54 protein-coding genes, 1 tRNA gene and 2 riboswitches (2 of these 57 running past the window's edge) are annotated in these 55,051 nt (G+C 70.8%); of the genes, 34 read left to right on the top strand and 21 right to left on the bottom strand.

Annotation, left to right across the window (positions count from 1 at the left end; all coding sequences use genetic code 11):
• The 6 genes from AB0M87_RS27160 to AB0M87_RS27185 all read left to right on the top strand — a co-directional run.
• Positions 1 to 685, top strand: the 3' portion of a protein-coding gene (locus tag AB0M87_RS27160) for an SPFH domain-containing protein (protein ID WP_365857387.1). 497 nt of this gene lie to the left of the window's left edge; 685 of the gene's 1,182 nt are visible here — the last part of the coding sequence; its start codon lies off the left edge, out of view; it ends in the stop codon at positions 683 to 685.
• A gap of 83 nt (positions 686 to 768) precedes the next feature.
• Positions 769 to 848: riboswitch (cobalamin riboswitch) on the top strand.
• 132 nt (positions 849 to 980) lie between these two features.
• Positions 981 to 2,036: a prenyltransferase/squalene oxidase repeat-containing protein gene (locus AB0M87_RS27165; RefSeq protein ID WP_365857389.1), complete on the top strand. Its 1,056-nt coding sequence runs from the start codon at positions 981 to 983 to the stop codon at positions 2,034 to 2,036.
• Positions 2,036 to 2,770 carry an SCO2322 family protein gene (locus AB0M87_RS27170; RefSeq protein ID WP_365857391.1) on the top strand — a complete coding sequence of 245 codons (735 nt, stop codon included), beginning with the start codon at positions 2,036 to 2,038 and terminating at the stop codon, positions 2,768 to 2,770. Before AB0M87_RS27165 ends, AB0M87_RS27170 begins: the two co-directional genes overlap by 1 nt.
• Positions 2,767 to 3,867, top strand: a complete 1,101-nt coding sequence (locus tag AB0M87_RS27175; protein WP_365857393.1) for an energy-coupling factor transporter transmembrane protein EcfT — start codon at positions 2,767 to 2,769, stop codon at positions 3,865 to 3,867. The genes AB0M87_RS27170 and AB0M87_RS27175 overlap by 4 nt, the downstream gene beginning before the upstream one ends.
• Positions 3,868 to 5,481: an ATP-binding cassette domain-containing protein gene (locus AB0M87_RS27180; protein ID WP_365857395.1), complete on the top strand. Its 1,614-nt coding sequence runs from the start codon at positions 3,868 to 3,870 to the stop codon at positions 5,479 to 5,481.
• Positions 5,445 to 6,293, top strand: a complete 849-nt coding sequence (locus tag AB0M87_RS27185; RefSeq protein ID WP_365857397.1) for an ECF transporter S component — start codon at positions 5,445 to 5,447, stop codon at positions 6,291 to 6,293. The genes AB0M87_RS27180 and AB0M87_RS27185 overlap by 37 nt, the downstream gene beginning before the upstream one ends.
• Here the strand turns inward: AB0M87_RS27185 and AB0M87_RS27190 are convergent.
• Positions 6,290 to 8,242, bottom strand: a complete 1,953-nt coding sequence (locus AB0M87_RS27190; RefSeq protein WP_365857581.1) for a bifunctional glycosyltransferase 87/phosphatase PAP2 family protein — start codon at positions 8,240 to 8,242, stop codon at positions 6,290 to 6,292. The two genes, AB0M87_RS27185 and AB0M87_RS27190, sit on opposite strands and share 4 nt — an antisense overlap.
• A 339-nt stretch (positions 8,243 to 8,581) precedes the next feature.
• Here AB0M87_RS27190 and AB0M87_RS27195 point away from each other — a divergent pair, with 339 nt between their 5' ends.
• Both AB0M87_RS27195 and AB0M87_RS27200 read left to right on the top strand, forming a co-directional pair.
• Positions 8,582 to 9,688 carry a DUF2330 domain-containing protein gene (locus AB0M87_RS27195; RefSeq protein WP_365857399.1) on the top strand — a complete coding sequence of 369 codons (1,107 nt, stop codon included), beginning with the start codon at positions 8,582 to 8,584 and terminating at the stop codon, positions 9,686 to 9,688.
• Between the two features lie 60 nt (positions 9,689 to 9,748).
• Positions 9,749 to 10,069 carry an antibiotic biosynthesis monooxygenase gene (locus tag AB0M87_RS27200; RefSeq protein ID WP_365857401.1) on the top strand — a complete coding sequence of 107 codons (321 nt, stop codon included), beginning with the start codon at positions 9,749 to 9,751 and terminating at the stop codon, positions 10,067 to 10,069.
• A 7-nt stretch (positions 10,070 to 10,076) separates the two neighbouring features.
• Here the strand turns inward: AB0M87_RS27200 and AB0M87_RS27205 are convergent, their stop codons facing one another.
• Both AB0M87_RS27205 and AB0M87_RS27210 read right to left on the bottom strand, forming a co-directional pair.
• Positions 10,077 to 10,640, bottom strand: a complete 564-nt coding sequence (locus AB0M87_RS27205) for a hypothetical protein (RefSeq protein WP_365857403.1) — start codon at positions 10,638 to 10,640, stop codon at positions 10,077 to 10,079.
• On the bottom strand, positions 10,640 to 11,257 hold the full coding sequence (locus tag AB0M87_RS27210) for a hypothetical protein (RefSeq protein ID WP_365857405.1): 618 nt from the start codon (positions 11,255 to 11,257) through the stop codon (positions 10,640 to 10,642). The genes AB0M87_RS27205 and AB0M87_RS27210 overlap by 1 nt, the downstream gene beginning before the upstream one ends.
• 129 nt (positions 11,258 to 11,386) lie before the next feature.
• Here AB0M87_RS27210 and AB0M87_RS27215 point away from each other — a divergent pair, with 129 nt between their 5' ends.
• Positions 11,387 to 11,863: a GNAT family N-acetyltransferase gene (locus AB0M87_RS27215; RefSeq protein ID WP_365857407.1), complete on the top strand. Its 477-nt coding sequence runs from the start codon at positions 11,387 to 11,389 to the stop codon at positions 11,861 to 11,863.
• A gap of 28 nt (positions 11,864 to 11,891) precedes the next feature.
• Here the strand turns inward: AB0M87_RS27215 and AB0M87_RS27220 are convergent, their stop codons facing one another.
• Positions 11,892 to 13,940 (bottom strand): MDR family MFS transporter, encoded by a 2,049-nt coding sequence (locus tag AB0M87_RS27220; RefSeq protein ID WP_365857409.1) that lies wholly within the window; start codon positions 13,938 to 13,940, stop codon positions 11,892 to 11,894.
• On the opposite strand from AB0M87_RS27220, the gene AB0M87_RS27225 reads away from it, so the two are divergent.
• The gene (locus AB0M87_RS27225) at positions 13,939 to 14,775 is read left to right on the top strand and encodes a peptidoglycan-binding protein (protein ID WP_365857411.1); all 837 of its coding nucleotides are present in this window, start codon (positions 13,939 to 13,941) and stop codon (positions 14,773 to 14,775) included. The two genes, AB0M87_RS27220 and AB0M87_RS27225, sit on opposite strands and share 2 nt — an antisense overlap.
• 168 nt (positions 14,776 to 14,943) lie before the next feature.
• On the top strand, positions 14,944 to 15,627 hold the full coding sequence (locus tag AB0M87_RS27230; RefSeq protein WP_365857413.1) for an HAD-IA family hydrolase: 684 nt from the start codon (positions 14,944 to 14,946) through the stop codon (positions 15,625 to 15,627).
• Positions 15,628 to 15,749: 122 nt separating this feature from the next.
• Here AB0M87_RS27230 and AB0M87_RS27235 read toward each other — a convergent pair whose 3' ends face one another.
• Entirely contained in the window at positions 15,750 to 16,331 is a 582-nt protein-coding gene (locus AB0M87_RS27235; RefSeq protein ID WP_365857415.1) for a TMEM165/GDT1 family protein, read from the bottom strand.
• 244 nt (positions 16,332 to 16,575) lie between these two features.
• Positions 16,576 to 17,304 carry an ABC transporter permease gene (locus AB0M87_RS27240; protein WP_365857417.1) on the bottom strand — a complete coding sequence of 243 codons (729 nt, stop codon included), beginning with the start codon at positions 17,302 to 17,304 and terminating at the stop codon, positions 16,576 to 16,578.
• Positions 17,305 to 17,495: 191 nt separating this feature from the next.
• Between AB0M87_RS27240 and AB0M87_RS27245 the strand changes: the two genes are divergently transcribed.
• From AB0M87_RS27245 to AB0M87_RS27255, 3 genes are all read left to right on the top strand, one after another.
• A complete protein-coding gene (locus tag AB0M87_RS27245) occupies positions 17,496 to 18,137 on the top strand; it encodes an HNH endonuclease family protein (protein WP_365857419.1) in 642 nt (213 codons plus the stop codon).
• Between the two features lie 64 nt (positions 18,138 to 18,201).
• Positions 18,202 to 19,866 carry an alkaline phosphatase D family protein gene (locus AB0M87_RS27250; RefSeq protein ID WP_365857421.1) on the top strand — a complete coding sequence of 555 codons (1,665 nt, stop codon included), beginning with the start codon at positions 18,202 to 18,204 and terminating at the stop codon, positions 19,864 to 19,866.
• A 153-nt stretch (positions 19,867 to 20,019) separates the two neighbouring features.
• Complete coding sequence (locus tag AB0M87_RS27255; protein ID WP_365857423.1) at positions 20,020 to 20,646, top strand: VTT domain-containing protein; 627 nt, start codon at positions 20,020 to 20,022, stop codon at positions 20,644 to 20,646.
• Here the strand turns inward: AB0M87_RS27255 and AB0M87_RS27260 are convergent.
• Positions 20,633 to 20,857, bottom strand: a complete 225-nt coding sequence (locus tag AB0M87_RS27260; RefSeq protein WP_365857425.1) for a DUF2277 domain-containing protein — start codon at positions 20,855 to 20,857, stop codon at positions 20,633 to 20,635. The genes AB0M87_RS27255 and AB0M87_RS27260 overlap by 14 nt on opposite strands.
• 141 nt (positions 20,858 to 20,998) lie before the next feature.
• Complete coding sequence (locus tag AB0M87_RS27265) at positions 20,999 to 22,348, bottom strand: DUF1254 domain-containing protein (protein ID WP_365857427.1); 1,350 nt, start codon at positions 22,346 to 22,348, stop codon at positions 20,999 to 21,001.
• 363 nt (positions 22,349 to 22,711) lie between these two features.
• Here AB0M87_RS27265 and AB0M87_RS27270 point away from each other — a divergent pair, with 363 nt between their 5' ends.
• Positions 22,712 to 23,920: a beta-1,3-glucanase family protein gene (locus tag AB0M87_RS27270; protein ID WP_365857429.1), complete on the top strand. Its 1,209-nt coding sequence runs from the start codon at positions 22,712 to 22,714 to the stop codon at positions 23,918 to 23,920.
• Between the two features lie 19 nt (positions 23,921 to 23,939).
• Here the strand turns inward: AB0M87_RS27270 and AB0M87_RS27275 are convergent, their stop codons facing one another.
• On the bottom strand, positions 23,940 to 25,886 hold the full coding sequence (locus tag AB0M87_RS27275; RefSeq protein ID WP_365857431.1) for an NAD-binding protein: 1,947 nt from the start codon (positions 25,884 to 25,886) through the stop codon (positions 23,940 to 23,942).
• Between the two features lie 103 nt (positions 25,887 to 25,989).
• Entirely contained in the window at positions 25,990 to 26,496 is a 507-nt protein-coding gene (locus AB0M87_RS27280) for a nitroreductase family deazaflavin-dependent oxidoreductase (RefSeq protein WP_365857433.1), read from the bottom strand.
• Positions 26,497 to 26,758: 262 nt separating this feature from the next.
• On the opposite strand from AB0M87_RS27280, the gene AB0M87_RS27285 reads away from it, so the two are divergent.
• Together AB0M87_RS27285 and AB0M87_RS27290 are read left to right on the top strand one after the other, a co-directional pair.
• Positions 26,759 to 27,850 (top strand): SpoIIE family protein phosphatase, encoded by a 1,092-nt coding sequence (locus tag AB0M87_RS27285; RefSeq protein WP_365857436.1) that lies wholly within the window; start codon positions 26,759 to 26,761, stop codon positions 27,848 to 27,850.
• Between the two features lie 139 nt (positions 27,851 to 27,989).
• A complete protein-coding gene (locus AB0M87_RS27290; RefSeq protein ID WP_365857438.1) occupies positions 27,990 to 31,163 on the top strand; it encodes a glycoside hydrolase family 2 TIM barrel-domain containing protein in 3,174 nt (1,057 codons plus the stop codon).
• A 106-nt stretch (positions 31,164 to 31,269) separates the two neighbouring features.
• Here the strand turns inward: AB0M87_RS27290 and AB0M87_RS27295 are convergent, their stop codons facing one another.
• Both AB0M87_RS27295 and AB0M87_RS27300 read right to left on the bottom strand, forming a co-directional pair.
• Entirely contained in the window at positions 31,270 to 32,694 is a 1,425-nt protein-coding gene (locus AB0M87_RS27295) for a HAMP domain-containing sensor histidine kinase (protein ID WP_365857442.1), read from the bottom strand.
• Positions 32,691 to 33,422: a response regulator transcription factor gene (locus AB0M87_RS27300; RefSeq protein WP_365857444.1), complete on the bottom strand. Its 732-nt coding sequence runs from the start codon at positions 33,420 to 33,422 to the stop codon at positions 32,691 to 32,693. Before AB0M87_RS27300 ends, AB0M87_RS27295 begins: the two co-directional genes overlap by 4 nt.
• A gap of 182 nt (positions 33,423 to 33,604) precedes the next feature.
• On the opposite strand from AB0M87_RS27300, the gene AB0M87_RS27305 reads away from it, so the two are divergent.
• Genes AB0M87_RS27305 through AB0M87_RS27315 form a run of 3 tightly spaced genes read left to right on the top strand, consistent with a single transcriptional unit; the run spans position 33,605 to position 36,197 of the window.
• The gene (locus tag AB0M87_RS27305; RefSeq protein ID WP_365857446.1) at positions 33,605 to 34,969 is read left to right on the top strand and encodes a ferric reductase-like transmembrane domain-containing protein; all 1,365 of its coding nucleotides are present in this window, start codon (positions 33,605 to 33,607) and stop codon (positions 34,967 to 34,969) included.
• A gap of 9 nt (positions 34,970 to 34,978) precedes the next feature.
• Positions 34,979 to 35,443, top strand: a complete 465-nt coding sequence (locus tag AB0M87_RS27310) for an FMN-binding protein (RefSeq protein ID WP_365857448.1) — start codon at positions 34,979 to 34,981, stop codon at positions 35,441 to 35,443.
• 34 nt (positions 35,444 to 35,477) lie between these two features.
• A complete protein-coding gene (locus tag AB0M87_RS27315) occupies positions 35,478 to 36,197 on the top strand; it encodes an FAD:protein FMN transferase (RefSeq protein WP_365857584.1) in 720 nt (239 codons plus the stop codon).
• A gap of 9 nt (positions 36,198 to 36,206) precedes the next feature.
• Here AB0M87_RS27315 and AB0M87_RS27320 read toward each other — a convergent pair whose 3' ends face one another.
• Positions 36,207 to 37,400: a HoxN/HupN/NixA family nickel/cobalt transporter gene (locus AB0M87_RS27320; RefSeq protein WP_365857450.1), complete on the bottom strand. Its 1,194-nt coding sequence runs from the start codon at positions 37,398 to 37,400 to the stop codon at positions 36,207 to 36,209.
• A riboswitch (cobalamin riboswitch) is annotated at positions 37,398 to 37,614 on the bottom strand. Its footprint overlaps the gene before it by 3 nt.
• A gap of 67 nt (positions 37,615 to 37,681) precedes the next feature.
• Here AB0M87_RS27320 and AB0M87_RS27325 point away from each other — a divergent pair.
• The 3 genes from AB0M87_RS27325 (at position 37,682) to AB0M87_RS27335 (ending at position 40,365) form a co-directional block, all read left to right on the top strand.
• A complete protein-coding gene (locus tag AB0M87_RS27325; RefSeq protein ID WP_365857452.1) occupies positions 37,682 to 38,035 on the top strand; it encodes a metalloregulator ArsR/SmtB family transcription factor in 354 nt (117 codons plus the stop codon).
• Between the two features lie 68 nt (positions 38,036 to 38,103).
• On the top strand, positions 38,104 to 38,571 hold the full coding sequence (locus tag AB0M87_RS27330; RefSeq protein WP_365857587.1) for a MarR family transcriptional regulator: 468 nt from the start codon (positions 38,104 to 38,106) through the stop codon (positions 38,569 to 38,571).
• A 69-nt stretch (positions 38,572 to 38,640) separates the two neighbouring features.
• Entirely contained in the window at positions 38,641 to 40,365 is a 1,725-nt protein-coding gene (locus tag AB0M87_RS27335) for an MFS transporter (RefSeq protein WP_365857454.1), read from the top strand.
• 44 nt (positions 40,366 to 40,409) lie between these two features.
• Here the strand turns inward: AB0M87_RS27335 and AB0M87_RS27340 are convergent, their stop codons facing one another.
• The 3 genes from AB0M87_RS27340 to AB0M87_RS27350 are packed head-to-tail and all read right to left on the bottom strand — an operon-like array spanning position 40,410 to position 41,818.
• The gene (locus AB0M87_RS27340; RefSeq protein WP_365857456.1) at positions 40,410 to 41,267 is read right to left on the bottom strand and encodes a class I SAM-dependent methyltransferase; all 858 of its coding nucleotides are present in this window, start codon (positions 41,265 to 41,267) and stop codon (positions 40,410 to 40,412) included.
• A 25-nt stretch (positions 41,268 to 41,292) separates the two neighbouring features.
• A complete protein-coding gene (locus tag AB0M87_RS27345) occupies positions 41,293 to 41,637 on the bottom strand; it encodes a VOC family protein (protein WP_365857458.1) in 345 nt (114 codons plus the stop codon).
• Position 41,638: 1 nt separating this feature from the next.
• Complete coding sequence (locus AB0M87_RS27350; RefSeq protein WP_365857460.1) at positions 41,639 to 41,818, bottom strand: CopG family transcriptional regulator; 180 nt, start codon at positions 41,816 to 41,818, stop codon at positions 41,639 to 41,641.
• Between the two features lie 87 nt (positions 41,819 to 41,905).
• On the opposite strand from AB0M87_RS27350, the gene AB0M87_RS27355 reads away from it, so the two are divergent.
• Both AB0M87_RS27355 and AB0M87_RS27360 read left to right on the top strand, forming a co-directional pair.
• Complete coding sequence (locus tag AB0M87_RS27355; protein ID WP_365857462.1) at positions 41,906 to 42,361, top strand: nitroreductase/quinone reductase family protein; 456 nt, start codon at positions 41,906 to 41,908, stop codon at positions 42,359 to 42,361.
• Between the two features lie 307 nt (positions 42,362 to 42,668).
• Positions 42,669 to 42,965, top strand: a complete 297-nt coding sequence (locus AB0M87_RS27360; RefSeq protein WP_365857464.1) for a DUF3303 family protein — start codon at positions 42,669 to 42,671, stop codon at positions 42,963 to 42,965.
• A 376-nt stretch (positions 42,966 to 43,341) separates the two neighbouring features.
• Here the strand turns inward: AB0M87_RS27360 and AB0M87_RS27365 are convergent, their stop codons facing one another.
• The gene (locus AB0M87_RS27365; RefSeq protein WP_365857466.1) at positions 43,342 to 44,343 is read right to left on the bottom strand and encodes an SDR family NAD(P)-dependent oxidoreductase; all 1,002 of its coding nucleotides are present in this window, start codon (positions 44,341 to 44,343) and stop codon (positions 43,342 to 43,344) included.
• 73 nt (positions 44,344 to 44,416) lie between these two features.
• Here AB0M87_RS27365 and AB0M87_RS27370 point away from each other — a divergent pair, with 73 nt between their 5' ends.
• Both AB0M87_RS27370 and AB0M87_RS27375 read left to right on the top strand, forming a co-directional pair.
• Positions 44,417 to 45,436 carry an AraC family transcriptional regulator gene (locus AB0M87_RS27370; protein ID WP_365857468.1) on the top strand — a complete coding sequence of 340 codons (1,020 nt, stop codon included), beginning with the start codon at positions 44,417 to 44,419 and terminating at the stop codon, positions 45,434 to 45,436.
• 297 nt (positions 45,437 to 45,733) lie between these two features.
• A complete protein-coding gene (locus tag AB0M87_RS27375) occupies positions 45,734 to 46,030 on the top strand; it encodes a GYD domain-containing protein (RefSeq protein ID WP_365857470.1) in 297 nt (98 codons plus the stop codon).
• A 526-nt stretch (positions 46,031 to 46,556) separates the two neighbouring features.
• Here AB0M87_RS27375 and AB0M87_RS27380 read toward each other — a convergent pair.
• From AB0M87_RS27380 to AB0M87_RS27390, 3 genes are all read right to left on the bottom strand, one after another.
• Positions 46,557 to 46,928, bottom strand: coding sequence for a hypothetical protein (locus AB0M87_RS27380; RefSeq protein ID WP_365857472.1), 372 nt, complete (start codon positions 46,926 to 46,928; stop codon positions 46,557 to 46,559).
• Positions 46,929 to 47,235: 307 nt separating this feature from the next.
• Positions 47,236 to 47,571, bottom strand: a complete 336-nt coding sequence (locus AB0M87_RS27385) for a GNAT family N-acetyltransferase (RefSeq protein WP_365857474.1) — start codon at positions 47,569 to 47,571, stop codon at positions 47,236 to 47,238.
• A 625-nt stretch (positions 47,572 to 48,196) separates the two neighbouring features.
• A tRNA-Val gene (locus AB0M87_RS27390) sits at positions 48,197 to 48,271 on the bottom strand.
• Positions 48,272 to 48,492: 221 nt separating this feature from the next.
• Here AB0M87_RS27390 and AB0M87_RS27395 point away from each other — a divergent pair.
• The 7 genes from AB0M87_RS27395 (at position 48,493) to AB0M87_RS27425 (ending at position 54,694) form a co-directional block, all read left to right on the top strand.
• Entirely contained in the window at positions 48,493 to 49,266 is a 774-nt protein-coding gene (locus tag AB0M87_RS27395) for a DUF4097 family beta strand repeat-containing protein (RefSeq protein ID WP_365857476.1), read from the top strand.
• 71 nt (positions 49,267 to 49,337) lie between these two features.
• Entirely contained in the window at positions 49,338 to 50,693 is a 1,356-nt protein-coding gene (locus AB0M87_RS27400) for a hypothetical protein (protein ID WP_365857478.1), read from the top strand.
• A gap of 132 nt (positions 50,694 to 50,825) precedes the next feature.
• The gene (locus tag AB0M87_RS27405; RefSeq protein ID WP_365857480.1) at positions 50,826 to 51,572 is read left to right on the top strand and encodes an FCD domain-containing protein; all 747 of its coding nucleotides are present in this window, start codon (positions 50,826 to 50,828) and stop codon (positions 51,570 to 51,572) included.
• Positions 51,569 to 52,714: a galactonate dehydratase gene (dgoD, locus tag AB0M87_RS27410; RefSeq protein ID WP_365857482.1), complete on the top strand. Its 1,146-nt coding sequence runs from the start codon at positions 51,569 to 51,571 to the stop codon at positions 52,712 to 52,714. The genes AB0M87_RS27405 and dgoD overlap by 4 nt, the downstream gene beginning before the upstream one ends.
• Positions 52,715 to 52,779: 65 nt before the next feature.
• Positions 52,780 to 53,424: a bifunctional 4-hydroxy-2-oxoglutarate aldolase/2-dehydro-3-deoxy-phosphogluconate aldolase gene (locus AB0M87_RS27415; protein ID WP_365857589.1), complete on the top strand. Its 645-nt coding sequence runs from the start codon at positions 52,780 to 52,782 to the stop codon at positions 53,422 to 53,424.
• Positions 53,421 to 54,413 (top strand): sugar kinase, encoded by a 993-nt coding sequence (locus AB0M87_RS27420; RefSeq protein WP_365857484.1) that lies wholly within the window; start codon positions 53,421 to 53,423, stop codon positions 54,411 to 54,413. Before AB0M87_RS27415 ends, AB0M87_RS27420 begins: the two co-directional genes overlap by 4 nt.
• Before the next feature lie 62 nt (positions 54,414 to 54,475).
• Entirely contained in the window at positions 54,476 to 54,694 is a 219-nt protein-coding gene (locus AB0M87_RS27425; RefSeq protein ID WP_365857486.1) for a zinc ribbon domain-containing protein, read from the top strand.
• Positions 54,695 to 54,721: 27 nt separating this feature from the next.
• Here the strand turns inward: AB0M87_RS27425 and AB0M87_RS27430 are convergent, their stop codons facing one another.
• Positions 54,722 to 55,051, bottom strand: the final stretch of a protein-coding gene (locus AB0M87_RS27430; protein WP_365857488.1) for an O-methyltransferase. 330 nt of this gene lie beyond the right edge of the window; only the last 330 of its 660 coding nucleotides appear in the window; its start codon lies off the right edge, out of view; its stop codon occupies positions 54,722 to 54,724.

The following is a 55,051-nucleotide window of genomic DNA, read 5'->3' on the forward strand; positions in this document are numbered from 1 at the left end:
CGCGATGTCCGCCCCGCACACGGCGGCCATCCAGCGACAGGCCCAGATCGCCCAGGCGCAGGCCACCCAGGCGTCCGTCGAGGCACAACAGGAGGCCACCCGCAACCAGGCCGAGTACGCGCGGCAGACCGCCGTCGTACAGGCGCAGTACTCCGCCGAGGTGGACCGGGCGCAGGCCCAGGCCGCGCAGGCCGGCCCGCTGGCCCAGGCGCACGCGCAGCAGGAGGTGCTCGCCGCGCAGACCGAACTGGCGGAGCGCGCCGCCCAGCTGCGGCAGCAGCAGCTGGTCGCGGAGATCGTGAAGCCCGCGGAGGCGGACGCCGAACGCATCAGGGTGCTGGCGGTGGCGGAGGCCGAGCGGATGAAGATCCAGGCCGCAGCCGCCGCGTCGTACGACCGGGTGGCGCTCGACAGGATGCTGATCGACCAGCTGCCGCAGATCGTCAAGGAGGCCGCGAGCGGTCTGGCCGGCGCCAACGTCAACGTGCTGAACGGCGCCGACGGCCTCGGCGAGATCGCGGCCGGCCTGGTGGGACAGGGCCTGACGATTCTCGACTCGGTACGCAAGAACCTGGGCGGCGACACCGAAGGACACCAAGGCGGGCGCGGGGCCGAGATCCAGCGGTACCTCGGTACGCACCGGGCCGCCGGCGAGGGCGACAACGGGCCGATCGACGTCAAGTAGGAGCGGGACGGGTGGTGGGTGACCGCCGTCGGGGCGGTCACCCACCGGCCGGTAGAGTGGCTCCGTCGTCATCACACCCGCACAGGGGGAAGCCGGTGGAAATCCGGCGCTGACTACCCGCAACCGTCATCCGCCGGCGCTTCGGCGGTGAGCCGGAATGCCCTGTCCGCGGACGTGACCGGCTCGTGTCACCGGAACCTCCGGTGACCGGCACCGTCGAGGTAAGCGGAGCCGGAGCCCCGGTGCCCGCGTGCGCCCGTGCCCGGCTTCCCCGCAGGAGAGGCCGCCGCCCGCCATGACCCTTCGCCGCAGCGCAGCAACCGCGCTCGTCGCTTCCGCCGTGATCTGCGGGGCCGCTGCTCCGGTGGCGCAGGCCGATGACGCGTCGCCCTCGGGGTCCGCCGCACCGTCCGCTTCGCCGTCCGTGGTGATCCCGTCCGGGCTCTACGGGAAGAAGGACCCGACGTTCGACGGGGTGTGGCGGCAGTCGTTGGCGCTGCTCGCCCAGGACACGGTCGATGTGCGGCCCGCGGCGAAGGCCGTCGACTGGCTCACCGCGCAGCAGTGCGCCAACGGCGGTTTCGCCTCCTTCCGTGCGGACCCGGCCAAGCCGTGCGACGACAAGACACTGCTCGACACCAACGCGACCGCCGCCGCCGTGCAGGCACTGGACGCGCTCGGCGGGCACGACGCCGCCGTCCGGAAGGGCGCCGACTGGCTGAAGTCGGTGGCCAACAAGGACGGCGGCTGGAGCTACAACCCGGGCGGCGCCAGCGACGCCAACTCGACCTCCGTGGTGATCGGCGCGCTCGCCGCCGCGGGTGACCCGACCGGCGACGCCAAGAAGGTGCTGGTGTCGCTCTCCATCCCGTGTGACGCAGGGCCGGGCGCCGGGGCCTTCGCCTACCAGCCCGACAAGAAGTCAGCGGGGAAGTCGTATCTGCAGTCGCACATGCCCGGCGCCGAGGACCAGCCGGACTTCGGCAACACCGCCGACGCGGTGACCGCGCTGGGCGCCGACGGCCTGGCCGCGCAGGCCAGGCAACCGCTCGCCTGGCTGGAGCAGAATGCCGCGCCCTGGGCGAAGGACGGCGGACCGGCCGCGTACGCCCAGCTGATCTTCGCGGCGCACGCCAACAACGCCGACCCGCGTGCCTTCGGCACCACCGATCTGGTCAAGGGAATCAACGCGACCGGACCCGCCCCGGCCTCGCTGCACGGCAGCAGTGTGCAGAAGAAGGACACGTCGGGCAGCAGCATCACCATCTGGTGGATCGTCGCCATCGGTCTGGTGGCCGGGGTCGGCGTCGGATTCCTGATGAGCATGCGCGGCAGGAAGCGGCAGCGCTGATGCGTATGCGCAGGACCGCCCCGGCTGTCACCCGGCGCCTCATACCGGCCGTTGTAGCGGCCGTCGCACCGGCCGCGGCGCTCGCGGTGCTCGTCGCCGGACCCGCCCAGGCGGCCGGGTACCGCTACTGGTCGTTCTGGGACCGCTCGGGCAGGACGTGGCAGTTCGCCACCCAGGGCCCCTCTTCGGCGCGGCCGGCCGACGGCGACGTGCAGGGTTTCCGGTTCGCCGTCAGCGCGGACTCGCAGGACGCGAGCAAGCCGCGCGGCGCCGCGGACTTCGACACCATCTGCGGGGGGACGCCCGCCACTGACGGTGCCAAGCGGGTCGCGCTGGTGATCGACTTCGGTACGCCGGCGGACGCTTCCGGCGGGGCGAAGCCCCCGGCGGAACGCACCGCGTGCGCGCAGGTCTCCCCGGACGCCACCAGCGCGGAGGCACTCGCCGCGGTGGCGAAACCGCTGCGCTACAACAGCGCGGCACTGCTCTGCTCGATCGCCGGATATCCGCGGACCGGCTGCGGCGAGCAGGTGTCGACGACCGGCGCCGACCGGACCGGCAGCAGCAGCACTGACACCTCCGGAACCTCCCACGCGAACGGCACTTCCCCCGCGGACGGCACGTCCGACGCGAACGGCGGCCCTTCGGCCGGCCTCATCGGCGGGCTCGCCGCGGTGATCGCGCTGGCCGGCGCCGGGGTGTGGCAGGCGCGCCGCCGGCGCCACCGCGGATGAAGGTGTCGCTCCGCGCCCCCGTGGCCGGCCGTAGCAACGCCCTGCACGCCGGGGCCTGGTGGTTGTGGGCGCTCGGTCTCGCCACCGCCGCCTCCCGCACCACCAACCCCTTGCTGCTCGGTCTGCTGGTCGGGGTCGCCGGCTACGTGGTGGCGGCCCGGCGCACCGACGCCCCGTGGGCCCGCTCGTACCGCACCTTCGTCACGCTCGGGCTGCTGGTCATCGGCATCCGGCTGGCCTTCTCCGTCGTACTCGGCTCGCCGATTCCCGGCTCGCACGTGCTGTTCACGCTGCCCGATGTGCCGCTGCCGCACTGGGCGCGCGGCGTTCGCATCGGCGGCCGGGTCACCGCCGAGCAACTGGTGTTCGCGCTCTACGACGGGGCGAAACTGGCCACCCTGCTGATCTGCGTGGGCGCCGCCAACGCACTGGCCAATCCGGCCCGGCTGCTCAAGTCACTGCCCGGGGCGCTCTACGAGGTCGGGGTGGCGGTGGTCGTCGCGATGACCTTCGCGCCGAACATGGTGGCCGATGTGGTGCGGCTGCGCACCGCCCGCCGGCTGCGCGGCCGGCCGGCCGGCGGGATCAGGGCGGTCCTGCAGATCGGGCTGCCGGTCCTGGAGGGGGCGCTGGAACGTTCGGTCGCGGTGGCCGCGTCGATGGACGCCCGGGGTTACGGCCGCACGGCGCAAGTGCCGACCGCCGTACGGCACACCACCACCGTGCTCACCCTCGGCGGGCTGCTCGGCGTCTGCGCCGGGACGTACGGTCTGCTCGCCGCCGAGGGCGCCTCGTACGGTGTTCCGGTGCTCGTCCTGGGACTGCTCGCCGCTCTCGCCGGGCTGCGTCTCGGCGGCCGCCGCTCGGTGCGCACCCGCTACCGCCCGGACCGCTGGGGCGTACGGTCCTGGCTGGTCGCCGGGTCGGGAATCGCCGTCGCCGCGCTGATGATCCGGGCGGGCGGTGACGGCTCCGGCGCGCTGCACCCGGGGGTCGTGCCGCTGGTGGCGCCGGCCCTGCCGCTGTGGCCCGCGGCTTCGGTACTGATCGGCGTGCTGCCCGCCTTCGTGGCCCCCGTACCGAAGGAGACGACGTAAGTGATCCGGTTCGAGCAGATGTCGGTCCACTACGCCGACGCTCCGCACCCCGCCGTCCAGGGCGTCGACCTGACCGTCCCGGAGGGCGAGTTGGTGCTGCTCGTCGGCCCTTCGGGTGCCGGGAAGTCGACCCTGCTCGGTGCCGTCAGCGGCCTCGTGCCGCATTTCACCGGTGGTGTGCTGAGCGGCCGGGTCACCGTCGGAGGCCGCGACACCCGCACCCACAAACCGCGTGAACTCGCCGACCTGGTCGGAACGGTGGGCCAGGACCCGCTCGCCCATTTCGTCACGGACACCGTCGAGGACGAACTCGCCTACGGCATGGAGTCCCTCGGCATCGCGCCCGACGTGATGCGCCGCCGGGTCGAGGAGACGCTCGACCTGCTGGGCCTCACCGAGCTGCGCGACCGGCCGATCGCCACGCTCTCGGGCGGGCAGCAACAGCGGGTCGCCATCGGTTCGGTGCTGACCCCGCACCCCCGTGTGCTGGTCCTGGACGAACCGACGTCCGCGCTGGATCCCGCCGCCGCCGAGGAGGTGCTCGCGGTGCTGCAGCGGCTCGTCCATGACCTGGGGACGACCGTGCTGATGGCCGAGCACCGCCTCGAACGGGTCGTGCAGTACGCGGACCAGGTCATTCTGCTGCCCGGCCCGGGCGAGGCACCGATACTGGGCGCACCGGCCGAGGTGATGGCGCTTTCCCCGGTGTTTCCGCCGGTCGTCGCGCTGGGACGGCTGGCCGGCTGGGACCCGCTGCCGCTGTCCGTACGGGACGCCCGCCGCCGGGCCGCCGGGCTGCGTGAGCGGTTGGCGAACGCCGAGCCCCCTCCCCCGAACTCCGACGCGCATACCGGCCCGAACGCCGAACCGGTCGCCGTCGCCACCAAGCTCGGGCTGCGGCGCGGGCGGATCGATGCGCTGCGGCAGATATCGCTGTCGGTGCGCCCCGGGGAGACCGTCGCCCTGATGGGCCGCAACGGTGCGGGGAAGTCCAGCCTGCTCGGCGCTCTGGTCGGCATGCACGAGCCGACCGCGGGCAGCGTGCGAGTCGGCGGGAAGGTCCCCCACCGGACCGGGCCGCGCGACATGATCCGCCGGGTCGGCCTCGTACCGCAGGAGCCGCGGGATCTGCTGTACGCGGACACGGTGGCCGCCGAGTGCGCCGCGGCGGACACGGACGCGGGGGCCGAGCCCGGGTCCTGCCGGGCGCTGGTCGGTGAACTGCTCCCCGGCGTCCTGGACACCACGCATCCACGGGACCTCTCCGAGGGTCAGCGACTCGCGCTGGCGCTGGCGATCGTACTGACCGGGCGGCCCCCACTGCTGCTCCTCGACGAGCCGACCCGCGGCCTGGACTACGCGGCGAAGAGCCGACTGGTCGGCGTGCTGCGCGGGCTCGCCCGGGACGGGCACGCCATTGTGCTAGCCACGCACGACGTCGAACTGGCCGCCGAGCTGGCCCACCGGGTCGTGGTGCTGGCCGACGGCGAGGTCGTCGCGGACGGTCCGACACCCGAGGTCGTCGTCTCGTCACCGTCCTTCGCCCCGCAGGTGTCCAAAATTCTCGCGCCGCAGGAGTGGCTGACGGTGACGCAGATACGGGAGGCGCTGTGAGGGCCGTCCGACTCGGCCCGCGCTCGGTCGTCGCGCTGGTGCTGATCACCGTGATGGGTGTCTTCGCCTTCGGCTGGCCGCTGCTCGCCGACTCCGCTTCCGGCCTCGCTCACTCCCAGGACGCTCCCTGGCTGTTCGCCGCGCTGCTCCCGCTGCTGGTCGCGGTGGTGGTGGCGACGATCGCCGACACCGGCCTGGACGCCAAGGCGGTGGCGATGCTCGGCGTACTGGCCGCGGTGGGCGCTGCGTTGCGCCCGCTCGGTGCGGGTACGGCGGGGCTCGAGCCGATGTTCTTCCTGATGGTGCTGAGCGGGCGGGTGCTCGGGCCGGGGTTCGGTTTCGTACTCGGCTCGGTCACGATGTTCGCCTCCGCGCTGCTGACCGGCGGGGTCGGGCCGTGGATGCCGTTCCAGATGCTGGCGATGGGCTGGTTCACCATGTGCGCGGGCCTGCTGCCGGGGGCGGCCGCACTGCGCGGGCGGGCGGAACTGCTGATGCTCGCCGGGTACGGGTGCGTGGCGGCCTTCGCGTACGGCACGGTCATGAACCTGCAGGGCTGGACCTACATCGGCGGCCTGTCCACCGGCATCTCCTTCCACCCCGGGGACCCGGTGGGAGCCAACCTCTCGCGGTTCTTCGCCTACTGCGCGGCGACCTCACTCGGCTGGGACCTGGGCCGGGCCACCGTCACGGTCGTCCTGACCCTCGTCGTCGGCGCCCCGCTCCTCAAAGCCCTCCGCCGCGCGACCCGCCGCGCGGCCTTCGACACGGCCGTGACCTTCACCCCTGCCGAGCGTCAGCGGGTGCCTTAGGCGTCGCTCGGCGCATGGTCCCGGACGGTCGGGGCCCGGTCAGGTACCGCATCGGGCCGTTCCCGGGGCGGGAGCAGCGTGCGCTGTCCTGCCAGCGCATAGGTGAGGCCGAAGCCGAGCAGTACGACCGTCGCCCCGCCCATCGCGTCCAGTACCCAGTGGTTGGCGGTGGTGATGATCGCGCTGACCGTGAAGAGCGGATGCAGCATCGCGATCGCCTTCATCCACCACTTCGGCACCAGTACGGCGACGACGATGCCGCACCACAGCGCCCAGCCGAAGTGCAGCGAGGGCATGGCCGCGTACTGATTGGTCATCGCGGTCAGCGTGCCGTAGTCGGGATGGGCGAAGTCCTGCACGCCGTGGACGGTGTCGATGAAGCCGAGACCCGGCATCAACCGGGGCGGGGCCAGCGGGAAGAAGAAGAAACCGACCAGGCCGAGCAGGGTGGCGAAGGACAGCGAGGTACGGGCCCAGCGGTAGTCGGTGGGCCTGCGCACGTACAGCACGGCGAGGATCGCCAGCGGCACGATGAAGTGGAACGTCTCGTAGTAGAAGTCGAAGAAGGACTCGAGCCAGTGGATCTTCACCACGGCGTGGTTGGCCCAGTGCTCGATGTCGATGTGCAGGGCGCGCTCGATGGCGACGACCGTGTGGCCGTGGGCTTCGGCGGTGCCCCTGCCGGCCTTGGCCTGGGCGCGGATGTGCGAGTACGCCGAGTAGCCGACCCGGATCGCCAGCAGCTCCAGCAGCAGATTGGGGCGCGTCGTCACCCGGCGCCAGAACGGCGCCAGCGGCACGGCGCTCCAGCGCGCCGGGACCGGCTCGGCGTACACCGTCGGGATCGCCGCCTCCCAGTGCGGCGACGTGCGCTCGAGGAACGGCACCGCGCAGGCCGCGGCCAGCGCGGTCAGCAGCACCACGTTGTCCCGCAGTGAGTACACCGCCGCGATGTTGGGAAGCAACACCGCGCCGGGCAGCGTCATTACCAGGACCACCACCGCGGGCCACACCATCCGGTCGGCCGCGCGCCTGCCCACCCGGCCGACGACCGCGAGCAGTACCCACAACAGCTGGTGCTGCCAGGCCGTCGGCGAGACGGCCACCGCGACACAGCCGGTCAACGCGACGGCGAGCAGCGGCTGCCCGTCCTTGGCGTACCGCACCGCGCGGCGCAGCCCGAGCGCCGTGACGGCGGCGGCGAGCGCCAGGAAGAGCACGATCTCCGGCGGCCCGTGCAGGCCGAGGCGCAGCAGCGCACCGTGCAGCGACTGGTTGGCCAGTCCGTCGGGGTGCGAGCCGAGGCCGGTACCCGCCACGTGGTGGACCCAGTAGGTCCAGGAATCGCGCGCCATCAGCGCCCAGGCCAGCGCCGTACACGCGGCGAAGACCGCCGCGGTGGAGAGCGCGGCGCGTCTGCGTCCGGTCAGCCAGAGCAGGGGAACGAACAGCAGCACCATCGGTTGCAGCGCCGCCCCGATCCCGACGAGCAGACCAGCGCCGCGTTCGCCGCGTGCGACGAAGAACCCGAGCAGGACGAGCAGGACCGGGATGATGCTGGTCTGGCCGAGATGAAGCGCGTTACGGACCGGCAGCGACAGCATCAGCAGGCTGATCGCCACGGGCGCGGCGAGCTGGGACGTACGCCGGGACCTCGGTCCGGGCAGCGCACGGGAGGCCACCACGCCCAGCGCGACGACGAGCAGCAGTGTGCCGAAGGTCCAGGCGACACCGAAACTCGCCTCGGCGGAACGGGTCAGCGGTTTGAGTACGAGTCCGGCGAACGGCGTCCCGGTGAACTTGCCGGTCTCGTAGAGCGGGTCCCCGAGATGCAGGACTCCGTTCGCTCCGGTCCAGGTCTCCAGGTCGGTCAGGCGCTCGCTGGGCGGCAGCCGCAGCAGCGCTGCCACCTGCCGCACGGCCAGTGCGGCAACGACCAGCCACAGCACGGCACGCGTCCGCTCGATCCCCGCTCCCGCACCGACCGCATCCCGCGCTCCACTGTGCCCGTCATTCGCCACGCCCCGCCGGACCTCCACCCGTCTTCAGCACCGGCCTTTTCCACACTGGCCGCCTAGAGCCTCGCACTGCCCGGACGAACGGACGCAGGCAACCCCCCGTTCGCCTGACCTGTGCGGTACGTTTCCGGCCATTCAAGCACCCGGCACCGTCATCGGCGGGTCCCTGCTCGGGCCGGCCGGCCGTCGGTGGCAGTGGACCGGTACGGAACCGGTCCCGCCCGCGCACCGTCTGTGCTCGTGGCAGGGCGCGATGGAGAGGCACGGGGGATGCGGAACAGAACACTGCTGGTGGTGCTGGCGCTGCTGGTGATGCAGCTGGGATCGCTGGTGGCACCGGCATACGCCTGCGGGTGCGGCGCGATGGTGCACGACCCGTCGTCCCGGCTGAATGTGGACCGCGAGACCTCGGCGGTGCGCTGGGACGGCCGCAGCGAGCAGATCGTGATGAGTCTCCACGTCGAGGGGAACGCCAAGGAGGCCGCCTGGATCATGCCCGTGCCGCACCGGGCCACCGTCTCGCTCGGTGACGACGCGCTTTTCGACGCGCTGGAATCGGTCACCGCACCGGTGCACCGCGCCCGGTACTACTTCTGGCCGCACAGCGGCGACTGGCCCTTCGGCTCCGGCGCGGGTTCGGACGGCCCGACCGCCGCTCTCCCGGCATCCGGCACGTCCTCGGTCGGTGTGGTCGGCCGCGAGCAGCTGGGGCCGTTCGATGTCGCCCGGTTGACCGCCACCGACCCGAAGGCGCTGGGCAGTTGGCTCGAGCTGAACGGTTTCCGGCTGCCCGACGGGCTGTCGAAGGACTTGCAGCCCTACGTCGACCGGAAATGGGAGTACGTCGCGATCCGGCTGGCCCCCGAGCGCCCGGGCAGGCCACTGGCCGGGACCCTCGACCCGCTGCGGTTGAAGTTCGCCAGCGACCGGCTGGTCTATCCGATGCGGCTGTCACGGCGGGCGAAGACCCCTCAGTCGCTGGGCCTCTATGTGCTGGCCGCCCACCGGATGGAACCCTCCGGCGACATCGGCGGGCTACCGCCCGAGGTCACCTACGCGGGCAGGGCACCGTCCACCGGCGTACTCGGGCGGTTCGCGGACGGTGAGCGGTACCTGACCGCCGTGCAGCAGTCCTTCCCGGTCCCGTCCCGTATCGACGGTGACCACCGGTTGGTACGGGTCTCCTCCGACAAGCCGTTCCAGCGGGTGATCCACGACGACCGGCTGTTCACGGTGGCCGGCATGCCGGTCTGGCTGCTGACGGTGGGCGGCGGGCTGCTGCTGATCGTCATCACGGTGGTCCTGCTGGTGGCCGTGCGACGCCGGCGTCCCGTGGTTCCGCCCCGACCGGTGCACGCGCCGCCGCCGATCTTTTGACGTTGCTCTCGTCATCGCCCGCGTGGTGGGCCGGCCGGCCCGTACGGCAGGATGGAAGGCATGAGCGTCGTGAAGATCAACGTGCTGACCGTGCCCGACGACCAGCGGGCGGTCCTGGAGCAGCGGTTCGCCGCCCGCGCGGGATCGGTGGAGAACTCGGACGGTTTCGAGTGGTTCGAGCTGCTGCGCCCCGTCGAGGGCACCGACCAGTACCTCGTCTACACCCGTTGGGCCACCGAGGCGGACTTCGAGAAGTGGATGGCCACGTCGATGCGCGGTGCACACGGCGGCGGATCCGAAGGCACCGACCGTCCCAGGCCCGCCGCCTCCGGATCCGCCCTGTGGTCGTTCGAGGTCGTCCAGCAGGCGGCCCCGAAGTAACGCCTGATCAAAGCCTCAGCAGCCGCTCGGTCAACGCACGGTAGTCGCGGAGCAGGAGCCGCAGATCCTCCGTCGCCGGCCCCTGCTCCGTGCCCTTCCAGGCCGTACGGAGGGCGCTGCTCCGCTCGGTGAGGGTGCCGGTCATCCGGGTCACCGCCTCTTCGAAGATCCGGTCGGCCTGCTCGACCGCCTGCTCGGGGCTGTCGACGAAGCCGTTGACCGCCTGCTGAAGGCGCAGGGTCAGCCTGTCGCGTTCACCGGCCGGCAGGAGGGTCGGGGTGTCGCTTGCGGCGTCCGCGGGTTGCGGATGATCGAGCGGCTCGGCCGCTCCGGTTCGCTCGAGATGCCCGGTCGGCTCGGCCGCTCCGGTCCGCTCGAGGTGCCCCGTCGGCTCGCCCGCTCCGGTTCGCTCGAGGTGCCCGGTCGGCTCGCCCGCTCCTGTCCGCCCCCGGTCTCCGGCTGTCGCGGCCCGCTCCGGCCGGCTCCGGTCCCCGGCTGTCGCGGCCCGCTCCGGCCGGCTCTTCGCCGTCAGGTGTTTCACGGTCTCCGGCTGCTTCGGTTCGTACGTCATCAGGCACCGCTTCCCTTCACGTGCCGCCGCATCAGCAGCGTCTTCGGCCCGGTCTGCTCACGGCTCCGCACCCGCTCCGGATCGTGTGCCTCCGTAGCCACCAGTCGGCCGAAGAGTGCGCGTGCTTCGAGCATCGCTGTGCGCAGGTCTTCGGTACCGCCCTCGCCCCGCACCGACCGGTGCAGCGTGCGGTATCCGTCGATCTGGCCCGGGTGGTGGACGGAAAGCGCGGAGAGCTGTTCCTCGCGGTCGTCGGCGGGCGGGAAGCCCCGGTCCCCGGCGAGCGCGGCCAGCAGCTGTTCCGCGTCGGCGACCGCCGTCCGCGGGGAGTCGACGAACTGTTCCTGGAGTCCGGCCCAGCGGGCCACGTACTGCTCGCGCTGCTCCGCGGTGAGCGGACGGGTCTGCAGCGAGCCGTGTCGCTTCACCCGCTCACCCAGCTCGGTCTCGGCCGCCTTGGTGTCCCCGTCGTGCCGGGCGACCACCCTGTCGTACTCGGGGCCGAAACGGCGCTTCAGGCTGCCGTGCCCGGCCCGCTTGCCTGGCCGGCGGACCAAGACGGCGGCGACGGCGATGAGGATCACCGCGATCACGATGACGATCACGACTGTGGACATGAGTGCCTTCCCTGTACTCGGACGCTCTCGGATGTTCTCGAAAGAGGCTCGGCCGTACGGTTCGCGCACTGACCGCGTTGCCCGTAACTCGCGTGCGAAACGGCGCGGCCCTCCGTCAGACTGTCCGGCGTGAACTGGATCGTGACCGCCGAGTCCTTCGACACCGCTGATGCCCGCACCCTGCGCCGCGACTACTACGACGAGGTGGCCAGCCGTTACTGGCGGCGTCCCGCGACCGAGCAGGAGATCGACGAGGGGCTCGCCGACGACGGGGTGGAGCAGCTGGTGCCGCCCACCGGGGAGTTCCTGGTCGGGCGGCACGGCGGGAAGGCCGCATGCTGCGGCGGGGTGCTGCTCAGGGATGCGGAGACCGCCGAGCTCACCCGGGTTTTCGTCCGCCCCGCCCAGCGCGGTACCGGGGGTGGCGGGGCGCTGCTGCGCATGCTGGAGGATGCCGCACGCCGCCTCGGAGCCTGGCGCATGGTGCTGGACACCCGGCTCGACCTGGTGGAGGCCCGGGCGCTGTACACCCGGCACGGGTACCGCGAGATACCGGCGTACAAGTCAGGTCCGTACATGGAGATCTGGTACGGAAAAGGTCTCTGACGCCAGGCATCCGGCCGGCGGCCGCCGGTCAGACGGCCGGGGACCCCGCGGTCCGGGCCCGGCGCGGCCGCTCCGCGTCGGAGCCGCACAGCTCCTCGCTCAGCTCCGCGACCAGGGCGACCAGATCGGTCGGCCGTTCGGGTCCCCACCAGTCGCCGAGCAACTCGGCGAGGGACTCCTCGCGGGCCTTGGCCAGCCGGGCCGATGCGGTCACGCCCGGGTCGGCCAGGGTGAGGTTGACGCCTTCCCGGGCGGCCAGCCCGCGGCCCTCGAGCTGGCGGGCCGCTTCGATGATGGCCCGCAGCGAGACCGGTGAGATCTCGGCGAGTCTGCCCGGTTCGACCAGGCCGTGGCGTTTGATCCGGAGCAGCAGCCAGCTCGCCGCGGGGAGCAGATCGTAGCCCGCCTTCGCGGTGATTCTTTCGTAGATCTCGCGCCGTCCCTCCCGGCTGCCGAGCACCGAGAGGGCCCGCAGCACCTCGTCGTGGGACGACCGCTGGACCGGGTTGGACGCCAGGGTCTCGCTGGCCTCGGGGGTGGTGACCGATCCGCGCAGCGGATCCTCCTTGAGGAACCAGGCGACGACGAACGCCAGCAGCACCACCGGGACCGCGTACAGGAAGACGTCGGTGATGGAGGTCGCGTAGGCGTGCAGCACGGGAGGGCGCAGCCGCGACGGGAGTGTCCCGATGGCGCGCGGATCGGCTTCCAGCCGCTGCGCGCTCACCCCGGGTGGCAGGTTCTGTCCGGCGAGCGCGTCGGCGAGTTTGCCGCCGAGCCGGCTGGTGAAGATGGTGCCGAAGATCGCGACTCCGAACGAGGCCCCGATGGAGCGGAAAAAGGTCGCCCCGGAGGTGGCGACACCCAGGTCCTGGTAGCTCACCGCGTTCTGCACCGCGAGCACCAGCACCTGCATCACCAGACCGAGGCCCAGCCCGAAGACGAAGAAGTAGACACTCATCGTCAGGGTGGAGCTGGCCTCGCTCAGCCGGTGCAACAGCAGCAGTCCCAGCGCGGTGATGGCGGTGCCCGCGATCGGGAAGACCTTCCAGCGGCCGGTACGGCTGACGATCTGCCCCGACACGGTGGAGGACAGCAGCAGACCGAACACCATCGGCAGCATGTGAACGCCGGACAGGGTGGGGGTGATGCCGTGGACGACCTGGAGGAACGTCGGCAGATAGGTCATCGCGCCGAACATCGAGAAACCGACGATGAAGCTGATGACCGAACAGAGCAGAAAGGTCCTGATCCGGAAGAGCTTCAGCGGCAGCACCGGCTCGGCGGCCCGCCGTTCGACGTACAGGAAGGCGGCGAGCAGCAGCACGCCGAGGACCGCGAGGCCGATGATCTGCGCGGAGGCCCAGGGCCAGCTCGTACCGCCGAGCGAGGCGACCAGCACCAGGCAGGTGGCGACCGAGGCGATCAGGAGGGTGCCGAGGTAGTCGATGGTGTGCTTGGCCGAGCGGACCGGGATGTGCAGTACCGCGGCGATGACGGCGAGCGCGATGATGCCGATCGGGATGTTGATGTAGAAGACCCAGCGCCAGCTGAGGTGCTCGGTGAAGAAGCCGCCGAGCAGTGGTCCGAGCACGCTGGTCGCGCCGAAGACCGCGCCGAACAGCCCTTGGTACTTGCCGCGTTCGCGTGGCGGCACGATGTCGCCGACGATCGCCATCGACAGCACCATCAGACCGCCACCGCCGAGGCCCTGGAGTGCCCGGAAGCCGATGAGCTGCGGCATGTTCTGGGCGATGCCGCAGAGCGCGGAACCGATCAGAAAGATGACGATGGCGGTCTGGAAGAGTTTCTTGCGACCGTACTGGTCGCCGAGCTTCCCCCACAGCGGGGTGGCCGCCGTCGAGGCCAGCATGTAGGCCGTGACCACCCAGGCGAGGTGTTTCATCCCGCCGAGGTCGCTGACGATCGTGGGAAGTGCGGTGGAGACGATCGTCTGGTCGAGTGCGGCGATGAGCATGCCGAGCAGCAGGGCGCCGATGGCCACCAGGACGGCCCGCTGCGGCCGGCCGTCGGCCTCGGCGGGCGCCGTCGGTGGTGCCGCGGATTGCTGAGCCATGCCCTCCATCCTGGGGCTGCGGCATAATCGCCGCGAGTTCAAGGGGGTGGCCAAGTTGAGCCATGAGGAATTCGATCCACTGCGGGTCCGGCCGTACGTCCAGCTGCCCGATCCGGTACCGGATCCGGCGGACGACGTGGTGGGGGCGGCGTACACGACCCTGCCGATCCCGGCGGTACGGGCCGAGGAACCGGCCGCGGAGCCGGCCGGTCAGCCCGGCGCACGGGCGCCGTCGTCGTCGCAACGGCGGCGAAGACCGTTCGCCGTGTTCGCGGGCGGTGCGGGGGTGGTGGCGGTCCTGGGTGCGGCCGCGTTCGCCGCCGGGCTGTTCTCCGCCGACGACTCGGCGCAGGACCGCGCGCTGCCGGACACGGCCAGCACCGCACCGGACGAGCCGTTGCCGTCACCGGTCATGCCGTCGGCGTCGGCAACCCCCTCCGCCACACCGTCCACCGCGCGGCCTTCGCCGTCCGCCTCGCCGTCCGTGCACCCGAGCACGCCCCACCCGAGTGCGACGGCGACGGCCTCCGCGGTCTCCTCGCCCTCCCCCTCGATCACCGCCCGGGTCACCGCCGAGGTGTCGGAGCCCAGCAGCCCGGCGCCGGCCCACGGGGTACTGCGGCGCGGGGACAGCGGACCGGGCGTCGTGAACCTGCAGCAGCGGATGAACCAGGTGTACGTCTACCGCGGCCCCGCCGACGGCCTGTTCGACCAGGACGTGGAGGAGGCGGTGGGCCGGTACCAGTCCTGGATGGGTATCCAGGACGATCCGCCGGGGGTGTACGGGCCGGCGACCCGGCGCGCTCTGGAGGCGGCGACCCAGCAGAGCCGGTGACTGACCAGGCACGCTGGCGCGGACCTTCCTTGTTTTGTACCCTACGGAAACAAAGTGGTCCTGCCCGTACTCCCTGACCGGCGGGTGGGACCGCCTTGTTCCTGCCGACGGCCGGCGTCTTTGTACCATGGGGAAACAAACCACGGCCGCCGCAGTAAGGAAAACCCGTTGAGCACCTCAGACCAAGTCCCAGCCGTGAAGGCCGTCGGTTCCTGCAAGGCCGTGCTGCTCGACATGGACGGCACCCTGGTGAACTCCGACGCCGCCGTCGAGCGCATCTGGCACCGGTGGGCCGTGGCGCACGGTCTGGATCCGCAGGAGGCCCTCAAGGTGGTGCACGGTCGGCAGGGGTACGCCACCATGGCCGTGCTGCTCCCGGAGCGCCCGATGGAGGAGAACTACGCGGACAACCGCGAGATGCTGGCCCTGGAGACGGCGGACACCGAGGGCGTGGTGCCGGTGGCCGGTGCTCCCGAGTTCATGGCGTCACTGGCCGGTCTGCCGCATGCCCTGGTCACCTCGGCGGACGAGGCGCTGGCGCAGGCCCGGATGACCGCATCGGGTCTGCCGATGCCGCGCGTCCGGGTCACCGCGGAGGACGTCGGGGCCAGCAAGCCGGACCCGGAGGGCTTCCTCAAGGGCGCGGCCGAGCTGGGCTTCGCCCCGGCGGACTGCATCGTCTTCGAGGACTCGGAGGCCGGCATCCGGGCCGGTCTGGCGGCCGGCATGCGGGTGGTGGGCGTCGGCCCGCGGGCCGCAGCGCACGCCCCCACCGTGCAGGTGCGCGACCTGACACAGGTCCGCGTCGAGCGCGCAGCCGACGGCTCGTTGGACGTACGCGTCTCGGACTGACCGCGGCGCGGCCCACCCCCCGGAGACAGGGCGGTGGGCCGCACCGGCTGCAAGGGCCGTACCGGCGAAACGGGAGGGCCCCGCCGCCTCGGCCCGCGCGGACCGGCAGGGCCCCGCCCGGCTCAGCCCGCGATCGCCTCATAGAGGCTGAACCCGGCGAGCAGCAGCATCAGGCCGGCCGCGACCTTGGTGATCAGCTTGAGCGGCACGTGCTTCATCAGCTTCCGGCCGCCGAGGATGCCCAGTCCGGCCACCGCCCAGAGCGCCAGCACCGCGCCGATGCCGACGGAGACCGGACTGTCGTAGCGGGCCGCCAGATTGGCCGTCATGATCTGCGTCAGGTCACCGAACTCGGCGACCAGAATCAGCGTGAAACCGGCCCCGGCGACCTTCCAGAAGGACTGATCCGCGGGGGGCTTGACCTCTTCGTCCTCGTCGTCCTTCTTGAACAGCAGCATCGCGGCGCCCGCCAGGAACAGCACGCCGACGATCGCCTGCAGCAGCCGGTGCGGGATCAGGGTCAGCACGCTGCCCGCCGCGATGGCGAGCGCGACGTGCACCGCGAAGGCGGCGGCCACTCCGACGAAGACGTAGGAGGCGCGGTAGCGGGTGCCCAGCATCAGACCGGCGAGGGCCGTCTTGTCCGGGAGTTCGGCGAGAAAGACCACACCGAAGGTGATCGCCAGGATCGTGAAGCTGATCACGGGTTGTTTTTCCTCAATCGGTCGGGGCTGCCCGTACCGAGATGACCCGACCCGGAGAAATCACCCGGACAAAAAGGGTCGCTTCGGCACGGCAGCATCAATAGGACACTGCGGCCGAAGGTCTCGCTGGCGGATCTCCAAGAAGTTCCGCCTCCGGGCGCCGGCCGAACCGAGGTTCAGCAGTATGTCGACGTTCCGGCGAAGAGCTACTCCCCTTCTGCTCCGTCCAGGGTACGGCACCTGATCACCGGTTCAGCCGCCCCCTGGCCACCAGCTCGAGCACCACGGCGACCGCCACCGCCTGCACCGCGCACAGCGCGACCAGCACAAACAGCTGCACCGCTCCCGCCAGCACCGGGGACGCGCCGCCCAGCAGCATGCCGACGAAGGCACCGGGAAGTGTGACCAGACCCACGGTCCTGGTCTGGTCGAGCCCCGGCAACAGCGCGTCGGAAGCGGCGGTCCTGGCGATCTCCAGACGCGCTTCCCGGTCCAGCAGCCCGAGCGCCATCCCGGCCTCGACCTCGCCCCGCCGCATCGCCAGCTCGTCCAGCGCGCGCCGCCCGCCGAGTACGGTCGCGGTGAGCGCGCCGCCGATCAGGATGCCGGTGACCGGGATGACGGCGATGCCGTGCAGCGGTACCAGGCCGGTCAGCAACAGCACCCCCACCACCGGGAACACGCCGGCCGCGATGGGCACCGCGACCCACCACCAGGTCCCGTTCCGCGTGACGCGGCGCCCGGCGGTCCGTACCGCGACCGCGTACATCAGCACCACGAAGCCGTACGAGAGTCCGGATCGCACCACCCAGCCGATCAGCAGCGCGACGGCCGCGAGCTGGATCGCCGCCCGGGCACCCGCGGTGAGGATCTGCCGGCCGTGGCCCAGACTCGCCAGGGCCGCCACCGCGGCCGCAACCAGCAGCAGTGCGGCGAGGACGACTCCGAGGGTGACGTTGACCGGTAGCAGCACGCCGTCAACCGTACGGCGGAGCGCGGGCGGTGGCGGTGCGTCGGGCCGGCTCCGCATCGACACCGTCCCAGGTCTTGATATGACGTGCACATGTCGCCACGCTGTTACCTGGCGCTCACCCCGGGGAAACCCCGCGCCGCCACGCTGATCCAGCCAGATCGGCAACAGCCCCCCACCCCATGGGAGTTCGCATGTCAGGTGTCTACGCGCGTCGAATAGCCGTTCTCGCGGCAACCGCGGGCCTCACCGTCGCCGGCCTCGTCACCGCACCCGCCGCCCAGGCCGCGCTGCCCACCCCGGTGAGCGCCTCGACCGCGAGGAGCTACCTCAGCTCCCTCACGGTCAAGGCCGAGGGTTCGTCCGACGGCTACAGCCGCGACAAGTTCCCGCACTGGATCACCCAGTCCGGTTCCTGCGACACCCGCGAGGTGGTGCTCAAACGCGACGGCACCAATGTCGTACAGAGCTCTACCTGTGCGGCCACCAGCGGCAGTTGGTACTCCGAGTACGACGGCGCGACCTGGACCGCGTCCAGCGACGTGGACATCGACCACATGGTCCCGCTCGCCGAGGCCTGGCGCTCCGGTGCCAGCAGCTGGACCACCGCACGGCGGCAGTCGTACGCCAACGACCTGACCCGGCCCCAGCTCATCGCCGTCACCGACAACGTCAACCAGTCCAAGGGGGACCGGGATCCGGCCGAGTGGCTGCCCCCGCGGACCGCGTACCGGTGCACCTACGCGCGGGCCTGGGTCCAGGTGAAGCACTACTACGGCCTCACCGTCGATTCGGCCGAGAAGACCGCGCTGCAGGGCGTGCTGAACAACTGCTGAACCACCGCTCGTGCCGTATGCCGCCGTTATTCCGTACCGTACGGAACGACGGAGGAGGACATTCATGACCGAACTGCGACTGGGACCGCTGCTGAGGTACGTCGACTGGACCGGGGGTGGCTCCGCGACCATCTGGGTCGAGACCGACCGCGCGTGCACCGCCGAGGTGCGCTGCGCGGACGGCGCCGGCGGCGAGTCCGCCACCTTCCTGATCGCGGGCCACCACTACGCGCTGGTGCCGGTGACCGGTCTGACGCCCGACACCACCACGGCGTACGAGGTGCTGCTCGACGGGGAGCCGGTGTGGCCGCCGGCCGACTCGGCCTTCCCGGCCAGCACCATCCGTACCCCGGGAGCGGCGGCCGAAGAGGCGCGGGTCTCCTTCGGATCCTGCCGCTGGGCGGCCCCGGCCGCCGGGGAATCCGACCCGGTCGGACCTGACGCCCTGGACACCCTCGCGGTCCGCCTGGCCGCCGAGCCCACAGCCGAGCGCCCGGACGTCCTGCTGCTGCTCGGCGACCAGGTGTACGCGGACGAGGTGTCCGCCGACACCCGGGAGTGGCTGGCCACCCGCCGCGACCTGGCAGTGGATCCCGGCGCCCAGGTGACGGACTACGAGGAGTACACCCGCCTCTACTACGAGTCCTGGCTCGACCCCGAGGTGCGGTGGCTGCTGTCCACCGTCCCCAGCTGCATGATCTTCGACGACCACGATGTCACCGACGACTGGAACACCAGCGCCGCCTGGGTGGCGGACATGCGCAGGAAACCGTGGTGGCAGGGGCGGATCCTCAGCGCGCTGATGTCGTACTGGGTGTATCAGCACCTCGGCAATCTCTCCCCGGAGGAGCTGGCGGCCGACAAGCTCTACGCCGCCGTCCGTGAAGCCCCGGACGGCACCGGCCTGTTGCGCGAGTTCGCCGCCTCCGCCGATACGGAACCGTCCCTGCACCGCTGGAGCTACCGCCGCGACTTCGGCCGGACCCGCCTGCTGATGGTCGACTCCCGCGCGGGACGGGTGCTGGATGAGCGGAACCGGTCGATGATCGACGACGTGGAGGCGGACTGGCTGCGCGAGCAGTCGCTGGAAGCACCGGGGACCTTCGACCATCTGCTGATCGGCACCTCACTGCCCTGGCTGCTGCCCCCGCTGATCCATGACGCGGAGAGCTGGGACTCGGCGCTGTGCGCCGGGGTGCGCGGCGATCGCTGGGCGCGCCGGGGCGAGAAGCTGCGCAGGGCTGCGGACCTGGAGCACTGGGCCGCCTTCCCGGAGTCCTTCGTACGGTTGACCCGGCTGATCGCCCGGGTGGGCACGGGCGAGGACGCTCCGGCCACCATCTGTGTCCTGTCGGGCGATGTGCACCACGCGTACATCACCGAACCGCACTGGCCGGCCGGCCCGGGGAGTACCGGACCGGACTCCCGGGTGCTGCAGCTGACCTGCTCCCCCGTGCACAACAAGGTCCCGGCGTACATGAAGTTCGGCTTCCGCTTCGGCTGGAGCCGAGTGGGCCGGGCACTGGGCCGGGTGCTGATCCGGCACGGGCGGCTGGCCGAGCCGCCCGTGCGCTGGCGCAAGCAGGGCGGCCCGTGGTTCGGCAACCAGCTGATGACACTGGACCTGCGCGGCCGCAAGGCCCGGCTGCGCCTCGTTCAAGCGCGCGGGGACAGCGCCGACGCCCGGCTGGAGACGGTGCTGGACACCGACCTCACCGGCAATCGGTGAGACGCACCCGGCCCCGGCCCGCCAGGGCGCAAGCACCGGGCGTACGCTGTACGGCTGTACTGCCGCTTCTGCTTTCCCCCGTCTCTCCGTGAGCAGGGGACGTCACCTTCCCTGCGAGACGCGGCTTGCTTGCCGACGAGCCGTGGAGAACAAGTGCTGGAGAGTGTGCGGTCGCTGACCGACAGTCCATGGATCTATGCCGTGGTCGCGCTCTCCGTCGTCCTCGACGTCTTCGTCCCGGTGCTGCCCAGCGGTGTCCTGGTGATCACCGCGGCCACCGCCGCCGCCGCGGGCTCCACCACCGTGGCCGGCGAAGTCCCGCACAACGTCCCCGATCTGCTCGCACTGATGGCCTGCGCCACCGTCGCCTCGATCCTGGGCGACCTGGTTGCGTACCGGCTGGCCTGGCGCGGCGGTGAGCGGCTCGACCGGGCCATTGCCCGGTCCCGACGGCTGACCCGCGCACAGGAACGCCTCGGCGCGGCTCTCGCCAGGGGCGGCGGCCTGCTCGTCGTCATAGCCCGCTTCGCCCCGGCCGGCCGCTCGATCGTCTCCCTCGGCGCCGGCGCGGCCCACCGCAAGGCCAAGGAGTTCCTGCCCTGGTCCGCCCTGGCGGGCGCCGCCTGGGCCGGATACAGCGTGGGGCTCGGCTACTTCGGCGGCCAGTGGCTGGGCGCCGGCTGGCTGGGCACCGCGGTGTCCGTACTCGCCCTCTTCGGCGCCGGATCACTGGCCGCCCTCGTCATGCGCCGCCCGGCCGCGACGGCTACGGCGTCCTGACGCCGCCCCGCACCTCCAGCTCATCGAGCAGCCGCCCGGTCGCGGCGGCGATCTCGTCCACGGCCCGGTCGAATACCTCGCGGTTGTGCGCGGCGGGGGCCCGGAAGCCGGAGACCTTCCGCACGTACTGGAGCGCGGCGGCCCTGATCTCCTCCTCGGTGGCTTCTTCGGGGAGGACGGGCGGGCGGAGTGTTTTGATACTGCGGCACATGCCTCCAGTCTCACTCGGTTCCCTCGAAATTGTCGCGGGTCGTGAGGGAGAAGATGCCCCGGCACCCGCGGGGCGGCGTCCTCCGCATCCGTGCGGTCGGTGCCGGGGAATGGGTCGGGCGGGACGGCGCCGGTACGGCCGCTACCGGGGTCGACGGGGCTCGATGGGCGGGATGCGGTAGGTCCCGTCCAGCACCTCCTGCCGGGGTGTGTAGAGCCGGAGCAGGGGCCGGAAGGCACCTGCGGGGGCGGGCAGCCAGTTGGCGGCCCCGGCGGGGTCCTCGGGGCGATCCCGCTGGATGTACACGGTCAGCGAACCGTCCTCGCCGTGCACCAGGCCGGGGGTCCGGTCGCCGATGGAGTAGCGGTCGGCGGGGTTGTCGACGAGGTAGTAGTCCGGGGTCTCGTACATGGTGAGGGACCAGAACGACTCCACCGGGGGCGGCCGGTCGAAGCGCAGGGTGTAGGCGTGTTCGCCGGTGAGCCACTGTCCCTCCGCGTCCCGGAAGGTGTGCGCGGACACCGCCTCGTAACCGTGGTCGCCCCACAGGGCGGTCCGCGCGGCCACCGCCCGGGTCAGGTACGACGCCTCGCGGTCCGCGATCCGCCACTCCGGCGAGTCGTGGGTGCCGATGCCGAACCAGTCCAGGTTGTAGTCGAAGAGGTGCGGGTCCAGCTGCCAGGCCCCGGGGTCCCGGTCGTCGTCCGCGGGAGTGGGACGGGATGCCTTCTCGACGCGTTCGGTGCCGCGCTTCAGTCCTTCGGCCAGCGCCCTGACGATCCCCGGTTCAGCGGTGGCGTACGGCGAAGGGCCCTCCTCCAGCAACCCCAGCGGCTGGAAGCGGTCCTGGTACGCACGATCGGCCGCGGCGGGCGGGAAGCCGGCCATCCAGACCCTGAGCTGCTCGAAGAACCGCAGCACCCCGGGTACGCCCGGCTCCGGGGCCGGCAGGCCGGTGCGGTGCCGGTGCCCGTCGAGCGGGGTGAGGGTGAACTGCCGTTGCAGGGCCTGGACCCGCGGAATGTCGGCAGGCCCCGCGCAGGCGTTGCGTCCGACGATGGTGACCATGGCGGTGGGGGCGTCGATCACCCCCCGCACGTCCTCAGGTGTCCGTCCCGCCCAGCCGGGCGGGACGATCAGCCAGTCGCCCTCACCGGTGCCGGTGGCGCGGCGCCCGAGGTAGGCGAAGTTGTTGGTCCAGGCGTCGACGAACTGCAGGACGTAGTACGCCCCGGCGGTGTCCGGTACGTGCAGCCGTAGCGGCCCTCCGCTGAGGTCCAGCTGCGCGATCGAGTACAGCGTGTCGTTGTTCACCGAGACGAAGTGCGCTGCGGGCGTGGCCAGTCGGGAGGAGTGGGCGAACGCGTTGAAGGACGCGGGCGGCAGCGCGCCGAAGCCGTTGCGCAGTGCGTTCTGGACCATGGAGAGATCGAAGACCAGCGGGTAGCCGTAGACGTACGCCTCGGCGGCGAGTTCGGTGCGGTCACTCATCCCGGGGCTCCTGTCGGCGACGCACGGAGAGTTCCGATTCTGTGCGTCGAGGCTGCGGCGGGCGACTCGGGGGCGGCCATTCGGGTGAGGTGCCGCCGTTGAGGCAGAGGGGCGGGGCGGGTGGAGGACGGGGGCGCATTAATGGCGGCTTAAGACACTCTTATGCAACCACCTTGCAGAACATAGGCACAGGTCAAGGAACGTTTTTCCGGAATGCTCAACCATTGGCCCCGGCCGTCACTCTGCGTACGATCAGACTCCATCGACCGCAGCCAGTGGCGTCCAGAGAGCGCTCTCAGGCCGGGTCGCCCATTCCCCGGATCCTCCCCCCACCGCGAGACACCGCATGGAAGGAACCACCCCATGACCCCCCGCCATCACCGCCCGATCACCCGTCGTAAGTTGCTCACCGCGCTGGCCGGCGCCGCCGTGGCCGGTCCGGCGATCGCCGTGGTCGCTCCGCACGCCCTCGCCTCGGTGGCCCCGGGCGGCGGGGCGTCCCCGAAGGCGGCGGGCGCGCTCCCGCTGAAGATCGTCAACAACACCGGCTCGTACGCGAATTCAGCCGTGTACCTCTACGTCGTCGGCAACCAGGACGGCAAGCAGGTCCGGGTCACCCCGGACGGTGCGCTCGCCCCGATATCCCTCTCGGACAACGGCTCGGACGGCTTCACGGACTACGCCATAGCCCTCGCCGGCAGCGGCGCGACAACGCTGTCACTGCCGTACATGTCCGGGCGGATCTATGTGGCGTTGGGCGACAAACTCAAGTTCAAGGCGGTGGCGGACGGTAACGGCAATCCGGCCCTGCAGTATCCGGCGGGCTGGGTGAAGTCCGATCCCAGCTACTCCGTGCTGCACGATTGCGCCGAGTTCACCTACAACGCGTCCGGGATGTTCTGCAACACCACCATGGTCGACATGTTCAGTGTCCCGCTGAGCATCGAACTGACCGGCGCCAAGGACCAGACCACCGGCACACTGCGGGACGGCGGGCGCGCCCAGGCCTTCGCCGCCGTCAAGGCGGTCCCGGAGTTCGCGCCGCTGGTGGTGGACGATCTGCGCATCATCGCGCCCGGGCACGGCCTGGACGCGGGGATCTTCGCCAGTGACTACTTCGCCCCGTACATCGACCAGGTGTGGAGCACCTACGCCGGCCGGGACCTCACCATCACCACCAACGCCGGCGCCTTCACCGGCCGGGTCAGCGGCGGCCGGTTGGCCTTCAAGGGGCCGGCCTCGGTCTCCTTCGACAAGCCGTCCACCCGCGACGTGCTCTTCTGCGACGGCAAACTGGCCGCGCCCAACGACGGGACGACCGGTCCGGTCGCCGCCGTACTCGGTGCCGGCTTCAACCGGTCCACCCTGGTGGGCAGCGCCGCGCAGCCCACCACGGACCCGGCCGGCTTCTACGGTGCGGCCGTCACCAACCACTACGCCAAGGCGATCCACGCGGCGACCGAGGACGGCAAGGCCTACGGCTTCGCCTTCGACGACGTGGCCGACTTCGCCTCGTACATCCAGGACACGGCGCCGACCGGCATCCAGCTGACGCTGACACCCTTGGGATAGCCACCTGGCACGCGCAGGGTCACCGCGTCGCCTCCGCGCGCGCCCGGGGCGCTCCGGCCAGGAGTTCGGCCAGGCCCTGCCGGGTCGCCGCCAGCACCACGCGGTCCTGGGCACCCAGCACATAGCCCTGCGGCAGGTTCCACACCAGCTCGGTACGGCGCTCCTCCCCGCCATCGGGGAGGGGCGCCGAAAGATCCGGGCGCCGCTCTCCCGGTGCGGCCAGGTCCAGGGCGAGGATGCGCCAGGAACCGGGGCGGAACGCCTCCTCGACGGTCAGGCCATCCAGCAGCGGGTGGCCCGCCACATCGATCGCCGCGAAGAGCAGCACGGTCCGCTCCACCGGCATGGCGCCGAGGATCTGTCGGCCCATCATCGCGCCGGCGAAGGCCGGTGCGGCGAGGGTCGAGACGCTGCGGCTCCGGGTGACGGCCTGCGGGTGGGCGGCACGCAGGGTGCGGTAGACCGCGGAGGCGAATTCGTCGTCGAACAGCCGCATCGACACCTGGAGTTCCGGCTGTACGGTACGGGCGCAGAGCGCCGCCTCCATGTTGGTGATGTCCGCACTGGTGAGCGCGAGCAGGGCGTGGGCCCGCTCGATCTTGGCAGCCTCCAGCACCCCTTCGGTGGCGACGTCACCGATCACGATCGGCACGCGCAGCCGACGGGCCAGAGCGATGCCGCGCGCCTCCGGATCGGCCTCCACGCACACCACCGGGATGTCCAGTTCACGCAGGCTGGTCAGGACCCGGGTACCGATCTTGCCCAGGCCGAGCAGGACGACATGGCCGGAGAGGCCGCGGGGCGGCCGGCGCAGTGAGGCGGAGGTGCGGAACGTACCGAGCCCCTCGAGGACCGCGGCGACCAGCAACAGCAGACCGGTCAGCCCGGACAGTATCTGGAGCACCTGCCGGCCGGCCGGCTGCCCGATGGCGGGGTCGTCGATGGCGAAGAGGTCGAGCAAGGTCAGGTATGCGGCGTGCAGGGGATTGCCGCGAGTGGTCAGCCAGGAGGCGACCGCCAGCGCGAACACCGAGGCGAAGACGCCGAGGAGGGACCAGCGCAGTCTGCGGGAGAAGAGCTGTCCCAGCGGGGCTCCACGGCCGGCCAGCCGGCCGGGTGTCACGGCGGGGCCGGTGTAGGAGACGGCCTGCAGCTCGATGGTGCCCCGCCCGGCGGCGGGGTGCCCGGCGGCGGTCGGCCCGTCGGTGGCCGGCCCGTTGGCCTCCCGCACGGACTGTTCGTCGGGGAGCAGTTGCGGGCCACGCCCGCCGTGGCCGTCCGGACCGTCGGCCCCTGCCGGGTCGCCGCCGGTGGCCGAGAGCAGCGCGAGGGTGCACAACCCCGGACCGGCGGCCCCGCCCCGCTCCCCGGGCATCCGCTCCACCGCCCGCAGCAGCAGCCCGTCCGCCTGGACCACCTTGCCGGTTCCGACCGCCGCGGTGGCGGCGAGCGACGGGGCTGCGGTGTCCGCGTCCGAGAGGACGGTCGTGGAGGCGTCGACCGCTTCCCGGGCCAGGTCCGGCGCGGCGACCGCGGCGGCCTGGTCGAGGAGCCGTTCCAGATACTGGCCGAGCTTGCGGTTGTAGAGCCGGATCACCAGCCGGAGCCGGGGGTTGAGGCGCCGCGCCGCGAGTGCGGCCCGGATGTTCACCTCGTCGTCCTGGTGGACGAGCGCCAGCGCGGACGCCTGCTCGACCCCGGCGGCGCTCAGCGCCTCCTCGTCGAGGTCGGCGGCCTCGATCAGTCGCTGGGCGATCGCTCCCCGGTCGCCGGACTGCGGCCGGGCGACGACCGCGGTCATCCGCCCGAAGAGCGCCGAGGCGCGGCCGGCCGGCACGACCAGGGTGCGCTCGGGGACTCCGGTGCCCCCGGCCGGCGGTACGACGAGCGTCACCTGCTGCCCGTACACGTCGCGCAGTTCGGCGGTCAGCCGGTGGGCCAGGCCGTCGTCGCCGCAGACCACCATGTGCCCGGAGCCGACGGCCGGTTGGCCTGGCGGGCTCGATTGCGGGAGTGAGTACACAGCAGCACAGACTGCCCTACGGGGCCGTTCGGTTTCACACCGGCGCTCACCGCCGCGGAGTACGCACCGTCTCGTCCAGCCGCACGAAGGGAATCCGCCGGCCGGCCTCCCGGAAGCTCTCCGGACTTCCGTCGGTGCGGAAACCCAGGTAGCCGCAGAGGACCTTCGCGGCGCGCGGATGCACCGGGGCGTAGCGCGCCATCACCTCGCCGCCCTCCTCGGCGGTCAGGAAGTGCGCGGTGACGGCGTGATAACGCCGGCCGACCTGGATAGTGGCCTGCGGGGTGTGGCGCAGGTTCCGGTACCACTGGGCCTTCGGGCCGAAGCCGGAGGCCACGGTCCAGGACCGCGGCTCGGTCCCGTGGGCCACCACCTCGATGACGACCCGCCGGGCCTGGCCCGAGGTGCGGCCGGTGTGGATGAGCAGCATCATCCGCCGGCCGAAGAGCGACCCCAGGCCCGCCCGGTACAGATGCACCGGCAGCCTGGCCACCAGCCGCTTCCATCCGGTGGGCGGCTGGGGGCGGTTGGGTTCCGCGGGAAGCGATGTCACAGCTCGGCCTCTCCTGGTGCTGAGATCCTGGTGGTACCTGACTACGCACGTGTACCTGCGGCCTCTATTGCGTAACGGCACAGCGGTCACAATGCTTCGCATAGGGAACTTTTGCATAGTCTAAACATCGATGGGCCCGGTCGGCCGGGTAACGGAACCATTCGTTGGTGCATCTGAGAGATATGGAGGTCGGAGGCTCCCCACGCCCCGCAGCACGACCACCGCACCCTTGCTACACCGCCGCCAGACCACGGAGAGCGTCATGTCAGAGGAGAAGGGCCCCTCGTTCACCACGCTGTCCGTGCTGCCGTTCGGTGTGATGGCCGTGGTCACCGTGGTGGACGTGGCGGCCGGTCCGACGCTGGGATTCCTGCCGCTGATCTCACTCGGGCCCGCCTTCGCCGGGCTGGTCGGCGGCTGGCGCCGCACCGCGGTCATCGGCCTCCTCGCGCTTGCGCTCTGCTACGTACTCGGCTGGTACGACGGGGCGTTCCACGCGCGGCGCGGTATCACCGCGATGGCTTCGGTGGCCGGGGTGACCGCAGCGGGCATCGCGGCGGCCCGCACCCGGCAGCGCCGTGAGGCCCTGCTGGCCAGCGTCCGGTCCATCGCCGAGGTCGCCCAGCGAGTGCTGCTGAGGCCCGTGCCGCACAGCGCCGGCCATCTGCGGGCCGCCGTCTCGTACACGTCGGCGGTGGCCGAGGCACACATCGGCGGCGATCTGTACGAGGTGGTCGCGGCCCCGGAGGGGGTACGGGTGATCGTCGGCGATGTGCAGGGCAAGGGACTGGAGGCGGTGGAGACCGCGGCGGTGGTGCTCGGCGCCTTCCGGGAGGCGGCGCACGACGAGGCCGGTCTGCTGGGCGTCGGTGCGCGGGTCGAGCGGGCCGCGGACCGGGCGCTGCAGGGCGAGAAGTTCGTGACCGCGGTGATCGCCGAGATCACCAGCGACGGCGGCGCGGTGTTCCTCAACTACGGTCATCCGCCGCCCCTGGTGGTCCGGGCCGACGGCTCGGCGCACTTCCCTGAGCCGCTCCAGTACGCGTTGCCGCTCGGCCTGGGGGTGCACGAAAAGGAGAGCCCGCGGCCCTTCCAGGTCGATTTCGGCCCCGGCGACCAACTGCTGCTCTACACCGACGGGGTCACCGAGGCCCGGGACCGGGAGGGCACCTTCTATCCGCTCGGCGAGCGGCACCAGCTGCTGAAGGACCCCGACCCGGAGACCGCATTGGAGACCCTGCGCAGGGATCTGGTGGAACACACCGCCGGGCCGCTGCAGGACGACGCCGCCATGCTGCTGCTGCGGTACCGCGACGAGGGCGGACAGGCCGGCAACGACGGCATGGACGGGTAGGAGGACGACGAAGGAACGCTCCTGACGCCGGGGCAGGACGGTGCCCCGGGTCGGTTATCCGTACGGTCCGACGTCTTGTGTGGTGAGCGCTTTCGTCTGATGCTGGTCGTTCTTGTTGCCTTCCGTTCGGAGTCGCTGCATGAGCACATACCGTCCGAGCCGTCGTTCCGTACTTTCGACCGGCGCGGCCCTCGCGGGCTGGGCCGTTTTCTCGGCTCAGAAGCAAGCATTCGCCGCGGACACCGCCGCCGCGGAGAGTCCCGTATGGGACGCACAACCACGCGTTTTCCAGGTCAACAGAGAGGCGGCGCGGGCCCAACTGGTGCCGTACGCGAGCGTCTCGGACGCCCTGCGCGGAGATCTGGAGCGGTCGCCCTATTTCCGTTCACTGAACGGCAGCTGGCGGTTCCGCTGGTCGAAGAACCCGGATGTCCGGCCGAGCGGCTTCGAGGCGCCCGACTACGACGACAGCGGCTGGGACCACATCTCCGTACCGTCGAACTGGGAGATCGCCGGTTACCCGGAGCCGATCTACCTCAACATCCGTTACCCGTGGATCGGCTACGAGACCCCCGAACCCCCGAACGTTCCGCGTGAGTTCAACCCGGTCGGCGCCTATCGCCGTACGTTCACCGTGCCGGGCGGCTGGTCCGGCCGGCGCACCCTGATCTCGTTCCAGGGCGTGAAGTCGGCGTTCTTCCTCTGGGTCAACGGCAAGAAGGTCGGCTACAGCGAGGACAGCTACACGCCCGCCGAATTCGACATCACCGACCACGTGCGGTCCGGCGAGAACAGTCTGGCCGTCGAGGTGTACCGCTGGTCCGACGGCAGTTGGCTCGAGGACCAGGACATGATCGACCTGTCCGGCATCTTCCGCGATGTCTACGTGTACGCGATCCCGCAGGTCCACGTGCAGGACCTGTTCGTGCAGACCGCGCTGGACTCCGCCTACCGCGATGCCGCCCTCACGGTCACCACGACCGTACGCAACCGGGGCGACGCGGCGGCAGGCGACCACCGGCTCGAAGCCACGCTGTACGACGGCAGGGGGCGCCGCGTCGGCCGTCCACTCACCGGCGACGTCCCGCTGGGCTCCGGGGACGCGAAGGTGACGCTGAAGGCCGACGTCAAGGCGCCCGCCCTGTGGTCGGCCGAGGACCCGAACCTTTACACCCTGGTCGTCACCCTCATCGACGGATCGGGGCGGACCGTAGACGTCCAGCGCACCCGCATCGGGTTCCGCGAAGTCGAGTACGGGCCCGGCAAGTTCACCGTGAACGGCAAGCCGGTCATGTTCCGCGGCACCGACCGTCACGAGACCGACCCGGACCACGGTCAGGCGATCCGCGAGCCACGGATGATCGAGGACATCCGGCTGATGAAGCAGCACAACATCAACGCGGTGCGCACCTCGCACTATCCGAACCATCCGCGCTGGCTGGAACTGTGCGACGAGTACGGCCTGTACGTCATCGGTGAGACGAACCTGGAGTCGCACGGGGTGCGCGACACCCTGCCCGCCTCACTGCCCGAGTGGACCGACGCCTGTGTGGACCGGCTCCGCTCCATGGTCGAGCGGGACAAGAACCACCCGAGCATCGTGGTCTGGTCGCTGGGCAACGAAGCCGGTCAGGGCTCCAACTTCCAGACGATGGCGGACTGGGTGCACGCACGGGACGCCTCCCGTCCTGTGCACTACGAGGGCATGAACGCGGTCGCCGATCTGCACAGCGAGATGTACACCAAGCCGGCCGGTGTGGAGGCGTACGGAAAGTCGGGCAACCCGACGCCCTTCATGCTCTGCGAGTACGCGCATGCCATGGGCAACAGCAACGGCAACCTCAAGGAGTACTGGGACATCTTCGAGCGCTACCCCAACCTGCACGGTGCGTTCGTGTGGGACTGGGTCGACCAGGCGATCCGGCTCCCGGTGCCGGGCGACGCCAAACACAGCTATCTGTCGTACGGCGGTGACTGGCACGCCGGATACCCGACGGACGCCAACTTCTGCTGCAACGGCCTGGTCTCCGCGGACCGCATACCGCACCCCGGTCTGCTGGAGCTGAAGAAGGTCTACCAGCCGGTCGCGGTCAGCGCCGCGGATCTCGCGGCCGGCACGGTGACGGTGCGGAACAAGCACCTGTTCAGCACCCTGGACGCGTACGAGCTGCAGTGGACGGTGACCTGTGACGGTCGGCCCGTGCAGCAGGGGAAGCTCGCCGCGCCGCACGTGCGGCCGGGCGACGCGGGCACCGTACACATCCCCTACCGGAAGCCGCGGTCACCCGAGCCGGGCGCCGAGTACTGGCTGAACGTGTCCTTCGTCCTGAAGTCGAAGACCAGGTGGGCCGAGGCCGGGCACCCGGTGGCCGGCGAACAGCTCGCACTGGACTGGCACACCCCGGCCACCGCGGAACCGGGCCCGGACACCCTGCCCGCTCTCACCCTCGACGAGACCGACGCGCAGGTGCGGATCAGCGGGCGCGATGTGGAGGTGGTGCTCGACAAGTCCACCGGGACGCTCGCCTCGTACCGGGTGAAGGGGCGGCTGCTGCTGGCCGGCGGCCCGGTGCCGAACTTCTGGCGTGGCCCGACTGACAACGATATCGGCCGGGGCGCCCAGAACTCGCTGCGGACCTGGCGGGCGGCCGGCACCGACCGCAAGGTGACGTCCGTCAAGACCGACCGGCCATCGCCGGGAGCGGTTACCGTCCAGGTGGTCTGCACGCTGCCCACCTCCCCCTCCGCTTCGACCTGGACCACCGTCTTCACGGTGCGCGGCGACGGGGAGATCCGGGTCCGGCACACCCTGGACGCGCCCGGCGGGCTGCCCGATCTTCCCCTGGTCGGCGCCCTGTTGACGGTGCCCGGCGGCCACGAACAGATCGAGTGGTACGGGCGCGGGCCGCAGGAGAACTACTGGGACCGGCACACCGGCGCCTTCGTGGGCCGTTACCGCTCCACGGTCGACCAGCAGGTCGCCGCGTACATCCGGCCCGAGCAGACGGGCAACATGACCGACGTGCGCAGGCTGTCGGTGACGGACCGGTCGGGCACCGGACTGCTGGTGCAGGCCGAACCGGGTGAGGGCGAGCCGATGCTGGAGACCAGCGTCCTGCACTACTCGCCGTTCGACCTGGACGGGCCGAAACACGCGTACCAGGTGAAGCGGCGCGACGAGACGATCCTGGGCGTCAACCACCGGCAGATGGGTGTCGGCGGCAACGACTCGTGGGGTGCGCCGCCCCTCGCGCAGTACCTGCTGCACTCGGGGCGCACCTATACGTACGCGTACCGGCTCCGGTCCGCGTAACGGGGTGCCCCGGTCCGCCTGCTCCCCCACGGCGGGCGGACCGGGGCTTCCGTTCAGCGGGCAGGACCGCTCACCGGACAGGGGACTCTCACCGGCCAGGGACGCCTCACCGGGGCAGGGACACCCGGAACACCGTGTTCCCGGGCGTGCTGGTGAGGCTGACGGTCCCGCCGTGCGCGGTGATCACGGCGTGCACGATGGCGAGTCCCAGGCCGGTGCTCCCGGTGCTGCGGGAGCGGTTGTGGTCGGCCCGGACGAAGCGGCCGAAGACCTCGGGCTGCAGCTCCGCCGGGACGCCGGGGCCACTGTCCGACACGGTCAGCCCGGCCGATGCGGCGTCGGCTTCGAGTGCGACGGTCACCTCGGTGCCCGGCGGGGTGTGGACGCGGGCGTTGGCGAGGAGGTTGCCGATGGCCTGCTGGAGGCGGTGCGCGTCGCCGCGGACGATCACCGGCTGTTCCGGGAGGTCGAGCAGCCAGCGGTGGCCGGGCCCCGCGGCGCGGGCGTCGGCGGTGGCGTTGAGCACCAGCAGAGTCAGGTCGACCGCCTCGTGTTCGAGGGGGCGGCCGGCGTCCAGACGGGCGAGCAGCAGCAGGTCGTCGACGAGCCGGGTCATGCGCTGCGACTCCGAGTGGATGCGTTCCAGTGCGTGCTGGACCTCGGCGGGGAGCGGTTCGTCGTGCCGCAGGGCGAGTTCGGCGTGGCCCCGGACGTTGGCGACCGGAGTGCGCAGTTCGTGGCTGGCGTCGGCGGCGAAGTGCCGCAGCCGTTCCTCGCTGGCCTGGCGCCGGGTGAGGGCGTCCTCGACATGTCCGAGCATCCGGTTCAGCGCGGTGGCGACCTGACCGACCTCGGTGCGCGGATTCGCGTCCGGCAGTGGCGCCGGCATGTCCACGTCTCCGCTGGCCAGCGGCAGCCGGGCGACGCCTGCCGCCTGGGCGGTGACGCGTTGCAGCGGACGCAGCGAAGTGCGCACCCACAGGGCCCCCGCGACGCCGGTGGCGATCAGGGCCGCGCCGAAGACCACCGCCTCGACCGCCTCCAGCCGGTGCAGGGTCTCCTCCACCGGGTGCAGCGGCAGCCCGGTGATGAGGATGTCCTGGTCATCACCCTGGACGGCGGTGACCCGGTAGGCGCCGAGGGTGGCCAGCGGGATGTCGTGGCCACGGCCGTCGGCGGGCACCCCGGTCAGCGCGCCCCGGTCGCCCGGGGTGAGCGCCACCTTGCGGTCGGCGGCCTCGTCGACCACGGAGGCCTGGGTGACGGCGCCCCTCAGCAGTCGCGCTCCGAAGGTGGACTCGGCCTGCCCGCGGGTGTCGGGGCGGTTGTCCGCGTCGGGCCTGGATTCGTGTTCCAGGCTGGCCGCGAACCGGCCACCGGACGCCTCCAGCTGCTGGTCGAGCCGGCCGACGAGGAACCCCCGCAGGGCCAGGACGGTGGTGATGCCCACCGCCGCGGAGGCGATCGCGAGCAGCAGGACGAGGCCGGCGGTGAGCTGACCGCGCAGCGTGTGCGGAGGCGGGCGCCTCACGTCGGACCTTTGAGTACGTATCCGACGCCCCGGACGGTGTGGATCATCGGGGTGCGCCCCGCGTCGATCTTCTTGCGCAGGTAGCTGATGTAGAGCTCGACGATGTGGGCGCGGCCCCCGAAGTCGTAGGCCCACACCCGGTCGAGGATCTGCTCCTTGGACAGCACCCGGCGGGGGTTGCGCATCAGGAACCGCAGGAGCTCGAATTCGGTCCGGGAGAGATCGACGTTCACCCCGCCACGCCGGACCTCCCTGGCCTCCTCATCCATGGTGAGATCGCCGACCGAGAGTCTGTTCTCCCCCGGCTCGGCCGCCATTCCGGCCCGGCGCAGCAGTCCGCGCAGCCGCGCCAGCACCTCTTCCAGGCTGTACGGCTTGGTGACGTAGTCGTCACCGCCCGCGGTGATGCCGGTGATGCGGTCCTCGACCGCGTCGCGCGCGGTCAGGAAGAGCACGCAGACACGGCCGGCCTCGCGCCGCAGTTCGCGCAGCACCTGAAGCCCGTCGAGGTCGGGCAGCATCCAGTCGAGTACGACGGCGTCGGGCCGGAAGTCCCGGGCCGAGGCGAGCGCCGAGAGGCCGTCGGCGGCGGTCCGGACGTCCCAGCCCTCGCCGGTCAGGACCCGTTCCAGTACTTCGGTGACGTCGGGTTCGTCGTCGACGACGAGGACCCGGACGGGGGCTCCGTCGGGGCGGCGCAGGAGGCTCTTCGCGCGGTGCTCTTCCATGGTCCGTCCAGCATCCCCCGACGCGACCCCGCCGCGGGTCCGGGCGCCCTCTGAATTCCCTATGAGGGTGCGCTGAACAGCGGCCGACGGCGGTGTTTCAGAAGGTACACAGAGGTTGGGCTGTGAGGCTGACCGCCCATTCCCGGACCCTCGGGATCGCCGGACCCCCGGGAAGGAGCCTCATGGTCACCACCGTCACACCCACCAGCTCCGCGAGCCGCGGCCTGCGCCACCGCCGGCCGCGCCGCAGCCTGGCGCCGCTCATCGCGCCGCTGCTGATCTGGGCGGGCGCCGCCGGAGTGCTGGCCCTGTGGTGGAGCGACACCACATCGGTGATCGGTCCGGCGGGCTGGCTGACCGGCGCGGGACGCATCTCCGGGCTGCTCGCCGGTTACGGCTGCGCGGTGCTGCTGGCGCTGATGGCCCGCGTCCCGCTGCTGGACCACAGCATCGGCACGGACCGGCTGGCCCGCTGGCACGCCATGGGCGGCCGGTACACGATTTCGCTGGCGCTCACCCACACCCTGCTGATCATCTGGGGCTACTCCGTCACCTCCCACACCACGCTGGTCGGCCAGACCACCACCCTGGTCCTGCACTACCCCGACCTGCTCAAGGGCACCATCGGCTTCCTGCTGTTCCTCGCCACCGCGGTGTTCTCCGCCCGCGCCGCCCGCCGCCGGATGAGCTACGAGACCTGGCACTACCTGCACTTCGCCACCTATCTGGCGGTCTTCCTCACCTTCGGCCACCAGCTCTCCAACGGTGCGGACTTCGTCGGGAACCGCCCCGCCCAGCTCGCCTGGTACGCCCTCTTCCTCGGCGTCTCGGCTCTGCTGGCCTGGTACCGGTTCGCCGTCCCGCTGCGGCGCGGACTGCGCCACGGTCTGCGGGTGGCCGCCGTGCACCCCGAGGCGCCGGGTGTCGTGTCGGTCCATCTCACCGGGCGCAACCTGGACGAATTCCGCGCGGCGCCCGGCCAGTTCCTGCGCTGGCGCTTCCTCACCCGCGGGCTGTGGTGGACCGCCAACCCGTACTCGCTCTCCGCTCCCGCGACCCCGCATGCGCTGCGGATCACCGTGAAGACGGCGGGCGGGCACAGTGCGGCGCTCGCCGGGCTGGCTCCGGGCACCCGGGTGTGGGCCGAGGGCCCGTACGGCGGTTTCACCGCCGACCGCCGCACCGTGCCCAAGGTGCTGTTGCTCGGCGGAGGCGTCGGCATCACTCCGCTGCGCGCCCTGTTCGAGACCCTGCCCGGACAGGTGACCCTCATCTACCGGGCCCGGCGCCCCGAGGATCTGGCGCTGCGCGGTGAACTCGACGCGATCGCCGCGCACCGTGGCGCGACGGTCCATTACGTGGTCGACGAGCCGGCCCGGTTCTCCTCGCCGCTCACCGCGCGGGGTCTGGGCTCTCTCGTCCCCGACCTGGCCGCCCACGACGTCTATCTCTGCGGCCCGCCCGGCATGACGGAGGCCGCGATCGGCGCACTGCGTGATGCGGGTGTGCCCGGCCGCCGTATCCACCACGAGTCCTTCGCCCTTTAGGAGAACGCCATGCGTCGTGCCGTCATCGCCTCCGCCGGGTTCAGTGCCCTGGTCGTCGCGCTGCTCTCGCTCAAACCGCACCAGCTGCCCGCCCTCGCCGCCGCATCGCCGAGGTCCACGGCCGGCTCGGCCCCGCACGCCACGACCGGCTCCTCCCCGCACGCCACGGCGAGCGCGCAGGCGGGCGCCGGGAGCGGAACGGGCACCTTCACCGGTGACGCCGTCGACACCCAGTACGGCCCGGTGCAGGTCGCGGTCACCCTGGCCAAGGGCAAGCTCACCGCCGTAAAGGTGCTCCAGGTCCCGGACCGGGGTGGCCGGGACCAGGAGATCGCCTCCTACTCCGTGCCCCGGCTGACCCAGGAGGCGCTGGGCGCGCAGAGCGCCCACATCGACTCCGTATCCGGTGCGAGTTACACCAGCCAGGGCTACATCCAGTCACTGCAGAGCGCACTGGACAAGGCCGGTGCCTGACGCCGGGCGCGGGCTGCGCCACGTCGAGCACGTGATGGGGACGGTCTTCTCCTTCGACATCCGCGACACGCCCACCGCCGCCATCCACCGCGCGCTGGCCGAAGCCGTCCGGGGACTGCACCACGTCGACGCGGTGTTCTCCACCTACCGCCCGGACAGCGCCATCAGCCGCCTCGGACGCGGCGAGACCACCCTGGGGGCCTGCCCGCCCGAGGTCCGTGACGTACTCGCCCTCTGCAGGACGGCGGACGAGACCAGCCACGGCTGGTTCACCGCCACCCCGGGCGGCAGCCTCGACCCCTCCGGGCTCGTCAAGGGCTGGGCGACGGAAGCCGCCGCGCAGCTCCTGCATGAGGCCGGCGCACACAACGCCTGCGTCAACGGCGGCGGCGACCTCCAGTTGCGCGGCGAGGCGTCCCCCGGCACGCCCTGGCGCATCGGTGTCGCCCACCCGCTGTCCCCCGGCGAACTCGCCACCGTCGTCACCGGCCGGGACCTGGCGGTCGCCACCTCGGGCACCGCGGAACGCGGCGCCCACATCCTCGACCCGCACACCGGCAAGCCCGCCACCGGGCTCGCCTCCGTCACGGTCACCGGCCCCCGGCTGACCCTGACGGACGCCTACGCCACCGCCGCGTTCGCCCGGGGCGAGGACGCGCGCGACTGGCTGGAGTCGCTGGAGGGTTACGAGGCGCTGGCCGTCCGGCCCGACGGCAGCGTCTGGCGGACCGCAGGTTTCCCCAGCGGCGACTGACGCGCCGGCTCAGCCCCCGTCCGCGGTGCGGGCCGTCCAGCGTTCTTCGACCCTGGCTATCCGCCAGTAACCCAGTGCCGCCGCCCACACCACCACGAAGAGACCCACGATGATGTAACCGACGTTGCCCAGGTCGAGGCCGGCTACCCAGTCGGTCACCGCGTCCTTGAGGTCGAGTTTGTCGTGCAGGACGGTGACCAGCTCGATGGTGCCGATGAAGAAGGCGACGGCGATCGACAGGCCGGTGATGGCGAGGTTGTAGAACACCTTGCGTACCGGGTTCGAGAACGCCCACTGGTACGCGAAGTTCATGAACGTGCCGTCGAGGGTGTCGAAGAGGCTCATCCCCGCGGCGAACAGCAGCGGCAGGCACAGGATCGCGTACCAGGGCATCCCGGCGGCGGCGCCACTGCCGGCCATCACCATCAGGGTGACCTCGGTGGCGGTGTCGAAGCCGAGACCGAAGAGGAAGCCGAGCGGATACATCTGGCCCGGCCGGCTGACGGACTTCGTGAAGCGGCCCAGGATGCGGTTCATGAACCCCCGGGAATCCAGCTGCGCTTCGAGCTCCGTCTCGTCGAACCGTCCCGCCCGCATCGACCTGAACACCCGCAGGATGCCGAACAACGCCACCAGGTTCAGCGCCGCGATGAGGTAGAGGAAGGAACCGGAGATGGTGGTACTGACGGCGCCGAGCATCTGGTGGGTACCTGAGTTCTCGCTGGCCAGCACGCCCGCGAGGCGCGCTCCCCCGGCGACCAGGGCCGCCATCGCGACGACGACACTGGAGTGCCCCAGCGCGAACCAGAAGCCCACGGACACCGGCCGCTTGCCGTCGGCCATGAGCTTGCGCGTGGTGTTGTCGATTGCGGCGATGTGGTCCGCGTCGAACGCGTGCCGCATGCCGAGCGTGTAGGCGGTGACGCCCAGGCCGATGCCGAACGCCTGGGAGCCGACCTCGTAGTGCCGCGGCACCACCAGCAGCAACAGGATGCCGAAAGCCACCACGTGGAGGGCGGCGATCACGCCGAGCAGTCCAGCCGTGCGGAGGGTGTCCGAGCGTCGCCAGGCGAACGCGGTGGGGTGGGGCGCGGCTTGATGAGACGCACCGCAGTGGGGCGCAGCTGTGTCGGGCAAGCCTGAGGGGGGCAGGCTTGAGTGGGGCAGGGTCATACGGTCACGCTCCAGCACCTCGTGGATCACTTCGTGAGATGCCGTGGCCGGTCTCCTGGCTTACGGGTTCGCTGACGCTCGCCCCCGGCCCACCTTCCCAGCCGCGCTCTGCGGCCAGTGGTGTCATGGGCCGGGAACTCCCCGATCACAGTGGCGAGGGCCGCTCCGGTCTGAGGCTTATGAGGGCCTGTCACCGGTCTTCCCGAACACCACGACCCGGCCCACCCTAGGTTGCCGACAACAACGCTTGCAAGCCTGCACAGTTGCGCAGGTGCCGAAGATCACAGATGCCGACGTGCAAGGATCACCGCATGCACCTCGTTCCCGCCGAGCGCGCCGGCCACCGCATCATCGACGACCACCGGGTCTGTGACGCCATCGCCGCCATCGGAGAGCCCGATCACGTCCGCTCCTGGGCCGACCGCTTCTCCCTGCTGGCCGACCCCGGACGGCTCGCCCTGCTGATCGCAGTCCACCGGGCGGGCCCCATCGCCGTGTCCGACCTCGCGGTCGCCACCGGCATGAAGGACCCGGCCGTCTCCCAGGCCCTGCGCCTCCTCCGGGCCGCGGGTGTGGTGGCGGGCGACAAGGACGGCCGGGTGGTCCGCTACCGCATCGTCGACGGCGCGGTGGCCGACCTGTTGGGGCGGTGCGCCCACGGGTAGCGCCCGTCGGCGTGGGTATTGATTCCACCTACATCTATATGCATAATGACCCTATGCATAAGCGGGTTATGGACCCGGACGCCCCACTCATCGAGGCGTCCGACGCATCCGACGCATCCCCGGAAGAGCTGATGACCGCCGTAGAGCGGATCGTTCGCTACGTGCGGCACAGCGCGACCGCCGGCGGCCTGAGCACCGCAGCCTCCTCGGCGCTGGGCCGGCTGGGCCGCGAGGGCCCCTCCCGGCTGACCGAACTGGCCCGGGCGGAGGGGGTCTCGCAACCGAACATGACCCAGCTCGTCACCCGTATGGAACGCGCGGCCCTGGTACGGCGCACCACCGACAGCCGTGACGGCCGGGGCGTCCTGGTTGAAGCCACCGACCTCGGCCTGGAGGTCTTCGGTCAGCGGCGCACCGAGCGAACAGAGGCGCTGCAGCAGCTGATCGAAGAGCTGACGGAATCCGAACAGCATGCGGTGACGCTTGCGCTGCCGGCGCTGGCTCGTGCGATCCAGGACCGGCAGGCGCGCTCCTGAAACCACCCGTTGTGGCGACGTTTCGCCGCTTCCCCGCTTCCCCGCCAACGTAAGGAGAGAGAACCGCACATGAGTGCTTCGCACGGGAAGACCGCCAGCCCGTTCAAGCAGCCGAAGGCCGTCTGGGCCGTCGCGTTCGCCTGCGTCATCTCCTTCATGGGCATCGGCCTGGTCGACCCGATCCTCCCCGCCCTCGGCAAGAGCCTGCACGCCTCGCCCAGTCAGGTCTCCCTGCTGTTCAGCAGCTACCTGATCGTCACCGCCGTCGCCATGCTCTTCGTCGGCTGGGTCTCCAGCCACCTCGGCGCCAAGCGCACCCTCGTCATCGGCCTGGCGGTCATCGTGGTCTTCGCCGCCCTGGCCGGCAGTACCGGCTCCATCAACGGCATCGTCGGCTTCCGCGCCGGCTGGGGGCTGGGCAACGCGCTGTTCATCGCCACCTCCCTCGCCGTCATCGTCGCATCGGCCAGCGGCGGCTTCGGCGGGGCGATCATCCTGTACGAGACCGCCCTGGGACTCGGCATCGCCGTCGGCCCTTTGCTCGGCGGGGAGTTGGGCGGCATCAGCTGGCGCGGCCCGTTCTTCGGCGTCGCGATCCTGATGGCCATCGCCCTGACCGCGACCATCGCGTTCGTCCCCGACCTGCCCAAGCCGAAACGTGCTACGTCGCCCCTCGCCCCGCTCAGGGCGCTGCGCCACCGCGGACTGCTGACCATGGGGATCATGGCCCTGCTGTACAACTGGGGCTTCTTCACCATGCTCGGCTACGCCCCCTACCCCATGGAGCTGAGCGCCCATCAGCTCGGCCTGGTCTTCACCGGCTGGGGGCTCCTGGTGGCCGCCTTCAGCGTCTTCTTCGCCCCGCGCCTGCAGGCCCGTTACGGCACCGCACCCGTGCTGTACGCCAACCTGTTCGGCCTCGGCATCGTGATGGCCGTCATCGCCGCGGGTGTCAGCACCCCGACCGTGGTCATCGTGGCCGTCATCGTGAGCGGCGCCTTCATCGGCATCAACAACACCCTCACCACTCAGGCCGTCATGCTCGTCTCCCCGGTCGAGCGCCCGGTGGCCTCCTCCGCGTACGGCTTTCTCCGCTTCATCGGTGGCGGCCTGGCCCCCTTCGTCGCCGGCAAGCTGGCCGACGCCACCGACCTGGGCGTCCCCTTCTACCTGGGCGCCGCCACCTTCCTCCTGGCCATCCCCGTCCTGGCCAGCGGTCACCGCCTGCTCCGCCAGGCCGAGGAGCGCCCTGCCGAAGGCAGGCCCATGGCCCCCTCGCTCACGCCCGTGGGCGCCCCCGCCCCGACGACCGATACGCCTCCGGTCATCGTCGCCGTCGGTGCCCACGACAGGGCGGCCGCCATCGTCGACACCGCGGCCCGACTCGCCCGCGACACCGGCAGTCCCCTGGAGGTCGTGCACGTCCAGCAGACCGCTGTCGTCGAGGAGCAGGCCGCCGAAACCGAGACCGCCGAGCAGGCCCGCGCGGCCGTCACCAGTCACCTCGACCGCCTCTCGGCGCAAGGCATCGCCGCCACCGGCCAGATCCTCACCAGCGTCGGCGACCACGCCGCTGCCGGCCGCGCCCTGGCCCAGCACGCCGCCGACATCCACGCCCGGACCATCACCGTCGGACGTTCCCCGCACGGCCCTCTCACCCAGTTCGCCAACGGCAGCTTCACCACCGCCCTCACCCACACCGCCGCCTGCACCGTCGTCCTCATAGACCCGAACCACACCCCGCGACCGCTCACCACGGCCACCCTGGCGGATCTGCGCAACAGCCCGGCCTGACTCCTACGGCAGGTCGCAACACCCGAGGGCCGGGGGCTCCCGGGTCAGGTGGTCGCTACCAGCAGTTCCTCTCCGCTCGACGTCCCGAGGCCGTCCGTCCGGCCCGCGAAGTACCTCTGGTTGAGCATGGCGGCCGACACGTGCCGGGCTTCTTTGAATCCGGCGTCGCGGGCCAGTGCCAGCATCTCCGGCGGGGCGAAGAAGCTGATGAACGGGGTGCCCGCTGCTCCGGCCCCTTTCGCCGCGGCCTGGAGTCCGGCACGCTTCTCCTCGTCGAGGAGCTCCGGAGGGAGCTGGAACGTCATGGCCAGCGTGGAGCCGGGGGCCAGCGACGCGAGTCGGCGCAGCGTCGCCGCGTTCGCGTCCTTGGTGAGGTACATGGCGACGCCGGCGGACGCCACCACCGCCGGCTGGTCCGCGTCGAATCCGGCAGCCGCCAGTTGATCCCACCACGACCCGCCTGCCTCGAAGTCGACCGGTACCAGTCGTAGCCAGTCGGGGATGCCATAGCCGAGTTCGGCCAGCCGTTGGCGCTTCCAGGCTTGGGGATCGGGCTGGTCGACCTCGAACACCCGCAGGCGGGAGGCGACTTCCGGCCGGCGCTGGGCGAACGTGTCCAGGCCGGCGCCCATGATGACGTACTGGCCCACGCCCTGCCCGGCCTGCTCCACGACCAGGTCCTCGACGAAGCGGGCCCGAGCCACGATCGACGCCCGGAACCAACTGGTCGCGCTCGGGTCCATGTCCCCGCGGCTACGCCAGTCGTCGCCGGGGCCGGCGAGCCGCAGGCCGATCTCGTCCTCGAGCACATGCGGCGGCGCGTCGGCCTGAACGTGCAGCGCCCGCCACAGGGCCACCCGTACCGCCGTGCTGTCCGGCTTTGCGGTCTGTTCGTCAGCCATGCCGCATTCCCCTCTCTTCCCGTGATCAGTTCTTGGCCGGGGCCTGGATGCTCCACAGACGCCCGTCGGGGTCCCGCACGGTCATCTCCTTGGTGCCGAAGTGGGTGTCCGCGAACGGGGTGACCACCTCAACCCCGGGCGCGGGGCGGAACGCTTCCGCGTCGGGCACCTTCAGGACGAGCCGCGCATCGGGCTCCTTGCTCTCAGGCACCTCCGCAATGAAGAGGTAGGGACCGCCACCATTGCGGAGCAGGCCGGAGTGGTGATCCGTGGAGAACTCGAGCTCGTACCCCAGCCCCTGGAAGAACTTGACCGCCTTGCCCCAGTTGTGGGTCTCCAGGAACACGGCCTCGATGCCTTCGGTCGTCATGTCAGTTCTCCTTCTCGGACGATGGCTCTCGCTCATCCTGGGTGTCATCGAGGTAGGCGCGCAGCGCAGCGGCAACCAATGCCGACAGCGACAGCTCCGACTCGATGGCATGGTGTTTGACCTGCTTGATCAACCCGATCGGCAAGTACACGTTGAACTGCTTCACATCTTCGTCGCCCACGCGAGCATGCTAGCAAATTAGCTACCTAAATGCTGGTCCTCCGATTACAGGAGGACGGTGCTCACTTCCGAGCGAGGGGAAGCGGCTGTGGCGAAGACGTACCGAGTCGGCGCGTTCAACCGTCTGGTCAACGCGGTGTTCTCGGCGATGACCGGACGCGGTCTCGGCCGCGCCGACCGCCACGTGCTCACGGTGCGGGGCCGCAGAAGCGGGGTCGACCGCTCGGTGCCCGTGGACGTCATGTCGTCCCCGGACGGCGTTCGCTTCCTGGTCGCCGCCTACAAGGTCGGAGGCTGGGTGCACAACGTACGCGAGGCAGGCGAAGTAGCCCTGAGCCGCGGCGGCCACACCGAGCGTCTGCGGGCGGTTGAGCTCGCGCCCGAGCAGTGCGTGCCCGTCCTGCGCCAGTATCTGCGCGAGGTACCCGTCACCCGGCCGTACTTCGACATCACCGCCGACTCATCGGACCCCGCGGTCATCGCCGCGTCCGTCCACCACCCGGTCTTCCGGCTCGAAGCCCTCCCGGCACCCGCGACGCCGTAGCACCGCAGCCATCCGCGGGGCCGTCGTCGGCAGCGACGGTTCTGTGCCGCCGGGCCCTCCTGCGTCCGTCGTCCACCACCGTCGGCACACAGGGGACGCATCATGCCCCGGGAGCCCTGTGCGGTTGGCCCGACCGAGTCCCGGCCGGCAAACGCGGTTGCGACCGGCATCCACGGCGGCACAAACGGAGGACCAGATGTTGCCGCCCTGATCGCCCGGGAACAGGCTGAGCGGGACGTCACCGGTCTCACGCGCGCGGACAGACCCGTGCCGCCGGTAGCGGGCGGTGGGCGGACGGAGTAATGCCATGCGGGTCATGTTGAGAGCGCAGATGGACACCCAGCTCGCGAATGCAGCAGCCAAGGACGGCACTCTGCAGAAGATCGTGCAGTCGATGACGGAACGGCTCAAGCCGGAGGCCGCCTACTTCGCCACCAGCGAGGGTAAGCGGACCTGCACCCTGGTCTTCGACATGCAGGACAGCTCCCAGCTGCCCAGCATCGCGGAGCCGCTCTTCGCGGGGCTCGGCGCGAAGATCGAGATCCAGCCGGTGATGAACATCGAAGACTTGCAGAAGGGTTTTGCCGCCCTGCAGCAGGGCTGATCCCTTCCAAGGACCACCCAACCTCCCGCGCACCAGTCGCGGACGGTTGTCACTCCGGTCGGCTTCCTCTCCCGAGAAGTCGACTCTCGGTGGGCCGGTTCGGTGGCCCGGTTCCGTGGCCCGGTTCCGTGTGCAGGACGTCAGCCGTCGGCCTCGACACGTCCGACGAGGCCGGTGACACCCTGTCCGCAGCCCTCTCGAACCGGTTGGAACAGGTCATCGGGGTCCCCGTCATGGGAGGCCCGGCCCCCAACGACGGTGGCACCCCCTGTCCTCGGGTGAGGTCACATGATCGAGGAGCCGCACGCCGCCTCGCGGTCTCAGCCCCCGCGGCGTGCGGCCAAGTGACGCTTGGCGACGTACTGGGCAACAGCCGTTACGCCTTGATCAGCTGCTCGCTCATCTCCCAGAGACGACGCGCGGACCCCGGGTCGATGGAATGCGGCACGACGTTCTGTGACCGGATCATGTCGGCACCTTGGGCGGTGGGATCCGCGGCGCCGTCCAGTGGCGAGATGTCGTTGTCCCTCAGGTAGACACCGCCGATGTCGGCGAGCAGGGGGCTGGTGGCTCCGAACACGATGGTGGCGGCACCCTGCTGTGGTGTCTTCTTCCCGCTCTCGGGGTCGATGATCGGCCGACCGGACTCGTCGACCAGCCCCATGGCCACGTGCATGGCCTGCACCCGGTCCGCAGGCATCGAGCCGCCGAGCTTCGTGCCGACGATGATGCCCGGGTGCGCGGCGTAGCCACGGATTCCGTCTGGGGCCCATCGGCGGTCCAGTTCGACGGCGAACAGCACGTTGGCGGTCTTGGACTGGGCGTAGGCGAGGTGGCCGTCATAGCCGGTGGCGAAGTGCGGGTCGTCCCAACGGATATCCGAGATGCGGGTCGCACCGGACGTCGTGTTGACCACCCGGGCACCGTGCGCCGCGCGCAGTGCGGGCAACACGCCCAGGGTCAGCTGGAAGTGGCCGAGGTGGTTGGTGGCGAACTGGGCCTCGTAGCCGCGCGCATCAAGAAGCAGCTCGGCGGGAGCCATGATGCCGGCGTTGTTGAGCAGGAGGTGCAGCGGACGACTCGAGTCCAGGTAGCGGCCGGCGAAAGCGTTGACCGAGGCCGGGTCCAGCAGGTCAAGTTGACCGATCTCGACGCCGTCGATGCCGGCCAGAGCCGACGCTGCGCGATCCGGGTGGCGTGACCCGACGGTGACCGAGGCGCCCGCCTCGGCGAGCGCACGAGTGGCCTCCAGGCCGAGCCCGACGTGGCCACCGGTCACGACGACGTTCTTACCGGATACATCGATACCGGCGAGGACCTCACGCGCCGTTGAGGCCGCGGTGAAGCCGGATCCGAGGGGGCGCTGATTGTTTGCCATGTCACCAGACTGCGTCCACGCGTTCGTACTCTGAATAATTGACAGTTCGGATTTCTTGCTCGACAGTACAATCGTGGTAGCCGACCAACTCTCCGAAGTGTTCGACCTCGTCGAGATCCGCGGTCTGGTATCGGGCGGGTTCGCGGCACGGGGCCCCTGGGTGGCGCGCGCCGCCATCGAGGACCCGCTGAAGCTCATCGCGATGGTGTACGGCCGGTCCCGGCTGACCACTGACGGGGTCGACGGGCCGACCAACCTCGAGCCGGGCGATGTCGCCATCCTGAACAACCGGTCATGGCTCGAACAGAAGGGCGGCAGCGGCGACGGACCGCGCCATGAGATCACACCCAAGATGAACTTCACCCGGCTCGTCGGCGCCGAACGCGGCACCGACGACGTCGTCATCGGGATCGCCGTCGATCTCAACCCGACCGGTCAGGCGCTGCTGCAGCAGGCGCTCCCAGCTGTGGGGCACGTCCGGGCGTCGGCTGCCGCTGCGACCAACCTGCGCAGCAGTCTGGACCGACTGTTCGACGAGGTGACCCGGAACCGCATCGGCTCGGCATTCGCGATCCGGCAGTACGGCCAGCTCCTGCTACTCGAAGTGATGCGCGCCTACGTCGACCAGGCCGACCTGCCCCCGGGATGGCTGCGGTTGGTGACCGACGAACGATTGCGTCCGGCACTCGGCCTCATGCATGCCGAACCCGGAAAGCCCTGGGGCCTGCAGGAATTGGCACGCGCCGCAGCGATGTCGCGTACATCCTTCGCCGAACGCTTCCGGAGCGTGGCGGGCCAACCTCCGTTGGCCTACCTCAACCGCTGGCGGATGCTCCTGGCGCAGCGCGCTCTCCGTGATGGGGATGTTCGCATCGGGTCGTTGGCCTCCGAGTTGGGCTACGCGTCCGAGAGCGCCTTCAGCACCGCGTTCAAGCGGGCGGTGGGCGAGTCGCCGCTGCGCTATCGACACCGAGTACGCGACGAATCGTCACCCCCCGGGCCACGTCGGTACGGGCATGATCTTCACGGTGCGCCCGGTAAGACACCGAGAAGTGCCTGGCCAGAACGCTCTGACCAGAGCCTTCTCTGGTGACCTGCCGGTCAGCATCGTGGAACGCGGACGGTTCGAACCGGCGACGTCTGCCTGGTGAGTCCGATCAGCGGTAACAGCGGCCCTGGATCGCTACGGCTGCATGACTGCACCTACTCCGCCGAGAACCGCGGCGATCCGGCGGCGTCCGCTGTCGTGGAGGTCAGGCGTGGAGGTCAGCCTGCCCATCGATGCCTGTGGTCGCTCGTATCGCTCGTTCGGGTGCGTAGCTCGTGCAGGTTCCAGCCCAGATGTCCAGGCTTGGGCTCACGATGTGTCTCCTCGTGAAAGTGAAAGAACATGCCGACGTACGTCACCTTGCTGAACTGGACCGATCAAGGGACCCGAAACTACAAGGACACCGCGAAGCGCGCCGAGGCCTTCGGCTCAGCGGTACAGAAGCTCGGGGCGAAGCTCCTGAGTATCTACTGGACCGTCGGTCCCTACGACCTCGTGGCCATCGTCGAGGCGCCCGACGAGGAAACTGCCACGGCAGCGCTCCTGCGGCTCGGTGGGGTGGGCAACGTCCGTTCCACGACTCTGCGGGCCTTCGGTCGCGAGGAGATGGAGCGCATCATCGCCAAGGCGGCCGGCTGACGACCACCACACAGTGCAAGCGATGGCGTCCGGCGATTCACGAGGAACATCTACGCCCACGGTGGTCCAGGACACGCAGCGAGGATCATCGACTTCGAGGACATTGGCGAAGATCGCAAAGACCATTTCGAAGTCTGAGCCAAAATTGAGCGGATGGGCACGGTAGTCGATCCCATCGAGCAGATCGCTGTCCAACGTGCCGTTGCCCAAGTAGAACGCGAAGAACCGGAGAGCGGCCCGCACGTCTCTCGTAAGAGGTGTCACGAGATCCCTTCAGGAGGTCGGCGGAGCCCTAATGGCTCAGTCAAGCCCTTGGGCACAGGAGCACCAGTTCGGAAGAGCGCGTACGTGGGTGTTGCCCGACCTGCGGGTTCGCTGACCTGCGCGTACGTGGGCCACTCGCCGAGGCTCCCCGCTGCGGATCCGCTTTCGCATGCCTTGCGATCGGGCACGCATGGCGCACCGATGCCCTTCTCCCGGCCTGATAGCCCCCTGCTGGTCCAGACTTGGAGCCCCGTGTTTGGCGCTACAGACGGCGCCTGTCGCGCAAGTAGGGCGGCACGAGGAACCTGGGCCTGTTGAACACGGCGATGGAAGCGAGCACGAGCCAGCAGACCAACATCAAGAGGAAGAGCACCGTCCCACTGGTCTCCAGGGGGCCGTGAACGGCGCTCCAGGTCTCGGCTCCGAGAAACGAGATCACGATGAGGGCCAGGCAAGTGAACATGGCGGCGACGGGCACGATGCCGCGCGTGACCGCCCAAGCCCCACGCTTGCCGAGCCGTTTCAACCCATCGGCTTCCGTTCGTGCCCGGCGGGGATCGCGCCACACCGTGACGGCACTCCGAACCACGTACGCGGCCAGAGCGACGAACCCAACACAAACCACTATGTTCATGAGCCCCCCATGCCCGGATGGTAGCCGGGCGCTCGGGGAAGCCTCAATGGCCGAGGCTCTGCCCTTCATTGCCCGCCAGTGAACCGCCTCCCTCCCCACCACCTACCGCATCCGGGCGGAAGAGTTCCAGCGGTGTGGACTCGGTGAGCGGGCTGGACAACCACGTGAGGAACGAGGTGGGGCGATCGCTCGGGTGACCTGCAGCTTCGCAGCTCTGGCTAGTCGCCACTTCCGTTCCGTCGAACTCCGTGCTTCCCCATGACTTCCGGCCCGTTGTGGCGCGCATGTGGCGCGGCGTCCGGTGGCGCTAAGCAACCTCGGTGGTTCGCCAAGCTTCCGTGACGCAGCCCTCTTCCATGTGCCACCACTCCTGATCAGGGCCGCGTGCGGCAGTATCGACCACGACGTCCTCGATGTGAGCCCGCGGGCCGGACGGCAGGGGAGACGTCACCAATGTCAATGTCCCGACGATCACGTCCCCGACACGGGCCACCAGCAGGGTGTTGGTGCTGCTCGTCACCAAGCTCGCCACTGCTTCATGGTCCAGGGGCTTGGCTTTGGACGACAGTTGCGGAAGGAGGCGAGCGAACGCCTCCACCAGTTCATCAGTCGCCTCGTGAACGACCTCAGTCTCAACGCTCATGCTGTCGAACCGATCGGCTCCTTCGAGTGGCCGATCAGCGGTTTGTGACCATCTGGAGCAGCACAGACCTGTACCCACCACTCACCCCGGCTTCCATCCCGTCCGCCTTCGACCCACACACCGTGGAGCGGGCGTGGTTCAGGGCGTCAAGGTGGAGCGCGCCACTGTACGAACTACCTTGACGCCCTGGGCCACGACTGCTCGGCTCTGCCTGGGTCGGAGGTGGTCGGGATGGGAGCCCCACCCACGCCCACCACGAATCCGCCGGCACTCGCCAACGGCACCCCTTCCATCCCGGAGTCTGAGCGCCCCCCGCCGGAGGCATCTCATTCGCCTGCGCGGACTCTGTCGGCTCGGCCTCAGCGGGGTTCCGCACTCCCGTGCCGGCCGTTTCTCTCGGGCTGGTGTCGCGCTCGGTGCGCCGCCGCCCGGCCGGGGGCAGCCGGGGCGGAGACAGAGGCAGCCCGCGGCCGGGGGTGCGGCGCGCGCCGCGCTTGCGCGGCGCCTTGAACCCGTAGAGAAGGTTTCTACTCAGCAACCCAGCACAACACGATGCGCCCGAGGAACCGCCGTCACCTACTACCGTCAACGCCCCCGCAGCGACTCGCTGCGGGGGCGTTCTGACTGGTGGGCGCGGACGGTTTCGAACCGCCGACATCTGCTTTGTAAGAGCAGCGCTCTACCCCTGAGCTACGCACCCGTGGATGAAGGAACAGGGTACACGGCGCCGGGACCCTGCTCGAACCCTGTTGTGCCTGCTGTACCTGCTGCACGGGCTGCGGAAACGGGCCGGGCGCCGACCGGGGCCGCCGCGCAGCGGGCCGGGGGCTATCCCCACCCCCGATCCGGTGGGCGGCCGGATCGTCAGGGGGTAGGGCGGGTTCGTACGGTAGGGGCATTCGGCAGGCTTACCTGGGGGAAATGATCACCGTGGCACTCCGTATCCGCACGCTTCTCGCCGTCGGCGGGGTCGTTGTCGTCTCTGTTGGGCTGGCGGGGTGTGGGGCTGATCCCTCCGATGCGCCGGCGGAGCACAAATCGTTCGCGTTGAGCGGGAAGACGCTGACCGTGGACTCCGACACCTCGTCCGTGGAGCTGGTGCCCGCGGATGTGAAGTCGGTGGAGGTCACCCGGCGGGTCGACGGGTGGGTCTTCATGGGGAACGGGCCGGACAGCTCGTGGTCGATGAAGAACGACGAGCTCACGCTGCGGCTGAAGTGCAGCGGCATCTCGAGCGACTGTCAGGCCCGGCATCAGATCAAGGTGCCGCGCGGGGTGAAAGTGGTGGTGAAGGACGGGAACGGCAGCGTCACCGCCACCGGGTTCGACACGCCGCTGGACCTGTGGTCCGGCAACGGCAAGGTGGTGGTCCGGGACTCCAGTGGTGCGCTGAAAATGGGCAGTGCCAACGGGGCGATCGTGGCCGACAACGTGTCGTCCAGGAAGGTGACCGCGAACTCCAACAACGGGGAGGTACGGCTGACGCTCACCGTCGCGCCCGACCGGGTGGAGGGGATCAGTGACAACGGGGCGGTCGAGATCGCGCTGCCGACGAAACCGGGTCTCGAGTACCGGGTCGACGCCCGTACCAGCCACGGGAACGACAAGATCAGCGTGCCCAAGAGCGACGCGAGCAGCCATGTGGTGCGTGCCCGCAGCGACAACGGGGAAGTGACCGTGCGAAGCGCGAACTGACCGGCCCGTGTGTTCGTCCTGGCCGGGTGGGAGAATAGGCCGGGCAGGGCGGACCAGCACGGGAGAGGGATGTGACGGCAAGACACGGGCAGCCGTATGCGCGAGCGAGTGCCGTCCGGGATGTCCTGACGCTCATGGTCCTTCCGGTGCCTCTGCTGGCGGGCCTGGCCGGGGCCTTCGCCGGGGGAGGTACGCGGCGCTGGTTCGGCGGGCGCGGGGAGAATCACCGGGCCGAGGCGCAGGCCGCGAAGGACGCCGCGGCGGCGGCGTTCTACGAATTGGACACCGCGCAGCGCGATCTGCAGATCTCGATCGAGACCATCACCGCGGTGGACGATTCGCCCGAGGCGCGCAAGGCCTTGGCCGATTTCGGCGCGCTGGGGCGGCGTATTGACGAGGTCAGTTCGGCGTACATCACCGCGGTCGACGCGCATGATCTGGACCGGGACGACCTGGAGGTCTCGGCGGTCGCCCATGCTCGTACACAGCTGACGCTGGCCAAGGACGATCTCGTACGGGTGAAGGGCGAGCTCGACCGCTTCGGCCAGGGGCTGGGGCCGCTGCTCGGCAAGGCCGAGACGCAGCTGGCCCGGCTGGCTCCGGCGGTGGAGCGGGCGCGGCAGGCGCTCCTTTCCGCGAGCAATGCTCTCGATTCGGTGCGTGACTCCGGTTTGAAGGCGGACGATCTCGCGGCGCGGCTCGCGGCCCTGGGACCTGAGCTGACCATGCTCAATCAGGGTGCCGGCCGTCACGGCGTGACGGAGACGCTGCAACGCGCCGACCGGGTGTTGCGGGACGCCGAAGCGGTACGCGCCGAGGCATCCCGGCTGCCGGAGCGGGCGGCCGAGATCGACCGGCGCCTGGTCTCGTTGCGGACCCGCGCACAGGCGCTCACCACCCGTACCGGGACGGTCGAGCCCGTACTGAGCGAGCTGCGGCGGCGCTTCACCGCGCCGTGCTGGCAGGATCTCCAGCAGGTGCCCGAGCACGCCGCGGTGTCCCTGCGGCAGGCCGAGGAGAAGCTCAAGGAGGCGTCAAAGGCGCGTGCCGAGCAGCGCTGGCCGGATGCGACGTCCCTGCTCAGTACGGTCAGGGCGTTGCTGAACAGCACCGACGAGGCGGTGTCGGCGGCGCGCGGGCGACTGGACCGGCTCAATGCGGTCGCCAAGGATCCGGAGCAGGAGATCCAGCGGACCCGGTTCGCCCTTCGGGACGCCCAGCGGCTGGCGATGGCGGGTCGCAACACGCCCGAGCCGCGCCATGCGCGACCGCTGGACCTGGCCGTGGAGCGGCTGGAGCAGGCGATCGCCGGGCTCGAGGGCCGGCACCCCGACTACTGGCACTTCCTGACCGAGACGGAGGAGGTCCGAAAGACCGCGACCCGGGTGGTCGAGCAGATCCGCGAGGAGCGCGGCGCCGGGCACTGATCCCGGCGAGACAGAGGCACAGCGGGGTCGCTGGCGGGGCAGGATGGCCGTCTCCTTCAACAAATAATTGATAAATAACTAGTACTCGTGCGAGGCTGGCTCCGTAAGCGTCCCCTGGCCCAGGAGCCCGTCATGACGGCACCGCAGGCAGCCCCCGATGCCTCCTACATCGGCCGTGGTGTCCACCGGGTCGCTGTGGAGGCCCTTGCGCGGAGGGTCTTCGACGGGACGTACGCCGAGGGCGACACCCTGGATCTGCCGCAGCTGATGGCCGAGCTCGACGTGAGCCAGACCGTGCTGCGCGAGGCGATCAAGGTGCTGACCGTCAAGGGCCTGCTCGACGCCCGGCAGCGGCGCGGCACGTTCGTCCGGTCGCGGGAGAACTGGAATCTGCTGGACAGTGACGTACTGCGCTGGCGGCTCGCCTCCGGCTCCGGCGACGAGCGGTTCTTCGGCGAACTCTTCGAGCTGCGCCGCTCCGTCGAGCCGGCCGCCGCGGCACTGGCCGCCCTGCGCCGTACCGACGAGGATCTGGCGGCGCTGGATGCCGCGCTGGCCGCGATGGGCCCCGGCGTGAGTGACCCCGCTCTGCTGGTGGACGCCGACGCCGCCTTCCACACCGCGCTGCTGGCGGCCTCGCACAACCGCTTCTTCGTCCAGATGCAGCGGGTCGTGATCCCCGCACTGATCGAGCGGGACCGCGTGGTGCACGCGGGGCGGCCGGAGCATCCGCTGGCCGTGCACGTCTCGGTGGTGGACCGGGTGCGCGCCGGGGACGGGGACGGGGCGTCGCGCGCGATGCTGGCGCTGCTCGACTTCGGCCTGCACCACTCCGGCCCGCACGACCACCACCGCCACACCGAGGGAAACAGACCGTGAAGATCAGCCGTATCGAGACGTTCATGACCCCGCCGCGCTGGATGTTCGTCCGGGTGGAGACCGACGAGGGCACCGTCGGCTGGGGCGAGCCGGTCGTCGAGGGGCGGGCCGAGCCGGTGCGGGCCGCCGTGCAGGTGCTCGCCGAGTATCTGATCGGCGCGGACCCGATGCGGATCGAGGACCACTGGCAGGTGATGACCAAGGGCGGCTTCTACCGGGGCGGCCCGGTGCTGTCCAGCGCCGTCGCGGGGCTGGACCAGGCGCTCTGGGACATCAAGGGCAAGGTGTACGGGCAGCCCGTGCACCAGTTGCTCGGCGGCCCGGTGCGCGACAGCATCCGGGCGTACGCCTGGGTCGGCGGCGACGAGCCCGCCCAGGTCCGCGAGGCGATCGCCGAGCAGGTGGCGGCCGGATTCACCGCGGTCAAGATGAACGCGAGCGGCCGGATGACCGCGATCGCCACCCGTGGCGAGATACGGGAGGTGCTGTTGCGCGCCGAGGCCGCCCGCGAAGTCCTGGGCGACGACCGGGACTTCGCGCTCGACTTCCACGGCCGGGTCTCCCCCGCCAACGCCCGGCGACTGCTGCCGCTGCTCACCGAGGCGGCGCCGCTGTTCGTCGAGGAGCCGGTGCTGTCCGAGCAGCTGGCGGCGGTGCCCGACCTGGTGAACGCCTCCAACATCCCGATCGCACTCGGCGAACGGCTCTTCGCCCGCCACGACTTCCTGCGCGCGCTGCAGGCGGGTGTGGCGGTCGTGCAGCCGGACATCTCGCACGCCGGTGGCATCTCGGAGCTGCGACGCATCGCCGCGCTGGCCGAGGTGTACGGGGCGCAGATCGCCCCGCACTGCCCCCTGGGGCCGATCGCGCTGGCCGCGAGCCTCCAGGTCGCCTTCACGACACCGAACTTTCTCATCCAGGAACAGTCCATCGGCATTCACTACAACGAGACGGCCGAGCTGCTGGACTACGTCGCCGACCCGGGCCCCTTCCGGTTCCGGTCCGGCGCGCTGGTACGGACCGACCGGCCGGGCCTCGGGGTGGAGGTCGACGAGGCGGCGGTACGGGCCGCCGACAAGAAGGGCCACGAGTGGCGCAATCCGGTGTGGCGTCACGAGGACGGGGCGTTCGCCGAATGGTGACGTCCGCGGTTCGTCAGCGTATTCGTGAGAAGCCGTCGAGGATGCGTCGGAGGAAGGGAGCAATGATGGATTTCCGCACCGCTCTGCGGGACGAACGGCTGGTCGCCATCGTCCGCGGCAGCGATCCCGATGCGGCCTTCAGGACCGTGCTTTCGCTGGTCGAGGCCGGACTGCCGCTGGTCGAGGTGTCGCTCAGCGGCGCCGGTGCGCTCGACGTCATCGGTCGGGCCCGGGACGAACTCGGCGCCGGGGCCTGGCTGGGCGCCGGGACCGTACTGACCGCCGACGACGCCCGCCGGGCCGCGGAGGCCGGGGCCAATCTGATCGTCACGCCCGGGCTCGGGGCCGGGGTGACGGAGGCCGTGCGGCTCGGGCTGCCGGTGCTGGCCGGGGTCAGCACACCGACCGAGGTGATCGCCGGTGTCGCGGCGGGCGCGGCCGCGTTGAAACTCTTCCCCGCTTCGGTGGGCGGCCCTTCGTACCTGAAGGCGCTGCGCGGCCCGTTCCCCGAGCTGCCCTTCGTGCCGGTGGGCGGGGTGGACGCGGCAGCGGCCGCCCAGTATCTGGCGCTGGGCGCGGTCGCCGTGGGGGTCGGCTCGCCGCTGGTCGGCGATGCCGCGGACGGTGGTGATCTCGGCGAACTACGCAAGCGGACCGCTGAGTTCATGCGGGTCGCAACCGATGCGGCAGCGGGGCCGGTGCGGTCTTGAGCGTGTTCACCTTCGGGGAGACGATGGTCGCGCTGCGGGGCAGCGGGCCGCTGAAGCTCGGCGGGACGATGGCCGTCTCGGTCGCCGGCGCCGAGTCGAATGTGGCCATCGGGCTGGCCCGGCTGGGTCATCCCGTGCACTGGGCGGGCTCGGTCGGCGCGGATGAGGCCGGCGAGCTGGTGCTGCGGACGCTGCGCGCCGAGGGCGTCGACGTGTCCGGCGCCGCGCGCGCCGGGGACGCACCGACCGGGCTGATTCTCTTCGAACCGCGGCTGCCGGAGGTGACCCGGGTGCACTACTACCGGGCGGGGTCGGCGGGTTCACTGGTGTCGGCCGATGACGTCGACCGGGCGTTCGGTGCGGCCTTCGGTGCGGACCCGGGTACGGCCTTCGATGCGGCCGGGGAACCACCGCGGGTGCTGCATCTCACCGGTATCACTCCGGCCCTCTCACCGGCCGCCCGGGCAGCGGCCGAGCGGGCGCTGGAACTGGCCTGCGAACACAGCGTGCTGGTCAGTCTCGACGTCAACTACCGGTCCCGGCTGTGGAGTACGCAGCAGGCCTCGGCGGTGCTGCGCTCCTGGGCGCCGCGCGCCGACGTATTGATCGCGTCGGACGACGAGCTGCCGCTGTGCCTGCCCGACGGCTCCCCCGACGACACGGCTCTGCTGGCCCGGGCGCTGCTGGACGCGGGGGCGGGCGAAGTGGTGGTGAAGCTCGGCGCCGCAGGCGCGACGGCGTACACCTCGGGCGGGAAGCGGCACTGCCCGGCGCGGCCGGTACGGAGTGTGGACCCGGTCGGCGCCGGTGACGCCTTTGTCGCCGGGTACCTTTCGGCGCTGCTCGACGGCGCGGACACCGCGAGCCGACTGCACCGCGCGGTGACCACGGGCGCGTTCGCGGTCGCCACGCCGGGCGACTGGGAGGGCGCTCCGACCCGCGCCGAGCTGGGACTGCTGGCCGCGGACTCCGGCACGGTGGTGCGCTGAGCGCACCGACCCCGTCGGACGCTGGAGCCGCCGGTCGTGCGGCAGGCCGCTAATGTGGGCGCATGCCTCGCTACGAGTACCGCTGCCGCACCTGCGGAGACACCTTTGAGCTCAGCCGCCCGATGGCGGAGTCCTCGGCGCCCGCCCCCTGCCCCGACGGTCATGAGGACACCGTGAAGCTGCTGTCGGCGGTGGCCGTGGGCGGCGCGGCCGGGGCGCAGGCACCGGCCGGCGGGGGCGGTGGTGGTGGCGGTTGCTGCGGTGGGGGTTGCTGCGGGTAGGCGCGTCACCTACCCGCCCAGGGGCGCTCAGATCTTCCGGGACAGCGTCAGTCCGTCCGAGATCGCCAGCAGCACGCTCTCCATCCGCCGGTCGGCGGCGACGTGGTCGTTGAACCTCCGGATCGCCTCGGCGCCGCCGCCGGCCGAGGGGTCGACGACCCGGCCGTGGAAGAGCACATTGTCCGCGACGATCAGCCCGCCCCTGCGCATGCGCGGGACCAGCTCCTCCCAGTACGGGATGTAGTTGCCCTTGTCCGCGTCCAGGTAGGCGAGGTCGATGTGCGGCTCGCCGGCCATCGCGGTCAGGGTGTCCAGGGCCGGTGCGATGCGCAGGTCGATACGGTCGGCTACGCCTGC

The sequence above is a fragment of the Streptomyces sp. NPDC051320 genome (genome assembly GCF_040682175.1).
Classification (GTDB): domain Bacteria; phylum Actinomycetota; class Actinomycetes; order Streptomycetales; family Streptomycetaceae; genus Streptomyces.

What these genes read in the sequence shown, in the direction of transcription:
- AB0M87_RS27360 (WP_365857464.1), top strand. Translation starts at nt 42,669, where the DNA reads ATGCGGGTCATGTTGAGAGCGCAGATGGACACCCAGCTCGCGAATGCA.
- AB0M87_RS27300 (WP_365857444.1), bottom strand. Translation starts at nt 33,422, where the DNA reads ATGGAAGAGCACCGCGCGAAGAGCCTCCTGCGCCGCCCCGACGGAGCC.
- AB0M87_RS27210 (WP_365857405.1), bottom strand. Translation starts at nt 11,257, where the DNA reads ATGTCCACAGTCGTGATCGTCATCGTGATCGCGGTGATCCTCATCGCC.
- AB0M87_RS27165 (WP_365857389.1), top strand. Translation starts at nt 981, where the DNA reads ATGACCCTTCGCCGCAGCGCAGCAACCGCGCTCGTCGCTTCCGCCGTG.
- AB0M87_RS27200 (WP_365857401.1), top strand. Translation starts at nt 9,749, where the DNA reads ATGAGCGTCGTGAAGATCAACGTGCTGACCGTGCCCGACGACCAGCGG.
- AB0M87_RS27310 (WP_365857448.1), top strand. Translation starts at nt 34,979, where the DNA reads ATGCGTCGTGCCGTCATCGCCTCCGCCGGGTTCAGTGCCCTGGTCGTC.
- AB0M87_RS27380 (WP_365857472.1), bottom strand. Translation starts at nt 46,928, where the DNA reads ATGAACATAGTGGTTTGTGTTGGGTTCGTCGCTCTGGCCGCGTACGTG.
- AB0M87_RS27415 (WP_365857589.1), top strand. Translation starts at nt 52,780, where the DNA reads ATGGATTTCCGCACCGCTCTGCGGGACGAACGGCTGGTCGCCATCGTC.
- AB0M87_RS27395 (WP_365857476.1), top strand. Translation starts at nt 48,493, where the DNA reads ATGATCACCGTGGCACTCCGTATCCGCACGCTTCTCGCCGTCGGCGGG.
- AB0M87_RS27285 (WP_365857436.1), top strand. Translation starts at nt 26,759, where the DNA reads ATGTCAGAGGAGAAGGGCCCCTCGTTCACCACGCTGTCCGTGCTGCCG.
- AB0M87_RS27175 (WP_365857393.1), top strand. Translation starts at nt 2,767, where the DNA reads ATGAAGGTGTCGCTCCGCGCCCCCGTGGCCGGCCGTAGCAACGCCCTG.
- AB0M87_RS27275 (WP_365857431.1), bottom strand. Translation starts at nt 25,886, where the DNA reads ATGGTGGTCTGCGGCGACGACGGCCTGGCCCACCGGCTGACCGCCGAA.
- AB0M87_RS27385 (WP_365857474.1), bottom strand. Translation starts at nt 47,571, where the DNA reads ATGAGCGTTGAGACTGAGGTCGTTCACGAGGCGACTGATGAACTGGTG.
- AB0M87_RS27330 (WP_365857587.1), top strand. Translation starts at nt 38,104, where the DNA reads ATGGACCCGGACGCCCCACTCATCGAGGCGTCCGACGCATCCGACGCA.
- AB0M87_RS27305 (WP_365857446.1), top strand. Translation starts at nt 33,605, where the DNA reads ATGGTCACCACCGTCACACCCACCAGCTCCGCGAGCCGCGGCCTGCGC.
- AB0M87_RS27345 (WP_365857458.1), bottom strand. Translation starts at nt 41,637, where the DNA reads ATGACGACCGAAGGCATCGAGGCCGTGTTCCTGGAGACCCACAACTGG.
- AB0M87_RS27365 (WP_365857466.1), bottom strand. Translation starts at nt 44,343, where the DNA reads ATGGCAAACAATCAGCGCCCCCTCGGATCCGGCTTCACCGCGGCCTCA.
- AB0M87_RS27340 (WP_365857456.1), bottom strand. Translation starts at nt 41,267, where the DNA reads ATGGCTGACGAACAGACCGCAAAGCCGGACAGCACGGCGGTACGGGTG.
- AB0M87_RS27335 (WP_365857454.1), top strand. Translation starts at nt 38,641, where the DNA reads ATGAGTGCTTCGCACGGGAAGACCGCCAGCCCGTTCAAGCAGCCGAAG.
- AB0M87_RS27290 (WP_365857438.1), top strand. Translation starts at nt 27,990, where the DNA reads ATGAGCACATACCGTCCGAGCCGTCGTTCCGTACTTTCGACCGGCGCG.
- AB0M87_RS27270 (WP_365857429.1), top strand. Translation starts at nt 22,712, where the DNA reads ATGACCCCCCGCCATCACCGCCCGATCACCCGTCGTAAGTTGCTCACC.
- AB0M87_RS27405 (WP_365857480.1), top strand. Translation starts at nt 50,826, where the DNA reads ATGACGGCACCGCAGGCAGCCCCCGATGCCTCCTACATCGGCCGTGGT.
- AB0M87_RS27315 (WP_365857584.1), top strand. Translation starts at nt 35,478, where the DNA reads ATGGGGACGGTCTTCTCCTTCGACATCCGCGACACGCCCACCGCCGCC.
- AB0M87_RS27260 (WP_365857425.1), bottom strand. Translation starts at nt 20,857, where the DNA reads ATGTGCCGCAGTATCAAAACACTCCGCCCGCCCGTCCTCCCCGAAGAA.
- AB0M87_RS27425 (WP_365857486.1), top strand. Translation starts at nt 54,476, where the DNA reads ATGCCTCGCTACGAGTACCGCTGCCGCACCTGCGGAGACACCTTTGAG.
- AB0M87_RS27245 (WP_365857419.1), top strand. Translation starts at nt 17,496, where the DNA reads ATGTCAGGTGTCTACGCGCGTCGAATAGCCGTTCTCGCGGCAACCGCG.
- AB0M87_RS27265 (WP_365857427.1), bottom strand. Translation starts at nt 22,348, where the DNA reads ATGAGTGACCGCACCGAACTCGCCGCCGAGGCGTACGTCTACGGCTAC.
- AB0M87_RS27195 (WP_365857399.1), top strand. Translation starts at nt 8,582, where the DNA reads ATGCGGAACAGAACACTGCTGGTGGTGCTGGCGCTGCTGGTGATGCAG.
- AB0M87_RS27225 (WP_365857411.1), top strand. Translation starts at nt 13,939, where the DNA reads ATGCCCTCCATCCTGGGGCTGCGGCATAATCGCCGCGAGTTCAAGGGG.
- AB0M87_RS27325 (WP_365857452.1), top strand. Translation starts at nt 37,682, where the DNA reads ATGCACCTCGTTCCCGCCGAGCGCGCCGGCCACCGCATCATCGACGAC.
- AB0M87_RS27220 (WP_365857409.1), bottom strand. Translation starts at nt 13,940, where the DNA reads ATGGCTCAGCAATCCGCGGCACCACCGACGGCGCCCGCCGAGGCCGAC.
- AB0M87_RS27250 (WP_365857421.1), top strand. Translation starts at nt 18,202, where the DNA reads ATGACCGAACTGCGACTGGGACCGCTGCTGAGGTACGTCGACTGGACC.
- AB0M87_RS27205 (WP_365857403.1), bottom strand. Translation starts at nt 10,640, where the DNA reads ATGACGTACGAACCGAAGCAGCCGGAGACCGTGAAACACCTGACGGCG.
- AB0M87_RS27170 (WP_365857391.1), top strand. Translation starts at nt 2,036, where the DNA reads ATGCGTATGCGCAGGACCGCCCCGGCTGTCACCCGGCGCCTCATACCG.
- AB0M87_RS27375 (WP_365857470.1), top strand. Translation starts at nt 45,734, where the DNA reads ATGCCGACGTACGTCACCTTGCTGAACTGGACCGATCAAGGGACCCGA.